A 55,570-nucleotide genomic window follows, 5' to 3' on the forward strand; every position below is an offset into this window, starting at 1 on the left:
CAGATTCTTCCGGGGCCTGCTGGCAGCACCGCATCAGGGCCGGACTCAATTGCATTGAGCCTGGTGTGGTTCGCCGGAATTATGTTGTTCAGCATTGTGGCCTTTTTTCTGTTTGGCCGTCTGCTGAGGGGCGTTGCCTCTTTTGACGACGTTTTCGCCCTGATGATCTGGGTGCAGTTCTTGCAGATCGCGGTTCTGTTGCCGACGATTATCCTGGCAGCCATCGTGCCCGCCTTATTTCTGATGATTGCGCTCGCAACTGCCGTTCTAAGCTTTTACGTCACGCTCCATTTCCTTAATGAGGCGCATAAATTCGGTACGCTCTGGAAATCATTCGGGGTCATTTTGCTGTCTGCCTTTGCGGCGATGCCATTTGTCTTCGCCTTCACGCCCAGCGGCCCGGTATAGGGAAGAAATACGATGTATGACGTAGAAAAAATCCGTTCAGACTTTCCGATCTTGTCCCGAGAGGTGAATGGCAAGCCGCTGACCTATCTGGATAATGGTGCGTCCGCACAGAAACCTCAGGTGGTGATCGACGCGGTAACGCGGGCCTATGCCGAAGAATATTCGAACGTTCATCGTGGCCTGCATTACCTGTCGAATCTTGCGACTGAGAAATACGAGGCCGTACGCGGAACCATCGCCAAATTCCTGGGCGCGGCGAGCGAGGATGAAATTGTCCTGAACTCAGGCACGACCGAAGGGATCAATCTGGTCGCCTATGGCTGGGCCATGCCGCGGCTTGAGGCGGGGGATGAGATCGTCCTGAGCGTCATGGAGCATCACGCCAACATCGTTCCTTGGCATTTTCTGCGCGAACGTCAGGGCGTGGTCCTGAAATGGGTGGATATCGATGCGGATGGCGGGCTGGACCCGCAGGCCGTGATCGACGCGATCGGTCCGAAAACCAAGCTGGTTGCGGTGACGCAATGTTCGAACGTCACCGGGACCGTTGTGGATGTGAAGGCCATTACGCAAGGCGCGCATGCCAAGGGCGTGCCGGTTCTGGTTGATGGCAGCCAGGGCTCGGTGCATATGCCGGTGAACGTGCAGGACATCGGATGCGATTTCTACGCGATTACGGGACACAAGCTCTATGGTCCGTCCGGATCGGGCGCGATCTATATCAAATCCGAACGCATGGCCGAGATGCGCCCCTTTATCGGCGGCGGCGACATGATCAAAGAGGTCAGCAAGGATCAGGTGATCTACAATGACCCGCCAATGAAGTTCGAAGCGGGAACCCCCGGCATCGTGCAAACCATCGGGCTGGGCGTGGCGCTGGATTACATGATGAATCTGGGGATGGAGAACATCGCCGCTCATGAAGGTGCGCTTCGTGATTATGCGTTGAAAAAACTGACGGGTCTGAACTGGGTGCAGGTTCAGGGTACGCGCCCAGACAAGGCCGCGATCTTCAGCTTTACACTGGACGGGGCAGGGCATGCGCATGACGTGTCCACGATTCTGGACAAAAAGGGCGTTGCCGTCCGTGCCGGTCATCACTGCGCCGGACCCTTGATGGACTTCTTCGGTGTAACCGCAACCTGCCGCGCCAGTTTTGGTCTCTATAACACCAAGGACGAGGTCGACACGCTGGTCGACGCGTTGGAACTGGCGCACGATTTGTTTGCCTGAATGATGTTCGATCCGGGCAGATTTACAGTTGCACCCAGATCGGATCAAGGATAGCTAACGGCCAAGGCACCTGTAGCTCAGCTGGATAGAGCGCTGCCCTCCGAAGGCAGAGGCCAGAGGTTCGAATCCTCTCAGGTGCGCCATAATCCCTTGTTCCCATTGCATCAGCCCGAACGCCAAAGGCGTTGGTTCTGCATCGAATTGTTCAAAAAACAAAGAGCGCCCAAGGGCGCTCGTCGTTTGCAGGATGTTTGGGTCAGGCGTTAACCGCCCCAGCTGCGTACTTCACCGCAATCCATATGGACGAAGTTTGATCGCGAGTATTTGCCCACACCGCCAGCGCGGCATGAAATTGCGGCCCGTGCCATCTGCGACACGGAACGGGACGACAGGCGCAGATCGGCGGCCTGACCTTTCATGTGCAGCGAGTTCTTGGCGACGCGACGCGACCGGGACCGCAGCATCGCGTTGGTCTGCGGCGAGCGATAGCCCGACAGCAGCATGTACGGTTCGCTTGCGTCCAGCAGGTTGTGAGAGGCGGCCATGATGTCGATGGTGCGCAGGTCCATGTCTTTGACCTGATCGGTACGCCAGTCACGCATGAAGTGATTCACTTCTTTGACAGCGTCCTTGATGTATTTCCCGTCGACCCAATATATCATGTCTATCCGTTCGCCCGTGCGACCGGAATACATGCGAATACGCCGAATGTCTCCTCCGCCACGAAGGAACCCTGCTGCGTTGGAATAAGTCGGTGCTGCTACGACTGCGGTGGCGGCGAATGCACCCAATAGGGCACGCCGGGTCAGACCCGAGGTACTGCTCATCGTCATTTTGGTTTCGTCCCGTACTGTTCCTGCCTGCACACGATGTTACGCGCGCGTTCTTAATTTTTTCCCATCCCAGATGCGGGATTTATGACACAGACGTAAAACTCCGCCAAGAAGTCTTTCAAAAACACCTTTTCAAGGGGGAATTTTCGGCAGTTTTTTGCGCAGGTGAGGTATTTATGTATAATTATGAGACAACTAGATGCGGAAATCCGCTCGGCGATGCAAACCGGCATCATGCGCGAAAAGAAGCATTGAATTGATAAATTTGTGAATAGACAAGTTGCTGATGGCACACCGATACTTGTTCGGCGCGCCAGTCGGCGGCACTAAATATTGAATAATCAAGGCCATCCTATGTTCTCAGTTTTTCGGTCGCGTACAGGTATCTTTTGCACCGCATGTTTTCTGGCTTCGGCGTCGTTGCTTCACGCGGAAACCAGCCCGGGGACGGCGTATCAAATGGCCGTGGCTGAATTTGCACCGGCTGGGACTGGGATTGCTGAGTTTTACCGCGACAATGGGTTTGCACCGGTTTGGGTCGGAGACACTCCGCAGCACGCGCAACGGCGCGCCCGGCTGATACAGGCGCTGTCGACGACGGATATGCACGGGCTGCCGCAGGGGGCTCGCAGTGTTCAGGCGCTGATTGATCAGATGGAGGCGGCCAAGACCACGCGCGATTTGGGCGCCGTCGAAGTCGCGCTGAGCCGCGCTTTTGTCGATTATGCCAGCGATCTGCAATCCGGGGCCTTGCGCCCTGCGGAAATCGACGACGGGTTGGTTCGCAAAGTCGAAACGACCTCGGCCAAAGAACATTTGCAGGGCCTGATTACCTCTGATGGCGGGGCTTACTTTGATAATTTGGCCCCGAATACAACGCAGTACCGGGCGTTGATGAAGCAAAAAATGGCGTTGGAAAACCTGATCCGACAGGGCGGCTGGGGCGCGATAGTTCCGGTGTCAAAACTGGAATACGGCGATAGCGGGCCTAATGTAATTAAGTTGCGTAATAGACTGGTTTCCTTGGGTTATCTCAAGCCAACCGCCAGCCCGGAATTTGATGCAACTCTGCTGACGGCGGTACAGGCGTTCCAGACTGATCATGGTCTGGCCCCAGACGGCGTGGCCGGTCAGGGAACGATCACCGAACTGAACCGCAGCGCCTCCGAACGGCTCAAGGCTGTTTACGTGGCGCTGGAACGGGAACGCTGGTTGCCGCGTGAGCGCGGTGAGCGGCACATTCTGGTGAACCAAGCCGATTTCTCAGCCAAAATCGTCGATGACGGGTTGGTCACGTTCGAAACCCGTGCAGTGATCGGCAAAAACACTCATGACCGGCGCAGCCCCGAATTCTCGGATGAGATGGAGCATATGGTCATCAACCCCAGTTGGTACGTGCCGCGCTCGATCATCACCAAGGAATATCTGCCCAAGCTGCAATCCAATCCGAACGCCGTTGGACATATCGAGATCACCGATCGCAGTGGTCGTCAGGTCAATCGTGGAGCTGTGGATTTCACCCAGTTCACCGCCCGGAACTTCCCGTTTGCGATGCGGCAACCCCCCAGCAAAAGCAACGCATTGGGGTTAGTGAAGTTCATGTTCCCCAATCAGTACAACATCTACCTGCATGATACGCCGCAAAAAAGCCTATTCTCACGTGAGGTGCGGGCGTTCTCGCACGGGTGCATCCGACTGGCTGACCCGTTTGACTTCGCCTATGCGCTGCTGGCCAAGCAAGAGGAAAATCCCAAGGCGTTTTTCCATCGCATTCTGAACTCGGGCAAGGAAACGACGGTTCATCTGGAACAACATGTGCCGGTTCACCTGATCTACCGCACGGCCTATATCGGGCCGAAAGGCGAGGTGCAGTATCGCCGCGACGTCTATGACCGCGACCGGAAAATCTGGGACGCATTGCAGAAAGCAGGGGTGGCCCTGCCGGACGTTCAGGGGTAATCAGCAGGGCAGGTCCTTAATCCGGGAAGCCCGACATGCACTATACCATTCAGCAAATCGCCGACGCTCTGGGCGCGGAAAGCCAGGGCGATACCAGCCTGATTATCGAACGCGCGGCTGAACCGACGGATGCCGGGCCTGTGGATCTGGCGATGGCAATGTCACCGAAATATGCTGAAGCGCTGAGCGGTGGATCTGCTCGGGCGGCAGTCCTGTGGGAAGGTGCGGACTGGCAAGCGCTTGGCTTGGAGGCTGCTATCTTTGTGCCTCGCCCCCGAATGGCGATGGCGGGCATTACGTCGATGCTGGACCGCGGGCAGGGCGTTGCACCGGGCATTCACCCGTCGGCCGTAATCGACCCGACCGCCGAGTTGGCCGAGGGTGTTTCAGTCGGGCCGTTGGCGGTGATCGGGGCGCGGGTGCGCGTCGGCAAGGGCTCGGTTATCGGCCCTCATTGCGTGATCGGAATGGATGCTGTTTTGGGCGAAAACGCCGTGCTGCGTGAGATGGTCAGCATCGGAGCGCGCGCGCAGATCGGAGATCGCTTTATCGCTCAACCCGGCGCACGGATCGGAGGGGACGGATTCAGCTTTGTCACCCCCGAGGTCTCGGGTGCCGAAAACGCGCGCAAGACAATGGGCGATCAGGGTGACGCGCGGGCGCAAAGCTGGCTACGCATCCACTCGCTGGGTGCGGTGGAAATCGGTGACGATGTTGAAGTTGGCGCGAATTGCACCGTTGATAACGGCACCATCCGTAACACCTGCATCGGCGATGGATCGAAACTGGATAACCTTGTCCATGTCGGCCACAACACCCGTGTCGGTCGCGATTGCCTTCTGTGCGGGCAGACCGGGGTTTCGGGGTCCGTTGAGATCGGAAACAACGTCGTTCTGGGTGGTCAGACCGGCGTCGTCGACAATATCTTTATCGGCGACGGGGTGATCGCGGGCGGCGGCACGAAAATTCTGTCGAATGTCCCAAAGGGCCGGGTGATCATGGGATACCCCGGCATCAAAATGGATACTCATACCGAAGTGTACAAAGCGCAACGTCGCCTGCCGCGTATGGCCCGTGACGTAGAGGCGTTGAAAAAGGCTGTTTTCAAACAGCCCCCGAGCGATTAAATCATCCGCAACGGGATAATCAGAGGACCGACATGAGCATCACCGACCGCGTCATCGCAATCATTGCTGAGCAGGCCGTGCTGGAGCCTTCGGACGTCACGCCCGAAAGTACGCTGGAAGATCTGGGGATCGACAGCCTTGGGCTTGTCGAAAGCATCTTCGCCATCGAGGAAGAATTCGACATCTCTGTGCCGTTCAATGCCAATGAACCTACGGCCAGCGATTTCGACATTTCAAACGTCGCTGCCATCATCGCCGGTATCGAAAAGCTTGTTTCGGAAAAGGTCTGACCTAAGACCATGAAACGCGTTGTTATTACCGGGGCCGGGACGATCAACTCGCTGGGTCACTCCGTCCCCGATACGCTTGAGGCCATGCGCGAAGGGCGTTGTGGTATCTCTGAGCTTGAGTTCCGCGACGTTGAACGCCTTGCCATCAAGATCGGTGGGCAGGTGCGCGGGTTTGAGGCTGAAGGACGGTTCAATCGCCAGCAGATGAGCCTCTATGATCGCTTCACCCAATTTACCCTGACCGCCGCGAAAGAGGCGATTGATCAGTCGGGGATCGAATTTCACGGTGATCTCGCGGCCCGCTCTGGTGTTGTTCTGGGCACGGCCGGGGGCGGTGTTTCAACGTGGGATGACAATTACCGCTCGGTCTACGAGGACGGGAAGAACCGGGTTCATCCGTTTGTTGTGCCAAAGCTGATGAACAATGCGGCGGCCAGCCACGTCTCGATGGAGCATAACCTCAAAGGCCCCAGCTTTACCGTTTCAACCGCCTGTGCTTCGTCGAACCACGCGATGGCGCTGGCGTTTCAGATGGTACGCAGTGGGGCGGCTCCGGCAATGGTAACTGGCGGATCGGAATCCATGCTGTGTTTTGGCGGGGTGAAGGCTTGGGAGGGACTGCGTGTCATGTCCAAAGACGCCTGCCGCCCGTTCAGCGCCAATCGAAACGGGATGGTGCAAGGCGAAGGCGCCGGCATCTTTGTTTTTGAAGAGTATGAGCACGCCCGCGCCCGGGGCGCCGACATCATGTGCGAAGTGGTCGGCTTTGCCATGTCTTCAGACGCCGCAGACATCGTGATGCCCAGCAAACAAGGGGCTGCGAGAGCCATGGCTGGGGCGCTGGCAGATGCGCGTCTGAATGCGGATCAGGTCTGCTATATCAATGCACACGGCACCGGCACGGCTGCCAATGATAAAACCGAATGCGCAGCGGTGGCGGATGTATTCGGCCCACACGCGGACGATCTGATGATCTCGTCCACCAAGTCCATGCACGGACATCTGATCGGCGGCACCGGAGCGGTCGAGCTCTTGGCCTGTATCATGGCGCTGCGCGATGGGGTGATAGCCCCGACAATCGGATATGAAGAGCCTGACCCCGAATGCGCGCTGGATGTCGTTCCCAATGATGCGCGCGAGGCCAAGATTGATGTCGCGCTCAGCAACGCCTTTGCGTTTGGCGGCCTGAACGCGGTTTTGGCGCTAAAACGGATCTGAGACACTAAAGCCGCCGGATCGACCCGGCGGCTTTATTGCGATCAAGGTTTGGACTTAGTTTGCGCTCAGCGTGTCGAACCCGGCGGTGAAACCCGACAGCGACATCTCCATTTCGATCAATTGAGTTGGCGCGAGCGCCGAAACCATCGACATCTTTGCCTTGCTGCCGGCTTTCATCGCGTCGACATCACCTTGCGTGAAGCCCAGCTGGGCAACGCAGCCGACCGGGTTACAGGTGTGATAGTTGTACCGTTTGCCGGGTGCTCCATCTATCGAAAACGCCAGTTGCGCTTGCAGCAGTACTTCTAGGGGGACAATGACCGTCGCTCCTGCGGCAGCGGCGGCGTTTTCGGGCAGTTTTTCAATTGTTACTTCCGCAATGGGCTGGCGTTGCGGTCCCAGCAGTACCTGACGCAAGGCGCAAGGGTCATTGTTGGTTTCGGTCTTAATGCAGGCAATCGTCCAGTCCCCGGCCTTTTCTTTGACATATTGCTCGCCCACGCGCGGACCGCTTTCCCCCAGGTCCAGCCCGGTGCTTGCATCGGTCTGAGGGGCCTGGGCCTGGGACTGCTCGTCCTGAGTTGCTTCTTGTGCGTAGACCGCACCACTCAGCAGCGCGGTGGACAGAATGCTGAAAGCCAGAGTGTTCTTGAACATGAATGCCTCGACAGAGTGATTGTGCTTTTTTTCGGGTTTATCACCCCTGCACCACGGTGTCAGTCACTAAGCCGCATTGGCAGTAGGAAGTCATCGAATTTTGATGGAAGTCGGCGGCAGATTGCTTGTTTTTGCCAATGAAAAAGGGAGCCGGTGGAGCGGCTCCCTTCCAAAAATTTTCTCCCCGTCGGACTGGCCGACTTAGTTATGCGCAGACGTTACGAAAGGCAGACGCAGCGGTCAACTGCTAACCTGAATTTTTAATGCTAGATCCATTGATCTTTTAAAAAAACCGCGCCCGAAGGCGCGGTCAGTCGACAGGGAGGAAGTCTGCCGCCCTCCCTCATCATCGGGACGGCGGCAAATTGACTATCGCAGTCAAAGGTTAACTTTGTATGCTGGGCGCAGATCGGTGGAAATTAAGGCCTTACATACATGGACAAGAGTATTTTTCTGGGCGGCGGCGGTGAAAACTATGGCCAACCTCAGACGCTGTCGCTGAAATACGCAAACCGTCATGGTTTGATTGCCGGAGCGACGGGGACTGGGAAAACCGTAACGCTTCAAATTCTGGCCGAAGGGTTCTCGGCTGCCGGGGTGCCGGTATTTCTGTCTGACGTCAAAGGTGATTTATCCGGGTTGGCGAAACCGGGCAGCGAAACGCACAAGCTGCATCAGGCTTTTCAAGACCGCGCGGAACGTATCGGATTTGCCGATTACGCCTATGCCGCGTGTCCGGTCACATTCTGGGACCTGTTTGGCGAACAGGGGCATCCCGTCCGCACCACCGTATCCGAAATGGGGCCGTTGCTGCTATCACGATTGATGGATCTGAGTGAAGCGCAAGAGGGAATTTTGAACATCGCCTTTCGTGTGGCGGACGAAGAAGGCATGCCGCTTCTGGATCTCAAAGACCTTCAAGCTTTGCTGGTTTGGATTGGTGAGAACCGCACGCAACTTTCATTGCGCTATGGTAACGTTTCTACTGCTTCGATCGGCGCCATTCAGCGGCGGTTGCTGGTGTTGGAAAATCAGGGGGGGACGAACCTGTTTGGTGAGCCCGCCTTGGAATTGGCCGATCTGATGCGAACCGACGCGAGCGGGCAGGGGATGGTGAACATTCTGGCCTCGGACAAACTGATGGGTTCTCCGCGGCTTTATGCGACGTTCCTGCTTTGGTTGCTGAGTGAGTTGTTCGAGGAACTGCCCGAAGTCGGTGATCCCGAGAAGCCCAAACTGGTGTTTTTCTTCGACGAGGCACATTTGCTGTTCGAGGACGCGCCCAAGGTTCTGGTAGACAAGGTGGAACAGGTCGCGCGGTTGATCCGTTCCAAAGGGGTGGGTGTTTATTTCATCTCACAGAACCCGGCTGACATCCCAGAGGATATTCTGGGGCAGTTGGGCAACCGGGTGCAGCACGCCCTGCGCGCCTTTACCGCCCGGGATCGCAAAAACCTGCGACTGGCGGCGGAGACCTATCGCGAAAACCCTGCATTCGACACCGAAGCCGCAATCCGAGAGGTCGGCGTGGGTGAAGCCGTTACCTCGATGCTGCAAAAAAAGGGCGTTCCGGGGATTGTTGAGCGCACTTTGATCCGGCCGCCGGGATCTCAGCTTGGGCCGATCACCGCGGCTGAGCGTCAGGCGGTGATTGATAGTTCTGCAATGCAGGTCAAATACGGCAAGTTGATTGATCGAAAATCGGCCTTCGAAATCCTGCAAGCACGCGCCGATGCTGCGGCACAAGCAGCGGCTGAAGCGGAAGAACAGGAAGAATCCCAGACTGTGGCAGAGCGCGAATTCGCGACCGCGCGCCGGTATTCTGGCAGCAGGGTCGGGCGGTCATCCTCGCGTGCGACGCGGCAGAAAGACACTTTTGCCACGGCCATGAGCGAGGCTGTCATCAAAGAGCTGAAAGGCACCACAGGCCGGCGCATCGTGCGCGGAATTCTGGGCGGACTGTTTCGGAACAGATAAACGACGAGCGCCGGGGCGTAGAACAACGCCCCGGCACCTGATGCGTTATGATTTCAGACGACGCTGACCTTCCTGACGGCAATAGGCATCAGCTTCGGGTACGGACATTTTGTCGGCAGGGAAGTTGATGGCGCGGTCCCAGGTCACCCGGTCATGACGGTACAGCTGACAGGTCACTTGACCCTTTGGGGTCTGAACCTTGACCGGCTCGGTCTCAAGGTCTTCGGGCGAGGGGATACATGCGGCGAGGCTGATAACAACTGGCAGCAGCAGGATTTTCGGAACGAGCGAAGTTTTCATGTGGTGTCTTTTTTTCTTTCGAGGGGCTGTCACTAATATCACGGTCGATTGACTAATTTACCGTAAAGGCGACCCGCATTCTGGTGGTTTTTTGTCCATCGGTAATACCGTCTATTAAGGTTCCGTTCATGAATCAAGAAACCGCGCCCAATATGAGGCGCGGTTTCCGAAAATTCCCCGTATTTGAACTATTTCTCGGGAATAAGTCCTCTTGGACTGAATCTGAGAACAATAAGCAGGATCAGGCCCATGGTGAACAGACGCATATGGGCTGCGCTTCCGATCAGATGCGCCTTGAGCGCGCTTCCATCAGGCAACCCGGCTGTGATCAGGTTCATCAGCCACAGACCGATGGGTTCGACCTGAACCCACAGGAACCAGATCAAAAACGCCCCCAACACTGCGCCGAAATTATTGCCCGAGCCGCCGACGATCACCATCACCCAGACCAGAAACGTAAACCGCAACGGCTGATAGGCGCTGGGTGTCAATTGCCCGTCCAGCGTAGTCATCATGGCACCTGCGATCCCGCAGATGGCCGAGCCCAGAACAAAAATTTGCAGGTGGCGGCGGGTGACATCCTTGCCCATCGCCTCAGCGGCGACCTCATTGTCTCGAATGGCGCGCATCATTCGGCCCCAAGGGCTGCGCAGTGCCATCTGAGCCATCCAGAGCAACGCCAGCAAGACGATCAGGAACAGCAGGGAGTATCCGAGTTTGACGGACAAGGTCGACGCTGTGACCGGATCCAGCCCAAGCCATTCCGCGCGGGCAAGGAAACTCGGGTCCTGCTGCAACTCAACCTCATACCCGACAACCGGAGCGGGGCGAGGGATGCCGTAGACATTCTTGACCCCGCGGGCCAGCCAGTCCTCATTCTTCATGACGGCGATAATGATCTCAGCGATCCCGAGCGTCGCAATCGCAAGATAATCCGAACGCAGGCCCAAAGCGGTTTTACCGATCAGCCAAGCCGCACCGGCAGCCAGCAATCCTCCCGCGGGCCAGGCCAAAAGAACAGGCAGGTTGAGGCCACCAAGATTGCCCGCGATCGCAGGATCAATAGCTTCGACTCCGGCGACATTGGGGTCGAACACAGTGCGGTAGAGGAAGAATCCGACGATCAGAACGGCGATTATTGTCACGGTCTGCACACGGCCCTTAGGCATTTTCTGCGCCACCAGAACCGCCGCCACAACGGTTGCTGCGCCTAAAAGCAACGCCAGCACAATGCCATAACCGCCTGCTGACCAGGCTCCCGGCGTTGGCGGAGTCGAGATCAGCACAACTGCAAGACCGCCCAACGCGACAAAGCCCATGACCCCGACATTAAAGAGACCGGCAAAGCCCCATTGAAGGTTTACTCCAATTGCCATGATGGCCGAGATCAGCCCCATGTTCAGGATCAGGATGGCGGCGTTCCAGCTTTGCGTAAATCCGGTCAGCAGGATCAGGCAGCCTACAACAACGAATAGCAGTGTATTTTTGACGGTCTCAGTCATACCGCTTTCCCCTTGAACAGACCTGTCGGTTTAAACAGAAGAACGATCAGCAGGATGACAAAGCTGACGGCGAATTTGTAATCTGTGGACAGGAACTGCACCAATCCCGATGGGGCAAGGCTCTCTGGCGCGATGTAGGTCAACACTTTCTTCCACGCATAGGTAATTGTTACCTCGGAAAAGGCGATTACGAACCCGCCAGCAATGGCGCCCAGCGGATTGCCGAGCCCGCCCACAATGGCCGATGCGAAGATCGGCAGCAAAAGCTGGAAGTAGACGAAGGGTTTAAAGCTCTTGTCCAGCCCGTACAGTACACCAGCCGTGGTCGCGAGGGCCGCGACAATGATCCAGGTAATCATGACCACACGCTCGGGGTTGATACCGGAGAGCAGGGCCAGATCCTCATTGTCGGAATAGGCGCGCATTGACTTGCCGGTGCGTGTCTTGTTGAGGAACCAGAACAGAAGAACCACGGCGATAACGGCCACGATCACGGTAAGGCCCTGAGAGGTCTTGATTGCCAGCCCCTCACGCAGTCCGGTCATGGCTTTGAAATCCCGCGCGGATATGATGAAACGCGCACCATCGGAAAAGCGTTGATCATCCGGCCCGATGATAAAGCGTACCAGCCCGTTCATGATGAACATCACGCCCATAGACACGATCACCAGAATGACGGGCTTGGCCTTTTGTTCACGATAAAAGCGATAGACCAGTCGGTCGGTGATGAGCACCAGCAGGATACAGCCCAGAATGGCGAAGGGCAGGGCCAGCAAGGCGGTCGGCAACGGCCCGAAGCTGATCCCAGCGGCCTGAAGCCCCCATGTCAGCAACACAGCGATCATCGCGCCAAAGGCCATCGTATCGCCATGGGCGAAGTTGGAAAACCGCAGGATGCCGTATATCAACGTCACCCCAAGTGCGCCCAGCGCCAACTGACTGCCATAGGCGATAGCAGGCACCAATACAAAATTCGCTAGCGCAACCAGCGCGTTGAGTAAGTCCATGAATTCTTCTCACTGTCCGGGTGCGACCTTATGGCACGACGAAAGGAAGGGACACAACAAGTTGTGCCCCTTTTTCCCGGATTGCAGTAAGTTTTTGGGGTCGTTAAAGCTTTTCGAGCAAAGTTTGAATCGGCAGGGTTCCCCTGAGGTTTGATTTGTGATTCACCCTTTTTGGGAGGATCAGGAATATGCCAGCACCGTTGCCAAAGGAACTACGAGATCGTTTTGCGCGCTTGATCGAAGAAGGGCTGTCAGGGAGGGAGGCGTCGCGCCGTCTTCAGGTGTCCGCCGCGACCGGTGCGCGTTGGAGACGCCAGATACACGCGTCTGGCGCGGCCCAAATTGCCCCGATGGGGCGTCCACCGGGCAGCGGAAAGTTGGCACCCCATGTCGGGTTCTTCCGCGAGTTGTTAGCTCAAGACCCCGACATTACCCTTTTCGAGTTGCGCGATGCGCTTGCCGATGCTGTGGGGATCACTGTTCATCATTCGGCCATTGCCGGATTGTTGAAGCGCCTTGGCTTCACTCACAAAAAAAGTCGCTGGTGGCCACCGAACGCCGTCGCGCCAAGGTAAGACGACAGCGCGACGATTGGTCTGCTTATCGTTCGCCAGCCATCGCCCGAATGCCGGACCGCGTGGTGTTCATCGACGAAACGGCGGTAAAGACGAACCTCACCCGGCTCCGTGGCTGGGCACCTCAAGGAGAACGGCTGACCATGGACGCGCCGTTTGGCAGTTGGGGTACACAGACGCTGATCGCGGGGCTGACTCAGGACGCGTTGATCGCGCCGTGGGTCATCAAGGGCGCAATGGATGGCCCGGCATTCGCCGCCTACATCCGAGAAGTCCTCGTCAAGGAAATAGCGCCCGGCACTGTCGTCATCCTCGACAACCTAGCCACGCACCGGAACAAAGAGGCAGCACAGGCCCTGCGTGACCATGGATGTTGGTTTCTCTACCTGCCACCATACTCGCCCGACCTGAACCCCATCGAACTAGCTTTCTCAAAACTGAAAGCCCATTTGAGACGGATCGGGGCGAGAACCTTCACCGAAGTCTTCGAGGCTATCGGATCAATCTGCGATCTCTACGATCCAACAGAGTGCTGGAACTACTTCAAGGCCGCAGGATATGTTGCAAACTAATCTCGAAAGGCTTTAGTACTACAGTTGCGCATTGAGGCGGGACTTTCGATGGGCTCTGGCAGCAGCGGCCTGATGTGTTCTTCGCCAGAGGGACCATCCGAGAATGAAGGCGTCAGAAGGGGGCGTTGGGAGAATGAGGCGCGCGATCAATCTGAGGATTTCAACGGTCGAAAGAAAGCTTGGCGTAGTATATATCTCGGTTCGCAGAAAGCCTATGCGCTGCGGCCCGTTGCCGGACTCGTTTTGTTCACTTTCCCGAATGCATTGCGGCGCTGGTCCGCGCTGAGCTTTGCCAGAAATGCGGCGGTGGCCATCACAAGGCTCATATGCCGGTGCCAGCCATGCCAGGACCGGGCCTCGCAATGGTCCAGGCCCAGATCATCCTTTGCCCTGAGAAAACACTCTTCAATAGTCCAGCGCAGCCCGGCCGCAGCGGCCAGTTCCGCCAAGGTGGTATTGGCGGGCGCATAAGCGAAGTAATAGGCTATGGAAGCGCGATCATGACGGCTCCTGCGCGCCAGAACCCATTTGATAAACCCGTCTTTGGTCTGTTTACCGATGGGCAGACGCGCCCACTCGTAAAGGCGCGGTCCTTTCGCGCCCTCTCCGGCGGCAAGAGGTCGCCAGGCTTCGGGGCCCAGTTCTCCGGTCAGGGTGGCGGGATCGGTCTGGATGAGGTGATCGTCTTCGACAAGACGCAGTGTATGCGTGGACTTCACCGCCAATACATAGGACTGCCCGCGCTGCTCCAGCATGCGCCGGAACCCGCTGTCGGACCCGTAAACAGCATCGGCCAGCACAAAGGCGCAGGGGACACCTTCATCAAGGAGACGGGAAACCATCGCGCGAGCCATCTGCGGCTTGGTGGCAAATCCCACCTCCTGCGGGACATGAGCTTTGGCACGGCGATCCGGATCCTCCGCCCACGCCTTCGGCAGATAGAGTTGCCGATCGATCAGCGCATGACCCCAGCGGCTCGCATAAGCGGCAAATACCCCGATCTGACAGTTCTCTACCCGCCCCGCTGTACCCGAATACTGTCGGGCAACCCCAACCGAATGCTCGCCCTTCTTCAAAAAACCGGTCTCGTCCACAACAAGAACACCTTCAGGATCGCCAAGAATGTCAACGGCATATTTGCGAACAAGGTCACACAGCGCATCGGCGGACCAGGAAGAGCGCCCCAGCAGCGACTGTATCCGATACGGCTTGTCAAAACCGGCTTCTTCCGAAAGCATCCAGCCCGTCTTGCGTTCAGCCCCCGACAGCAAGCCGTCTATGAAGGCACCCGCTGTCCGGCGCTGTTCAATACGCCGGAAGGCCGGGGCAACAAAAGACTTCAATTCTTCCAGAGACTTGCGCCAGTCAACAAGCGTTTCCCTCCAGACCGAAACCGCCATCTCCAAAACCTCCCAATTACCAGATCACCAGTAATGAATCAGAGATCAAGTCAATGCGCAACTGTAGTATTAGCTGCTCGGCTCGTCGCAGGTCCCGCGATCATGAGCTGCATGTTGTCCTTTGACCGCCATATCGTAACTCAGATCGTCAAAATCGACCACAAAGGTCACGACATCTCCGTCCATGATGTGAAGAAAGGTCAACGAATTGATGCCGGAGAGGATCTTGGCCTCTCCGCGGATCGAATCTGTAACGATGAAACCGGCATCAGTGGCGCCTGATCTGGCCAGAGTAACAGCACCGCCGTTATGGTCCGAAACGCATGTTACCACGAAATCAGCACCGTCAAGAGGCCCGGGGCTGGCGGCAAAGCCAAGGGATGGAAGGCCGAAGGTCAGTGTCAATGCGATCAGATTTTTCATACGGGTGCCTTATTTGGTTCTGCTCGCCCAGTGCAGAAAATCTCTGGGGCCAAGCGATGTATTTTCAGATCACAGTCGCCGGTTGCCCGGCCTGTTATCCCATACCTAGCCAGAGATTTTGGATGGTGAAGAGGTACAGGCACCCCCTCACATCCTGTTGATTTAACGTGAAAGATTGCTCTTTCCGTAACCGTGCGGCAACAAAGACCGTTTGTGTCAGGCGGCGACTTCCTGACAGGTTCCGTGATCATTTCCTGCATGAGGCCCCTGGACCGAAAGATCGTAGGTCATGCTGTCAAAGTGTACGACAAACGTCATGACATCCTGATTTTCGATATGAAGGAACGTCATGCTTCCGACGCCTTTAAATACCGTTGCACTTCCCGAAACCTTTGCCGTTGCGATGCTTCCCTTGTCACCGTTGGCATCTCTGTTGAGGCGGACCTCGCTGCCGTCACGATCCGAGACACAAACAAAATGGCGCTCTTCCGCCACTGCAATTGTCGCCAGCAGTGAAGCCGCCGCCGCATAGATCCATTTCTTCATGTTCTTGTCCTGATTGAATATTTTGTTCTGGTTCAAAAGACCCTTTGCGCCGCGCGTGTACCCTTGGGCCAGCAGGTGTTGGGGGGATCTTCTGAGCAGCCGCGTTAGGGGGAGATTGTGACCGGATTACAGCCGATTGGTGGCATTCGTGCGGTGGCCGGGATCAATTATGGTTGCGACAATGATTACGCGGCTCATCATCATTTGCGACGGCAAAGAAAACGTGAGCCAGGTGTGCGAAGAGTTTCTGTTTAACTGAAGTCTTCGTGGAGAAAGTATCTTATCGTCTTCGAAAGCATCTGGCTTGAGGCAGCCGAAGTTAAATTGGCTTAACGCTGATGAAACAAAAGTCAATCTGTTGCGAATTCCAAAGGCGCATTAAGTAGCCACTTCCATGAGCAAGATGAAATTGCGAAGCGCCACAAAGGCGTTGAGGAAATGGATTGCACCTACTGGCTCAATGGGCAGAGAACTTCGTATGTTCGATACCGAGTGATGTCTTGGAATTTCTTTTCGCAGACTTTGATATGCAATTTACCTGAAATATCAGATTTTTCTTCCAGCAAGACAAACGCTAACTCATGGGAGTCGTAAGGAGATACTTGAGAGCCAGACAGCCAATCATCCAAACGAAACTCAATAGGATCTCCAACTTCTTGCTGGGCTTCAAGTTGGTACCAAACAGGAAGCGGAACTCGGATCGTCGGATGTGCGAAGTCGATCCAAGCGACAGACTCAACATCTTTCACGAGTTCCCAAGGCTGGCCGGAGTATTCGATTGAGAACGGTTCTTCGTACACAAGTTGTGAGATAATGATTTCGGTTTGCTCATTTGTTTTTTCACATAGTTTCTGGAAATCGCATTTCTCGGTAATTACGCAGTCAAGTTTTTCCAGGTAGCTAAATGGGCCCGAGTAGGCTGCTGCCGAAACTGGGATCAATGAGAACCCCAACGCCCAAAATGAGTTAAACATCTTCACCCCCCCAGGAAACTCTTACGCACCTCAGGATCGGCCAGCAACTCCTTGCCCGTTCCGCTATAGGCATTCCGCCCCTGCACCAGAACATACCCTTTGTCAGCGATCTCCAACGCCTGACGGGCATTCTGTTCGACCATCAGGATCGGCAGCCCGGTACGCGAAACCTCGATAATCCGGTCAAACAATTCGTCCATCACAATAGGTGATACTCCGGCGGTGGGTTCATCCAGCATCAGCACCTTTGGCTGAGTCATCAGCGCTCGACCCACGGCTACCTGTTGACGTTGACCGCCAGACAATTCTCCGGCGGCCTGGCTGCGCTTGTCGCGCAGGATGGGGAACAAGTCATACACCTGCTCCATCGTCTGGCTGATATCGTCACGCCGGATGAAGGCACCCATCTCAAGGTTCTCTTCCACCGTCATTGAAGTGAAAATATTCTGCGTCTGCGGCACGAAACCCATGCCTTTGTTGACGCGATCCTGAGGCGAAAGAGTGGTAATGTCTTCACCGTCCAGACGCACCGATCCCGCGCGAACGTCCAGCATCCCAAACACGGCCTTCATCGCAGTGGATTTCCCGGCACCGTTCGGGCCTACAATCACTGCGATCTCACCGCGATCAACGGCAATGGTGCAGTCATGCAGAATGTCCGGCCCTTTGCCATAGCCGCCAGTCATTGTGTCGCCGATCAGAAAGGGCTCAGCCATACAGGGATTCCTTGTTCATCTGGCCAAAAATACCTCGGGGGTTTTGGGGGCAAAGCCCCCGACCGAAACATTCAAGCGCGCCGAAGGCGCTCAACTGGATCACGGAACTCATCTTCCGGCCTCCAGCTTGTCTTTGTTCTTCAGCCCGGTGCCAAGATAAGCCTCTATCACATGCTCATTGGCCTTGATCTCGTCCAGAGTTCCCTCGGCCAGTACCTTGCCTTCGGCCATACAAATGACCGGGTCGCAGATCTTGCCGATGAAATCCATGTCATGCTCGATCACGACAAACGTATAGCCGCGCTCTTTGTTCAGGCGCAGGATCGTGTCGGCGATTGTCATCAGCAGGGTGCGGTTCACACCCGCACCAACTTCGTCCAGAAACACGATCTTTGCGTCGACCATCATGGTCCGACCAAGCTCCAGCAGTTTCTTCTGCCCGCCCGAGACCTGACCGGCCTTGTGATCGGCTAGATGTTCGGTGGTCAGAAACTCCAGCACTTCATCGGCCTTGGCTTTCAGCGCGCGCTCTTCGTCTGCAATGCGCTTGCGGCCGAACCAAGTGTTCCACAGTGATTCACCTGATTGCGATCCGGGGACCATCATCAGGTTCTCGCGGCATGTCATTGATGAGAACTCATGCGCAATCTGGAACGTTCGTAGCAGGCCCTTGTGGAACAGATCGTGCGGGGGCAGGCCGGTGATATCTTCACCATCCATGAACACCCTGCCGCTTGTTGGCGGCAATACACCGGCGATCACATTGAACAAAGTGGTCTTACCGGCCCCGTTCGGCCCGATCAGACCCGTAATCGAGCCTTTTTGGATTTCCAGCGATGCACCATCCACCGCGTGAAAACCACCGAAATGCTTGTGCACGTCCTCGACGACGATCATCTTTTCCCCTAGCCGCCGTTTAAGGCGATATTGTCCTGTCCCTATGAACTGGGTGCGACCTTTTTCATTGAAACAGCCCGGACTCAAGGCCCGGGCTGCTTATTCGTGTAACCTTCTTCGCCAGATTAGCGGAAGTTAACGGTTTTGTTTTCGCCGTCGGTCACTTCGATCTCGCGATAGGAACCTGCGCTTTCACCGGGGCCGATCAGCTCAACGCCCGATGCGCCGACATAGTCGATGTCCTGACCCGCTGCCAGCAACTCCAGTCCCTTAGCCAGTTCACCGGGATAGATTTTCTCACCCGGTTCGTTGGCGACGTCCATGATTTTCGCGCCGTAGTCTGCGGGGTTTGTCGAACCCGCTGCCTGCATAGCCAGCATGAATAGCGCAGCAGCGTCATAAGACTCAGGCGAGTAGGGCGACGAACCATCAAAACCAGCGGCTTCGGCCATCGCAAAGTACTTTTCAGCGCCTTCACCACCCGAACCGGCGATCTGACCAAACGAGCCGTTCAGGTCAGGACCGACGTTCTCAGGCAGCGAGTCACCGATCATGCCGCCCGGCAGGCCGAACGTATCAAAGGCACCGCTGTCCAGAGCCGACTGGATAATGCCCAGACCACCCTGGTCCAGATAGCCCGCAACGACCAGAATATCGCCACCAGCCGATGCCAGCGCGCCGACTTCAGCCGAGTAATCAGCTTTGCCGTCTTCGTGTGCGGCAACGATGGTCACTTCACCGCCCGCCGCTTCGAATGACGACTGGATCGCGTCTGCCAGACCTTTGCCATAGTCGTTGTTGGTGTAGGTCAGAGCAATCGAGCTGATGCCGCGATCATTCAGAATGTCCGCCATCACCTGACCTTCACGCGCATCCGACGGAGCGGTGCGGAAGAACAGGCCGTTGTCTTCCATGGTCGACAAGCCGGGCGAGGTCGCCGACGGCGAGATCATGACCATGCCGTTTGGAATCGCGACGTTTTGCAGGATCGCACCGGTCACGCCCGAGCAATCCCCACCGATAATCCCCGCGACGCCATCCGCGATCATGCGTTCGCCGTTCGAGGTGGCCAGACCGTTGTCGATACAGCCGGTGTCAGCGCGTGACGCAGTGACCGTGGTACCATCCAGAAGTTTGCCGGATTCGGTGACTTCAGAGCCTGACCGAAAAGTAGTTGAAGGATATCATCGGGTTATGATTCTCTGAATTTTGCTGGCAAACGGAGGATCAGATGCCCTGGAATGATATCGCTCGCGCTCAACATACACGCAAAACGGACCGCTATCCAAGTGACATGTCAGACGATGAATGGTCGCTGGTCGAGCCAATGATTCCACCGGCACGGTCTGGCGGTCGTCCTCGAACGACGGATATGCGGGAAGTGATGAATGCGATTTTCTACATCGGATCGACAGGCTGCCAGTGGCGCGCTTTGCCGACAGACTTTCCTCCCATGACGACTGTACAGGGATATTTCTATAATTGGCGGAACGCGGGCTTGCTGGCGGCAATGAGTGATTTGCTGGTTGCTGCCGCTCGTGAATTGGAGGGCCGCGCTGCCGAGCCTACGGCGGGTGTGATTGATAGCCAAAGTGTGAAAACTACAGAAAGTGGAGGCATTTGCGGATATGACGCCGGCAAAAAGACCAAGGGGCGCAAGCGTCATATTGTGACGGACGTCCTTGGGCTTCTGCTGATTATCATCGTTCATGCCGCCAACATCCAGGACCGTGACGGCGCTCCCGATCTGCTCAAAGCGGTCGGCAAAAAATTCCCTTGTTTGCGCCATATTTTCGCCGATGGTGGGTATGCGGGGGATAAGCTCCGACAAGCCATGGGTGATGAGTGGACACTGGAAATAGTCAAGCGACCTAACAAGGCAAAAGGCTTCGTTCTTCTGCCCAAGCGATGGGTCGTTGAGCGCACTTTTGCATGGCTGGGAAGGTGTCGACGGTTGGCCAAAGACTGGGAACGCACAATCGAAAGCTCAACAGCCTGGGCGCTCGTTGCCAATATCCGCCTCCTGACACGCAGACTGGCAAGGCACTGCTATGCAACGTAAAACTTTAGATTCAGGCTCTCAGCTATTGCAAGCTCGGCACCGGACCCCATTGCAGGGGCCAGCGATTCAATTGGGCCGGTAAAGCCGAGCAAAACGCCCAGTTTCACATCTTCCGCCATTGCGGTTCCGGCCAGCAGTGCGGTTGCTGCGGTAGCAGTCAGCAGCTTTTTCATATGGTTACTCCCTGTTTTGAACGTCTTCGTTCTGGACACGACCCTAGGCAAGCCACTCAGAAAAGAAAAGTCCTAACGGAATTGTGTTTTTTGACCCGGCTGCTCTAACTGTTTGATAGCGCGACACTGCAACCGGAGAGCAATATGCTGAGATTGGCCGCCATTCTTGCCTTGACCGTCTGCGCGACGGGTGGAAACGCGGATGTCCTGCAAACGTCTTCTGGCCCTGTGCAAGTGACACAGGTGATCTCAGGGCTGGATACCCCATGGGCCGTAGGTATCCTGCCGGATCAGAGTTTTCTGGTGACAGAACGTGACGGAGAGTTGCTGTATGTTCAGGGTGGCAAGGCGAAGCACGTTTCCGGTCTGCCCAAAGTGGCAGCGAACGGGCAGGGAGGGTTGCTTGATGTCACCATCGCCCGTGACTTTGCGCAGAGCCGCGAAGTTTTTCTGACCTTTTCGAAACCGCAATCAAACGGTGCCGGAACAGCGCTGTCCGTCGCGCGCCTGTCTGAAAACGGCACCCGCCTGACGAACCTCCGCGTGATATTCGAGGCCGTGCCAGGCGGCGATACAGGCCGCCATTTCGGATCGCGCGTTGTCGAGGCCGAAGACGGCACTCTGTTCGTGACGATCGGAGACCGTGGCGACCGACCCTCAGCGCAGGACCGGTCGAATCATATGGGGTCCGTGATACGGGTGAACCGGGATGGCTCTGTCCCTGCGGACAATCCTTTTCTGGGGCAAGAAGGGATACGCCCCGAGTTATGGTCTTATGGTCATCGCAACCCGCAGGGGGCCGGGCTGGACGCGCGCGGCAATTTGTGGGTGTCAGAACATGGCGCGCGCGGTGGAGATGAGGTCAATCTCGTTCAGCCCGGTCTGAACTATGGCTGGCCCGTGATTTCATATGGTGTCCATTACTCCGGCCAAAAGATCGGAGAAGGGAACTCAAAACCCGGCATGGAGCAGCCCGAGCACTACTGGGACCCGTCCATCGCGCCCTCGGGGTTAATGGTCTATTCCGGCAAGCTGTGGCCCCAGTGGAAGGGCGACATTTTTGTCGGTTCTCTGAAATTCGACTATATTGCCCGGCTTGCGGGTTCGCCCCTGCGTGAGGTTGAGCAGATCAAAGGCCCAGAGACTGAGCGTGTTCGGGACATTGTCGAAGCCTCGGACGGGGCCATCTGGTTCATCTCGGTGGGGCAAGGCGCGGTTTACAGGATGATTCCGGACAGCTGAGCCTCAGACCGACAAACGCCCGCTTTGCGCGCCACGTTCCCGATACGGGGTCGTGTTGTAATGCGCCCGGTAGCATTTCGAGAAATGCGAAGGGCTGGCAAAGCCACAGGCCAGCGCCACGTTGATGACGCTCATATCCGTCTGCATCAGTAGATTTCGCGCCTTGTGCAGACGCAACTCCATATAATAGCGCTTGGGTGACCGGCTGAGATAACGGCGGAAGAGGCGCTCGAGCTGGCGGGTCGACATGCCGACCTCTTTGGCCAGTATCGACGGAGAAATCGGCTCTTCGATGTTTTTCTCCATCATCAGGATGACCTGACTCAGCTTGGGATGTCGCACGCCGATCCGGGTGGGCGTCGATAGGCGCTGTGTATCCTGATCGGTGCGTATCGAGGAATAGATCATCTGATCGGCCACGGCGTTCGCAAGGTCTTCGCCAAAATCGTCGGCGATGATCTTGAGCATCAAGTCGATCGAAGACGTACCGCCCGCAGTGGTCATTCGGTTGCCATCAACCTGAAAAACCGATTTCGTCAGTTCCACCTCATCGAATTCTTCAACAAAGCTGTCAGAGTTTTCCCAATGGATAGTAGCGCGTTTGCCGTCCATCAAACCAGCCTTGGCCAGTGTGTAAGCGGCGGTACACAAACCGCCGATACGCAGACCCCGCCGGGCCTCTCGCCGGACCCAGTTCAGCACCTTTTTGGTCGTCGCTGCCTGCACGTCGACACCGCCACAAATCATTACGACATCATCGCGTTGAAGTTCGACCAGATCCGAATCCAACTGGAACGTCGTACCCGCCGAGCAGCTAACTATCTCACCGCCTTCGCCGACAAGGGTCCACGTATACAGCGTCTTGTCGGCCATTCGGTTGGCAATACGCAGACTGTCCAGCGCCGAGGCGAAAGACAGCAGCGAAAACTTGTCCAAAAGCACAAAAACAAAATTGCGGGGGCTGGCCGCAGCGTCTTCCACCGTGACAACTTGGCGTTGCTCTTGCATGGCGAGGTGTCCTTGATTCGGCGCCCGGCGACATTGTGTCCGGCGTCAGATTTGGCAGCCACCATGACCAAAGCTTGTTTGCTGCGTCAAGAGGCCCAAATCGCATATGGTCACTCTTCAATGCATTTTGTATAGAGACCACCTGAATACTTCAGCGGAGATCAAAGCTATGACTGAATGGCAAAAAACGAACTGGCGCAACAAGCCCCGGGTTCAGATGCCAGACTATACCGACGCGGCCGCGCTGGCCAAGGTCGAGGCTCAGCTTTCGCAGTATCCCCCGCTGGTCTTTGCGGGCGAAGCGCGGCGTCTGAAGCAACATTTGGCTGCTGCTGGTCGCGGCGAGGCTTTCCTGTTGCAGGGTGGGGATTGTGCTGAAAGCTTTGAACAATTCAGCGCGGACGCGATCCGCGATACGTTCAAGGTGATGCTGCAAATGGCGATGGTACTGACCTACGGTGCCAAGGTGCCCGTGGTCAAAGTTGGCCGTATGGCGGGCCAGTTTGCCAAACCCCGCAGCGCCCCGACCGAGGTGGTGGATGGTGTTGAGCTGCCCAGCTACCGTGGTGACATTATCAACGAACTGGCGTTCACGCCCGAGGCGCGGATACCGAATCCTCAGAAGATGTTGCAGGCCTACACACAGGCAGCCGCGACCTTGAACCTGCTGCGCGCTTTCTCGACCGGCGGTTTCGCGGATATGACCCGCGTGCATTCCTGGACCTTGGGCTTCACCGATGAACAGGACGTGCAGAAATATTCCGAGATTGCTGACCGCATTCAGGACTCGATCGACTTTATGGGCGCGGCCGGGATTACGGCGGAAACCACGCATGAGTTCTCGACCGTCGAATTCTACACCAGCCACGAAGGTCTGTTGCTGGAGTATGAAGAGGCGCTGACGCGTCTGGACTCGACATCGGGCAACTGGTTGGCAGGCTCGGGTCACATGATCTGGATCGGCGACCGTACCCGTCAGCCCGATGGTGCACATGTGGAATTCTGCCGCGGTGTTCAGAACCCGATTGGTCTGAAATGTGGTCCGACGACCACTGCCGAAGACCTGAAGGTTCTGATGGCCAAGCTGAACCCCGAAAACGAAGAGGGTCGCCTGACCCTGATCGCGCGCTTCGGCGCGGGTAAAGCGGGCGAGCATCTGCCGCGTCTGGTCAAGGCTGTGAAAGAAGAGGGCGCCAATGTCACCTGGGTCTGCGACCCGATGCACGGCAATACCATCAAATCGGCCACGGGCTACAAAACCCGCCCGTTCGATTCGGTTCTGCGTGAGGTGCGTGACTTCTTTGGTGTTCATCAGGCCGAGGGCACCATCCCCGGCGGTGTGCATTTCGAGATGACCGGTCTGGACGTGACCGAATGCACCGGCGGTGTGCGCGCCGTGACCGAAGAGGATCTGTCAGATCGCTACCACACGGCTTGCGACCCGCGTCTGAACGCATCGCAATCGCTGGAGCTGGCCTTCCTTGTTGCGGAAGAACTGACCAACCTGCGCCGTAATGGCAGCAAACGTGCCGTCAGCTGATCCGGTGTAAAACCAAATAGAAAAGGCGGGCTCTGACCCGCCTTTTTTGTGTCAGTCGTCGCGGGACGACACCAACCTCAGATGCGAGCCGGGGCGCTTGAACTCGGCTTGATCTTCCGCAAACTCAGCCACAGTGGGTTGGGTTTTCCTATGCGCAGCCTGAACCTCGGCCACCGCGCGCAGCCGTGTATCGGGGATTGTAAAGCGTCTGGGGGTCGCGCCGATCGCGCCGTCACTCACCATAACTCCCAGAATGCGACTGACATCGCCAAGATCGCTTTTCAAAGGCAGCAGAATCATGCGCGCCTGTAATTGCGTACGCCCCAATTTCCCCGCCGAGGCCAATCCAATCTCGGCAATGGCAGGTTGCGCAAACACCTGCTCCAGAACGTCCGAGACCTGCTTGCGCGCACTGGGTTCGAAAAAGGCGGTCAGGGGCATGCCGCGCACCTCCATTCCCGCCAGCTTGTTCAGGTGACTTCCGGCCAGACGGAACCGGGCCAGTCCGGGGGCGATACGTTCAAGGATGAAAGTGTATTCCAGAATGTTCTCAAGCCCGCGCGGATCGACCTGAGCGCGCATGGGTACGCCGTCGCCGTTCAGCAACGCTGTCCAATACGCCTCGGCCTGCCGGATGGGCGAGAGGCTGCGCCCACTGTCAAAACGATCCATTGCGACGATCTTTCCAAAATTTGACCCGGTACCGTTCCCGAAAAAGGTTTTCATTTTCATCACCCTAGCGTCAGTCGACCGTCATTTTCCTAAAATGCCAGACATCGGGACGATCAACTCTGGACCAGTCCCCGGCTGAGGTCAGATTGACACGGGTTAATTCAATTTTGGAGGAATTCTTTAACGAATGGTTAACTTCCAAGGCCAATACGCAAACTCAGCAAACTCTTGCCCTGCGCCCGCCGATGGCTTTAGGTGCGGCAGACGAGCAGACAGGGACAGCCAGAATGATCAGATCCATGACCGGTTTCGCCTCGGGCAAGGGGGCGTTTGGGCCTCATAGCTGGACGTGGGAGCTGCGCAGCGTCAACGGCAAGGGATTGGACATGCGCCTGCGTATGCCTGAATGGCTGACCGGCCTTGAGGCCGCGCTGCGGGGGCAGATGTCCAAGGCGCTGAGCCGGGGCAATGTCACGCTGTCCTTGCGGCTCAGCCGAGAGGAAACCGCACCCGATCTGGTGCTGAACGAAACCGCAATGGTCGCAGCGCTGACCGCCTTGGCCCGCACACAAGAGCTGGCCGAGGCAAAGGGCGTCGCGCTTGCGCCGTCCGCGGCGGCCGACCTCATCGCGCTGAAAGGTATGCTTGAGGCGGGCAGTGACGTGGATGATCCGGCACCGCTGGTTGAGCAGTTGACCCATGAGTTTGCTGAACTCCTGGCCGCTTTTGTCGAAATGCGCGAATCCGAAGGGCAGGCGCTGTCGGAAATTCTCGATGGGCAGCTCAAACAGGTTGCTGAACTGACCGAACAGGCCGCCGTTTTGGCGGAACAGCGCAAAGACAAAACCGCAGATGCGCTGCGTGATACCCTTGCACGGGTATTGGACAACGCACAGGGCGCGGACCCGGATCGCGTGGCGCAGGAACTGGCGCTGATCGCGGTCAAATCGGATATCACCGAAGAAATCGACCGCCTGAAAGCGCATGTGGTTGCCGCGCGGGATCTGTTGTCACAGGACGCCGCAGTGGGCCGCAAGCTGGATTTTCTGATGCAGGAGTTCAACCGTGAGGCCAATACGCTGTGTTCCAAAGCCCAAAGCGCCGATCTGACATCGGTAGGGCTTGAGTTGAAGGCCGTAATAGACCAGATGCGCGAGCAGGTGCAGAATATCGAATGAACATGGGAACGACTGACATGGCAGACCGCCGCGGGCTACTTATCATCCTGTCTTCGCCTTCGGGCGCAGGGAAATCCACTCTGGCCCGACGGCTGATGGCCTGGGATGACGGTTTGGAATTCTCGATCTCGGCCACGACCCGCGCGCCGCGTCCGGGTGAAGAGCATGGGCGCGAGTACTACTTCTTGTCCGAGGATGAGTTCAAGCAGCAGGTCGCCGAGGGACAAATGCTGGAACACGCCCACGTCTTCGGCAACTTCTATGGATCACCAGCGGGTCCGGTGCGCGAGTCGATCAATGCCGGTCGGGACGTGCTGTTCGACGTGGATTGGCAGGGCGAGGTGCAGATCCGCAACTCGGATCTGGGTAAACATGCACTGTCGATTTTCATTCTGCCGCCTTCGATTCCTGAACTGCGCCGGCGTCTGGAAACCCGTGGTCAAGACAGCGAAGACGTGATCGCTAAACGGATGCTGAAAAGCTGGGACGAGATCAGCCACTGGGGCTATTACGACTATGTGCTGGTGAACGACGATCTGGATGCCACCGAAGAAAAGCTGAAAACCATCGTTAGCGCCGAGCGGATGCGCCGTATCCAGCAGCCCAGCCTGCAAAACCATGTCCGCACTCTGCAAAATGAATTCGAGGGCCTGTCATGACCATCTACGCCCTGGGAGATCACGCTCCGCAAATTCACGAGGATACATGGGTCGCGCCCGATGCGAATCTGGTCGGCAAGGTGGTGCTGGAGCAGGGGGCCTCGGTCTGGTTTGGCTGCACGATCCGCGCCGATCATGAAGAGATCCGGGTGGGCGAGGGCAGCAATGTGCAGGAAAACTGCGTGATGCATATCGATGCCGGATACCCTCTGACCATCGGTAAGAATTGCACGATTGGGCATAAAGTGATGCTGCACGGCTGTACGATTGGGGACAATACTCTGATCGGGATGGGTGCGATTGTTCTGAACGGGGCAAAGATCGGAAAGAACTGTCTGATTGGGGCAGGGGCCTTGATTACGGAAAACAAGGAAATTCCCGACAATTCGCTGGTCATGGGATCGCCGGGTAAGGTTGTGCGTCAACTGGATGAGGCGGCCGCGCAAAGGATCACGTTGAGCGCGCTGCATTATCAGGAAAACATGCGCAGGTTCCGGGATCAGATGAAACCCGTCTCCTGACGCGCCGGGAAAGATCAAGAAAATGCCAGACGTCCTGCTTGCCGAATTTGTCTCGGCCATTCCGATGCCGGCTTTGATGGTCGACCAGACGGAACGGATCATCGCGGCCAATACTGACGCGAAAACTCTGTTAGGGCAAAATATCGTCGACCGGCATTTTGCGACGATCCTCAGGCAACCTCAGGTCATAGACGCGATGGAGCAGAGCCTGCGCAACAAGGGTCCGGCCAAGACCCGCCATCTGTCAAATGACGGCGCGCAGGATACGACCTTTGAGGTTGAGTTTCGGTACATGACCGGTGTCGGTGCAGTGCAGGGCGGTGCGGTGCTGGCGACCTTTCAGGACATTACGCATGTTGAACAGGCCAGTCAGATGCGTCGCGACTTTGTAGCCAATGTCAGCCACGAACTGAGAACGCCCCTGACGGCCCTGATGGGGTTCATCGAAACACTGCGCGGCCCTGCGCGTGAGGATGCCGCCGCGCGGGAACGATTCCTTCAGATCATGACGGATGAGGCCAACCGAATGAACCGGCTGGTCGGCGATCTATTGTCACTGAACCGTGTCGAAAGCGAAGAGCGTGTCCGGCCGAAAGAAAAACTGGAACTAACGGGCCTTCTGGAATCGACCCTCAACACGCTGGCTCCGCTGGCCAAAGACGCCAAGGTGGAACTCACTCTGGCTGTACCGGAAGGACCGGTTTCATTGACTGGTGACAGTGATCAGTTGCGTCAGGTGTTCACCAACCTGATCGAGAACGGGATCAAGTACGGCGGCAGCGGAGGTAGCGTTGAGGTCCGTGTGCAGTCCTCAGAGCGGGATACCGCCATGCGTGGGCCCGCGGTTCGGGTGCAGATCATCGACAAAGGGCCAGGAATCGACTCGGTTCACCTGCCGCGCCTGACTGAGCGATTCTATCGCGCCGACAGCCACAGATCGCGGCAACTGGGTGGAACCGGTTTGGGTTTGGCGATTGTGAAACACATCATAAACCGCCACCGTGGACGGCTGCGCGTTGAAAGTGATCTGGGCAAGGGGACTACTTTTACAGTTATTCTCCCGCTTTAGCGGGGCAGCGGCGCGAACGATATGTAAACAATGCATGGCAGCTTTGCGTTACGGAAACCTGATTTCTCTTCGACTGTCATAAAGCTGTTACAAACCTGTCACAAAAGGCTTACGCAGGACCCGTAGAGGTGCGCCCAAGATCATCATGGGGGTGATCAAATTCTACTTTTCTCAAGGAGACTGAGATGTCCTTTGTAAAACTGTCGGCTTCTGCGCTGGCTATCGCTGCCGTCTCGGCAACCACCGCTGCTGCGCGTGACAACGTTCAGGTTGCTGGTTCGTCGACCGTGCTGCCCTACGCCTCGATCGTTGCGGAACTGTTTGGTGAAAACACCGACTTCCCGACTCCTGTTGTTGAATCCGGCGGTTCCTCGGCTGGCCTGAAGCGTTTCTGTGAAGGTGTTGGCGAAAACACCATCGACGTTGCAAACGCATCGCGCGCCATCCGCGAAAAAGAGATCAAAGCCTGTGCCGAAAACGGCGTGACCGACATCATGGAAGTCCGCATTGGTTATGACGGCATCGTATTTGCAAGCCAGCAGTCGGGCCCGGCCTTCACCGCGTTCCAGCCTGCCGACATCTACAACGCCATCGGTTCCAAGGTCATGAAAGATGGCGCGCTGGTCGACAACAGCTTTAACAGCTGGGTCGAGTTCAACGCCGACCTGCCGGACGTTGAGATCGCAATGTTCATCCCCGGCACCAAGCACGGCACCCGTGAAGTGTTCGAAGACAAAGTTCTGCTGGCAGGTTGTGAAGCAACCGGCGCCATGGAAGCCATGGTCGCAGGCGGCATGAGCGAAGATGACGCTGAAGACGCATGCCTGGACGTACGCACCGACGGCAAATCGGTCGACATCGACGGCGACTACACCGAAACTCTGGCCCGCATCGACACCAACCCGAACGGCATCGGCGTGTTTGGTCTGGCGTTCTATGAGAACAACACCGACAAGCTGAAAGTGGCCACTATGGGCGGCGTTGCTCCGTCGACCGAGACCATCGCGTCGGGTGAATACCCTGTTTCGCGCCCGCTGTTCTTCTACGTCAAGAAAGCGCATATCGGCGTGATCCCCGGCCTGAAAGAATACGCTCAGTTCTTCACCCATGACGAAATCGCAGGTGGTTCCGGCCCGCTGGCCAACTATGGCCTGGTTGCTGACCCTGAGCTGGCAAAGACTCAGGACGCCATCGCAAACGAAGTCACCATGGGTTCGGGCAGCTAATCCCGCTTTTGGGCTGAATGACCGGGGGCGGCGCAACGTGCCGCCCCCACACTTGTTTCACGCAATTCCCAACCAAGACCAAACGGGGGTAACATGCCGATACTTTGGCTTATTCTGATCGTACTTGCGATCGCCGCAGTCGGTTATGTGTCAGGGCGGATGCGCGCCTTGAAAAGTGCCGGAGGTGACAGTCGAAACCTCCATTCGTTGCCTTCGTTTTATGGCGCAAACGTAGCTCTGAAGACAGTTGTTCCCGCGTTTGGGTTGCTGGTTATCTGGCTACTGGCGCAACCGTTTTACGTGAATTCTCAGGTGTCGGGAACGATCCCGGACTCGGCGATCAAAGACGGATCGTCCCGTAGCCTGGTCATGGCTGAGGTACGCCGCACCGCAACGGGTCTGGACAACGCTGTGGCGGCGGGTGTGATCAGCGAAGGCGTCGCCCAGAACGCCCGCGCCGATGTCACCGATATCACCGCGCGCCTGAAAGAGGCCGGACAGGTCGTGACTTCGGACATCACGCAGCCGGTGCTGCGAGCCGCACAGAGCTATCGGGTCATGAATGCGGCCGGGTATTCGGTCATGACTGTTGCCGTAATCCTTGTGGCATTGGCCGGAGCGGCGTTCAGCTGGTTTCAGACACATTCCGAATACCGCGCCCGCAACGTGGTCGAGCAGGGCATTCGCGTTCTTCTTCTGGCCGCAGCCTCCATCGCGATCCTGACGACAATCGGCATTGTCCTGTCGCTGGTCTTCAACACGTGGGAGTTCTTCAAGCTCTACCCCGCGTCCGAGTTCTTTTTTGGCACCACCTGGGCACCCAGTTTCTCGGGCCGTGGCGGTGCGTCCGATCTGGGAATCATCCCACTGTTGTGGGGCACGCTTTATATCTCGGTCGTGGCGCTGCTGGTCGCGGTCCCCATCGGGCTTTTTGCCGCGATTTACCTCAGTGAATATGCCTCGCCTCGGGTGCGCTCGATTGCCAAACCATTGCTTGAGGTTCTGGCTGGTATCCCCACCATCGTTTACGGCCTGTTTGCGCTGCTGACTGTCGGCCCGTTACTGCTGGACGTGTTCGGAGATAACGGTCTGGGCTGGATGAAGGCCGGTACTGCCGTGATGACCGCCGGTCTGGTCATGGGCATTATGCTCATCCCGTTCGTCTCGTCGCTGTCCGACGACATCATCAACGCTGTACCGCAGGCGATGCGTGATGGCTCTTATGGGTTGGGTGCCACGCAATCCGAGACCATCCGTCAGGTGGTTCTGCCTGCTGCTCTGCCTGGGATCGTGGGTGCAATCCTGCTGGCCGCGTCGCGTGCCATTGGTGAGACCATGATCGTGGTGCTGGGGGCAGGGGCCGCAGCCCGGCTGAGCCTGAACCCCTTCGAGGCTATGACCACCGTTACCGCCAAGATCGTAAGCCAGTTGACCGGCGACGCCGACTTCGCCTCGCCTGAGGCCCTCGTGGCCTTTGCCCTTGGCATGACCCTTTTCATCCTAACGCTGGGGCTGAACGTCTTCGCCCTGTACATCGTGCGTAAGTATCGGGAGCAGTACGAATGACCGACGCCAGCATGCAAAGCCCCGAAACGGGCCGCCACGCAGTTTCCCTGACAGCCACCGACGCGCGCACGAAAAAGCGCGCCAATGCTGAGAAACGTTTTCGGGCCTATGGAATCGTCGCAATTGCGACCGGACTTTTGTTCCTGATCATCCTGTTCGCCTCGATCCTGTCGCAGGGCATTCCCGCTTTTCAGCGCACTGTGGTCAGCGTTGAGTTTACCCTCAGCCCGGCGCAGCGCGACGAAGCAGAAGGCACGTTGTTCAAGACCAAAGCCTATTCCAATCTGTTCATCGCCGCATTGAACAAGGAACTGACCGATAGCGGGATCGAAGTTGATTTCGACGAAGCCGCCATCGAACGGCTTTTGGGTAAAGTCGGCGGCACGATCCGCACGTTCTATGCCGAGAACCCGGACAAGCTGGGCGAGCCGATTGAATTTGATCTGGCTGCCTCAAGCCGTGTGGACGGATATTTCAAAGGGCGTGTCTCGCGCGATACACTACAGGACAGCCGCTTTCTGCAACTCAGCGATCTGGATTTGGTCGACGCGCTGAAAGAGGCAGGCATCATCAAGCAAGCCTTCAACTGGCCGTTCATCACAGGTGCGGATTCGGGCGTGGATAACCCCGGTGGCGCAGGTATCGGTGCCTCGGTTGTGGGCTCGTTTTTTATGATGCTGGTGGTTCTGTGCCTGTCGCTGCCCATCGGTGTCGCCGCGTCGATCTATCTCGAAGAATTCGCGCCGCAAAACAAGTTCACGGACTTGATTGAGGTGAACATCTCGAATCTGGCCGCTGTGCCGTCCATTGTGTTCGGTATCCTTGGCCTGGCCGTATTCATCCAGTTCATGCACCTGCCGCAATCGGCCCCACTGGTTGGTGGTCTGGTGCTGACGCTGATGACGTTGCCAACAATCATCATCTCGACCCGCGCATCTCTGAAGGCGGTTCCGCCGTCGATCCGGGACGCGGCACTTGGGGTAGGGGCCTCGAAAATGCAGGCGGTGTTTCACCATGTTCTGCCGCTGGCCGCGCCCGGTATCCTGACCGGCACCATCATCGGTCTGGCGCAGGCGCTGGGGGAAACTGCTCCGCTGCTGCTGATCGGGATGGTGGGCTTTGTAGCCCGCGGCTATCCCGACGGATTTCTTGCCGGATTTACCGAGGCAAACTCGGCCATGCCTGCACAGATCTACACCTGGGCTGCACGCGCCGATGTTGGTTTTTATGAAAAAGCCTGGGGCGGCATTATCATCCTTTTGATGTTCCTGCTGACCATGAATATCATCGCAATCATCCTGCGCCGCCGCTTTGAACGCCGCTGGTAAAAGGGGGCTACTATGAACGACATGACACGAGTGGAGAGAGCCGTGGACTCCAAAGAAATCAAAATCAACGCCAAGAATGTTCAGGTATTCTACGGCGACACTCATGCCATCAAGGACGTTGATGTTGAGATCGAAGACAAGAAAGTCACGGCTTTCATCGGCCCGTCGGGCTGCGGTAAGTCGACCTTTCTGCGCTGCCTGAACCGGATGAACGACACGATCGACATCTGCCGGGTGCAGGGCGACATCCTGCTGGACGGTGAAGACATCTATGACAAGCGTGTCGACCCGGTTCAGCTGCGTGCCAAGGTGGGGATGGTGTTCCAGAAGCCGAACCCGTTCCCTAAGTCGATCTATGACAACGTGGCCTATGGCCCGCGTATCCACGGTCTTGCCAAGAACAAGGCAGAACTGGATGAAATCGTTGAGAAATCCCTGCGTCGCGGCGCGATTTGGGATGAGGTCAAAGACCGTCTGGATGCGCCGGGCACCGGTCTGTCGGGCGGACAGCAACAGCGTCTGTGCATTGCGCGTGCCGTTGCAACCGAACCCGAGGTTCTGCTGATGGACGAACCATGTTCGGCGCTTGACCCGATCGCTACCGCTCAGGTCGAGGAACTGATCGACGAACTGCGCTCGCGCTATTCGGTGGTGATCGTGACCCACTCGATGCAACAGGCCGCGCGGGTCAGTCAGAAAACGGCGTTCTTCCATCTGGGCAATCTGGTTGAATTCGGTGAAACCGGCCAGATTTTCACCAACCCCGAAGACCCGCGCACCGAAAGCTACATTACCGGCCGGATCGGCTGAACACAGGTATTTGAATATGAGCGAACAACATATTGCATCCGCATTTGACCGCGACCTCGAAGCCATTCAGGCCCATATCATGAAGATGGGTGGTTTGGTCGAAGCCGCCATCATGGACGCCGCGCGTTCGCTTGAGACGCGCGACGAGGAACTGGCACAGCGGGTCCGCCACGGCGACAAGGCTATCGACGCACTGGAGGAGCTGATCGACGAGGAAACCGCGCGCCTGATCGCGTTGCGCGCGCCAACCGCAAGCGATTTGCGTCTGGTTCTGTCAGTGCTGAAAGTGTCCGGCAACCTCGAGCGGATCGGGGATTACTCGAAGAATATCGCCAAACGGACGACAGTTCTGGTCAACACGGGCGAGATCAACGGCAGTGCCGCGGCCCTGCGCCGTATGGCACGCGAGGTTGAGCGGATGCTGCGTGACGCGCTCGACGCCTATATCCAACGCGATGCCGAACTGGCCACCGATGTCATCAACCGCGATGAAGAGGTCGACCAGATGTACAACGGCCTGTTCCGCGAGTTCCTGACCTTTATGGCCGAAGATCCGCGCAACATTTCATCCTGTATGCACCTGCATTTCATTGCAAAAAACATTGAGCGCATGGGTGATCATGTCACCGCGATTGCCGAGCAGGTGGTCTATCTTGTCACTGGTGAGCGCCCGGCTGAGGCTCGGCCCAAGGCCGATATCACCTCGCAATCCGTCTAGGAGTTTGTTCTGATGTCCGCAGATCAGCCAACAGTACTGGTTGTTGAGGATGAGCTGGCCCAGCGTGAAGTGCTGGCCTACAACCTCGAAGCTGAAGGGTTCCGTGTATCCAAGGCCGCAAGTGGTGACGAGGCCATGCTGCTGGTGGAAGAAGATCACCCGGATATCATCGTGCTGGATTGGATGATGCCAAATCTCAGCGGGATCGAGGTTTGCCGACGGCTGAAATCACGGCCCGACACGCGCTCAATCCCGATCATCATGTTGTCGGCCCGGACGGAAGAGGTCGACAAGGTGCGCGGCCTGGAAACCGGGGCTGATGATTACGTGGTCAAACCGTATTCGGTGGTAGAACTGATGGCACGCGTACGCACACAGCTGCGCCGGGTTCGGCCCGCGACGGTTGGCATCCGTCTGGAATTCGATGACATCGTTCTGGATTCAGAAACGCACAAAGTCAGCCGTGGCAGCAAACCGTTGAAACTCGGCCCAACAGAATTTCGTCTGCTGAGCACGTTCATGGAAAAGCCGGGCAGGGTCTGGAGCCGCGAGCAACTGCTGGACCGTGTTTGGGGTCGGGACATCTATGTCGACACGCGCACCGTTGATGTTCATATCGGGCGCTTACGCAAAGCGCTGACGCAACACGGCGGGGAAGATCCGGTGCGCACAGTGCGTGGTGCCGGATACGCTTTGGGCTGATTTCAGCACCAGCATCGATCCGTTATGCGCCAACCCACTAATCGTGTAATTGGTATTATGGTAAAAATTCGATGACAACACGGGTCGTTTAGATTTATCCGTAACAACCCGGAAAAAGGTCAAAGTAACTATAGACCAATGGCTTAGCGAAACTAGCTAAGGTTTTCGCCGAGCCTTACGCATCAGTCCTTCCTGCGCAACTGACGCGACAAGGGTTCCGTCTTCGGCATAAACCGACCCGCGGTTAAAGTTACGACCGTGGCCACTCCATGGGGAATCCATTGAATACAGATGCCAGTTTTCGAAATGAACTGGCGCATGGAACCACAATGAGTGATCCAGACTGGCACCGTTAACTTCTCCGGTGTACCAGCTCAGACCATGGGGTCTCATGCCGGATGTCATAAGATACATGTCCGACGCATAAGCCAGAATAAGGTGTTGAGTTACAGGATCAGTTCCGGCGGCCGCATTCATTTTAAACCATATCTGGTTGGCATCATTACTTTTTCCGGGCGAAAATGGATTCTGGTGATCAACTTCGCGAACTTCTATAGGCCGATCTCGCAGCAGCTCTCCGCGCCAGCCTTCGGGCACCTGATCAACGTATCTCTGCCGCAAATCCGCTCGCGCAGGATAAGTTTCCGGAGCGTCCATTTTGGGCATCGCGTGGTGATGGTCCCAACCGTCGTCTTGTACATGAAACGAGGCTGACATGTTTAGGATTTGATTCCCATGCTGAATCGCAACCACGCGGCGGGTCGTCAATGAACCTCCATCTCGTGCTCTATCGACTTGAAAAATAACGGGAATAGATGGATCGCCTGCACGGATGAAATAGGCGTGCAGCGAATGACACATGCGGTTTTCTACGGTCCTGTAGGCCGCAGCCAAAGCCTGAGCGACAACCTGGCCGCCGAAAATGCGTGTCGGCGTTTCGCCACCCGAACCTGTACCGCGAAACAGGTCGACCTCAAGCCTTTCGATGTCCAAAAGGTCAAGAAGGATGCGTTCTGCTTCGGTCATGCGGCGTACTCCGGTTACTTGTCCGAGGATTGGGTATCAGCCGTTGCGCGGTCATTCAATCGTCGCGCCAAGGACCAGAGCTTTTAACTCGGCTCGGGCTGGGTATGAACTGGACGGCGAAAGCTGAGTGAAGAACACGGTTGTCAGTTCATTGACCCGGTCAATCCAGAAATAGGTCGAGGCCATACCGCCCCAGCTGAAGTCACCCACAGAGCCCGGCACCCGGGTTCTACCGGGGTTAATCACCACTGCACCGCCCAGGCCAAAGCCGGTGCCTTCCATTGGCTGTTCGGCAAAACTCTGTGGCCCCATCGAGGCAATGTCGCCCGGTAAGTGGTTGCTCAGCATATAGTCTACGGTCTTGGGGCTTAGTAGTCGGCCAGACTTGCCCTGCCCGCGCATCCTCAGCATCTCGGCAAAGCGCGCATAGTCGTCAATAGTACCGACCAATCCGCCACCGCCTGAAAATGTGGTTGTATTTTCAAACGGTGAATCTCCGGCTTGATCGATCAGCCGCAATGTCTCGTCGCCGGTTTCCGCAGAATTCAGGGCCATCGCATCCCCGGCCAGCGGGGTGTAGAGCGACGCAAACCGATCCCCTGCCCCGGCCGGCACCGAAAACCCGGTTTCCTGCATGCCAAGCGGCTCAAAAATCTCTTCCCTGAAGAACTGATCGAGTGACCGGCCAGAGACCACCTCGATCACGCGGCCAAGTACGTCGATACCGACCGAATACTCCCATCTGGATCCTGGCTGAAAGGCCAGAGGCAGCCGGGACAGCGTGGTGACACGATCGGCCAATGACCCCTGATCCGGTCCGAATATCAGGTCCAGCTCATCCATGGCGTTTGGCAAGAGCCCCGGATTGAACGGATAGCTGAACCCGCTGGTGTGAGTCAGCAACTGGTGCAGCGTCGGACTTGGAGCATCTTCTGTTTGATCAAGTCGTTCAGCCCCTGGAATCAGCGCCAGCATATCGCCGAATTCCGATATAAAGTCAGAGAGTTGTGCGTCGAGGTGAAACAACCCACGTTCGACCAAGATCATCAAAGCGACCGTGGTTATTGGCTTCGTCATGGAATAGATGCGCGCGACCGTATCACGCTGAAATGGCAGAGCGTTCTCGACACTTCGTTGGCCGCAGGAGTGAAAGATCACCTCGGCCCCCTGATGTTTGACCAGCACCGAACTGCCTGCGTATTTTCGCTGATCAACATATCGTTGCACCCAGTCGGCTATGCGGTTCAATCGATTTGGGTCGAAACTCGCCATATGAATTAGGTCTCTTGTGGTTATTTGATCCGGTTTTGACGGGTTATTTGCCAAATTGGCACTGTTATTCCAGCTTAGCCCCGTTCACGCAATCTCAACACGATAGGGCCAATTATTGCAGCCTGTGTGGAGGTATGAGTACTCCAACCTTTTTACCGTAAGGTTGCCGTGTAACACACTATTTTTATTGGGTTGTACCCACCATCTCCATACCGGAAAACGCACATGGGTCGTGACCTGTGTAACACTCAGCTGTGTCCCCTCGCCTCAAACGTGAACTGGCAGGTGGACATTTCCACCTTTTCACGTCTATGAACCTGTCAGGGGAACAGTGAAATTATGCAAAAAGCTTTGATATTGAACGGCCCAAACCTCAACTTGCTGGGCACACGACAGCCCGAGGTCTACGGCAGCACTACACTGAAAATGGTCGAGGACTTGTGCCAGTCGCATGGTGCGTCTTTGGGCATTGATATCACATGCTTTCAGTCCAATCACGAAGGCGCCCTGATTGACGCGATCCACGCAGCAAAAGGCGTGCATGACGGGATCGTCCTGAATGCCGGGGCCTATACACACACCTCGATTGCCTTGATGGATGCGATCGCCTCGGTCGAACTGCCAATGATCGAAGTGCATCTGTCCAACATCCATGCACGTGAGGAATTCCGGCACGTCTCCTATATTTCACGCGTGGCCCTAGGCCAGATCTGTGGTTTTGGCGCGCAAGGGTATGTGATGGCGCTCGATGCCTTGGCGGCACATCTGAAAGGTGGATCAACCGCATGAAGCTGAGCGAATATCTTCACTTTCTCAGCTACACAAAGACTCTGGAAGAGCTGTGGGACACTCATTGCCGTCAGATGGCCAAGTTCGGCTTTGACCGCCTGATTTACGGTCACACGCAATACCGTACTGAGACGTCCTTGGGTGACCCCGAAGATTTCGTGATCCTGACAAATCACGAAAAGCCCTATCTGGACGGCTTCTTGCGGGGCGGACTTTATTTTCACGCTCCGATGTTGAAATGGGCGCTGCATAATGAAGGTGCTGCCAGCTGGAACTTCGCGCAGGACATGGTCGCAGACGGCACGCTGACCCAAGAGGAACGGGACGTTCTAGAGTTCAACAAAACGCATGGCGTGGTCCATGGCTACACGGTCAGTTTCACGTCTGTCTCGATGCGATCAAAGGGTGCGATTTCCCTGTCGGCCGGCGCGGCGGAAAGCCAGGCCGAGGTCAATGCTATGTGGGCCGAACATGGCGACGACATACTGCTGATGAACAATGTCGCGCATCTTAAGATTCTCACCCTGCCCTATAACGCGCCGAACCGCGCCTTGACCAAACGCCAGCGCGAGGCCCTGCAATGGGTTGGGGACGGTAAGACAACGCAGGATATTGCCCTTCTGATGGGGCTGACTTCGGCTACGGTAGAAAAGCATCTGCGCCTCGCGCGTGAGGCTTTGTCGGTCGAAACAACAGCGCAGGCCGTACTTAAAGCTTCGCTTCAGAACCAAATGTTCATTATGGAGGCATAATTCGCCTTAAAGTGACGCCAAATTGCGTCAATTTACCCTAGGTAAGGAAAACATGACTTTCCGAATCTGGGGCCCTGAATGCAAAGTGATACTGTTCCGTGAGTGGTGGCTTTAGCCAGGGAACATTTGGTTGGATCTTTGCAATAGGAAAGCTCTCCAATCGCTCTGACATAAGGGCGCCTATTCGTCCGCGTCTCTTAGTCGGAAATTTGAGGGGCCTCGACCATCCCCATCATGCGGGGCCCCTCATTTCATTTTAATCGGATGCGGGACGCTGTAGCGCCCTTTTTTTGTTTCAGAACGCAGTCATGTCATGACCAAAAAACCGGCCACGCTGTGCGTGACCGGCCTTTTTGTGTCTCCCGGCTCCTCAGGGTGCCGGGAATATTTGCTTAGCCCTGAGCGGCTTTGGCAACTTCGGCTGCAAAGTCTTCTTTTTCGACGACGATACCTTCGCCAACTTCCAGACGGATAAAGCCGGTGATGGTTGCGCCCGCTTCTTTGGCCGCTGCTTCGACGGTCAGGTCAGGGTTCACAACGAACGACTGGTTCAGCAGAGTCGATTCCGCGACGAATTTCTTCATGCGGCCTTCGATCATCTTCTCGATCACCTGCTCCGGCTTGCCGGATTCGCGGGCGATGTCCATCTGAACCTGCTTTTCTTTCTCGACAACTGCCGGGTCCATGTCGGCCTCGGACAGAGCTGCCGGGTTCACAGCCGCGATGTGCATCGCAACCTGCTTGCCGATTGCTTCGTCGCCACCGGTCAGAGCAACCAGAACGCCGATTTTACCCATGCCATTGGTGGCCGCGTTGTGGACATAGGACACAACAGTGTCGCCCGACAGTTTGGCCATGCGGCGCACCGACATGTTTTCACCGATGGTGGCGATCTTGTCAGTCAGGGTGTCGGCAACGTTCTTGCCGCCCAGATCGGCTGCCAGCAGTGCGTCGACGTCTGCAACGCCTTCTGCGGCATATGCGATCTTGCCAACCATTTCCTGGAACTCGGCGTTTTTCGCAACGAAGTCGGTTTCCGAGTTCACTTCGACAGCAACACCGTTGCCACCGTTGACGTGAACAGCAACCAGACCTTCTGCTGCGGTACGGCCCGATTTCTTGGCCGCTTTGGCCAGACCTTTGGTACGCAGCCAGTCAACGGCTTCGTCCATGTTGCCGCCGGTTTCGGTCAGCGCTTTTTTTGCGTCCATCATGCCTGCGCCGGTCGAGTCGCGCAGTTCTTTAACCATTGCTGCTGTGATTGCCATCTTTTGGCTCTCCTCAATTCAAACGGAATTGGGGCAGGTCATACCCTGCCCCATATGTCATTTACGTGACGGGCAGCTTACGCTTCGGCAGGTGTTTCTGCTTCGGCGGGGGCTTCTTCTGCAACGACTTCTTCAACCGGTGCTTCTTCGAATGCACCCAGGTCAACGCCTGCTGCACCCATCTGAGCGGTCATACCGTCCAGAGCGGCGCGTGCGGCCAGATCGCAGTACAGCGAGATAGCGCGGGCTGCGTCGTCGTTGCCGGGGATGATGTAGTCAACGCCGTCGGGCGAGCAGTTGGTGTCGACAACAGCCACAACCGGGATACCCAGTTTGTTGGCTTCGGCGATGGCCAGCGCTTCTTTCTTGACGTCGATGACGAACAGCAGGTCAGGAACGCCGCCCATTTCGCGGATACCGCCCAGCGAGGCCTGCAGTTTGCCCTGGTCACGCTCCATGCCCAGACGCTCTTTCTTGGTCAGGCCTTCTGCGCCCGATTCCATGGCTTCGTCGATCTGGTTCAGACGGTTGATCGACTGGGAAACGGTTTTCCAGTTGGTCAGCGTGCCGCCCAGCCAGCGGTGGTTCATGTAGTACTGAGCCGACTTTTCAGCCGCTTCAGCGATCGGGCCAGCAGCCTGACGCTTGGTGCCAACGAACAGAACGCGGCCACCTTTTGCGACGGTGTCACGAACAGCCTGCAGAGCCTGATCCAGCATCGGAACGGTCTGGGTCAGGTCCATGATGTGGATGCCATTGCGCGAGCCGTAGATGAACGGGCCCATGCGGGGATTCCAACGCTGTGTCTGGTGACCAAAGTGAACGCCAGCTTCCAGCAGCTGACGCATGGAGAACTCGGGAAGAGCCATGCTATTTTCCTTTTCCGGTTTACGCCTGGGCGGGGGTGAAAGAAGCGGATGCTCCAACCGGCGGTCTTGATGAGGATGTCTCCCTCAAAAAGCCCAAACCCCGCCTGCGGGTTTGAATGGCGCGCGTATACGGCAGGTTTTGAGGCAGTGCAAGGGCCTTTTGCCCTTATTTTTCGAGCCGGGCCAAGCTGTGCGCGTGACGCACGGCTTCTTCACAATGCGCTGCCAGCGCCTTGCGGTTTTCAAAATCGCTGACTTTGGCTGGCGCGTGATAGATCAGCTCAACTCTGCCCTGCCGCCGCGCCCCGAGTGTCTTGAGCAGATGCGGGCCGAACTCCATGTCTCCCCACCAGCCGTAGAACCGTTCAGGCTGACCTGCGGGCGCATGGAACACGACCGAAACCGGCTGCACATACATGAAATCCCGCAACCCATCTGCGAAGAACGCTGCAAAGAGCGTTGTTTTAAATGGCAAAACCCGAAGTCCATCGGTCGAAGTCCCTTCGGGGAAAAACAGCAGCTTGTGTCCGGCTTTCAGCCGTGTCTCAAACACCTGCGTTTGTTCCCGCGCCTTCTTGCGGTCGCGTTCGATGAACACCGTGCCGGTAGCCCGCGCCAGCCAACCGATGCCGGGCCAATTGGCAACTTCGGCTTTCGATACAAAATAGACCCTCTTGCGCGCGTTCAGGGCAAAGATATCAAGCCATGAGGTATGGTTCGCAACCACTGCACCCCGCTGCTGCATCAGCGCGCCCGAAGTCTGAAACCCGATCCCGAGTATCCGAAACGCGGTGCGGCAGACAAACTGGGTGATGAATGGTGTGATCGGGCGGCGGACACCGAACAAGGGGATCTCGAACAGACGGATGATCAGCAATACGATCAACCCTCCGAAGACCAACACTGCCAGAGGCAGACCGCGCAATACGACCAGCACCCATCCAATCAAGCCCAGATCAATCGGGTCAGGCGCGTCCTCGCTGTTCCACAACGGCTCATTCACCAGATTACGCCCCGCCATAGATGCGCCTTTGTCGTTCATTCATGCGGGCGGTGTCGAGGATCAGGCACACATCCGTCGTGTTAAAGGCGTGGTCGATGAACGCCCCCTCGCCCACAAATCCGCCAAGACGCAGATAGGCTTTGATCAAAGCTGGAACCTGCACCATCGCGGCCCTGCGATCCAGCTGATCCGGCGAAACCAGATTCATCGTCTGAAACACGTCAGGCTGGGCCCGCACCCGTATGTCCGGCGGTGCCAGATGGTTGTGGTGCAGCATCGACAAAGGCTGTGCCAAAGCCTGAACATCCGTGCCGTGAAAGCTGGCGACGCCGAATAGAACTTCGATCTCACGTTCCAGAACGTATGCCGACAAACCGTTCCATAGGTGGTACATTGCCGTACCGCCACGATAGTCTGGGTGCAGGCAGGATCGACCAAGCTCTAGCAGTTTGCGCCCACCGTTTTTCAGCACGGTCAGATCGTATTCATCTTCCGAATAGAACTGCCCCAAATCTACTGCACGTTCGCCCGGTAACAGCCTGTAAACGCCTATAGTTTCCCCGGTGCGATCATCAATGGCAAGCATGTGGTCAAAGTATGGATCGAACTTGTCCCGCTCTAACCCAGCCTCATGATCGACCATCTCTCCGCCACCGCCTAACTCGCGCACGAAGACGTCGTAGCGAAGCCGTTGCGCTGCACGGAGTTCATCTTCGGTCTCGGCAAGTTTGACAGTAAAGGAAGGGCCTGCGTCCGGCATTGTGGTTCCGTTCTTGTTTGCCCGCTGATACCGCAGTTTCCGGGGGGATGGCAATAAAGGCCAAATCGTGCGGCGTTAACCTTTCCTAAACCAGTTTCACGGATCAAAGACCGGCATCAGGGCGATGCGCGTTCCGTCAATCACCACTTTCCCCTGCTCGCGGAAATTCACGGTGATTTTGCCGCCGATGTTGGACTGTACCTGCCCAACGCCCCAGTCGGGGAAATCGGGGTGGCGGACGAACATGCCCGGTGCAAGAATAGCATTGAGGTCTGTCATGGTTGGGCTCCGGTCCAGCGGCAGATGCAGCAGGAGGTACGCATGAGCGACACCAACGTCAACCTGGCCGAGTTGATCGGGTCCCGGATCTGTCACGACCTGATCAGCCCGATCGGGGCGATCACCAATGGCCTGGAATTGCTTGAGATGGTCGGCGCGGTAGAAGGCCCCGAGATGGAGCTGATCTCGGGCAGCGTTGGCAGCGCAGGTGCGCGCATCCGGTTTTTTCGCGTAGCCTTTGGATCGGCCAGCGATCAGCCTCTGGGGCGGGCTGAAGTGTCGGAGTTGCTGAAAGATGTCGAACGCGCCGGTCGTGTCCGCGTGACATGGCACCTGACCGAGGCTGTGCCTCGCAATCAGGTCAAACTGGCCTTTCTGGCCCTGATGTGCTGCGAAAGCGCGATGCCTTTTGGGGGTGAGGTCTCAATTGACCAATTCGGTGACAGCTGGACGGTCACCGGGTCGGCAGACAAGCTGAACGTCGACAATGACCTTTGGAGCAACCTTCCCAGAGGACGCTTTGCGAACAAAGTCACCCCTGCGCAGGTGCAATTCGCCCTGCTGCCCGAAACCGCATCTTCTCTGGGACGGCGGGTTGCGGCAGAGACCACCTCAACCCGCGTAGTGATCCGTTTTTAAGATCGGGTCGTCCCGTTCCCGCGCACCAGATATTTGAAGCTGGTCAGCTGAGCGGCACCGACCGGGCCACGCGCATGCATCTTGCCAGTAGCAATACCGATCTCGGCGCCCATCCCGAACTCACCGCCATCGGCGAACTGGGTTGAGGCATTGTGCATCAGGATCGCGCTGTCCAGCCGCTCAAAAAAGAGCGCGGCGACGGCTTCGTCTTCGGTCAGGATGCAGTCGGTGTGGTTCGAGCCAAATTGGCGGATATGGGCGATGGCTGCGTCAATATCCGAAACCGGCTTGGCTGCGATGATGCTGTCGAGGAATTCCTTGCCCCAATCCTCCTCCGTCGCGGGAACGGTTCCTTTATTGGTCAAGGTACCCTCGGCGTGAACCTCGACACCTGCGGCTTGCAAGGCAGCGATTACGTCACGCCCAAGTGTCTCAGCCACGTCCTGATGGATCAACAGGCACTCGGCGGACCCGCAAATGCCTGTACGGCGCGTCTTGGCGTTCAGCACCACATCCAGCGTTTTCTGCGGATCGGCGGCTTTGTCGATATAGATATGCACGATGCCTTCGAGATGGGCGAATACCGGCACACGCGCCTCGCGCTGCACCAGCCCGACTAGCCCTTTGCCCCCGCGCGGCACGATAACGTCCACATAGGCGGTCATCGTCAGCAATTCCTGCACCGCCGCGCGGTCGCGTGTCGGCACGAGCTGAATTGCATCTTCGGGCAGGTTTGCGGCCTTCAGCCCCTGAACCAGACAGGCATGGATGGCGCCAGAGGAATGAAAGCTCTCGGACCCGCCGCGCAGGATCACAGCGTTCCCGGATTTCAGGCACAGCGCGCCCGCATCCGCAGTCACATTCGGGCGGCTTTCATAGATCACACCGATCACCCCTAAAGGTGTGCGCACGCGCTGGATGTTCAGGCCCGAGGCCATATCCCACTCTGCCAGCACTTCGCCCACAGGATCGGCCTGATCGGCGACAGTACGCAGACCGTCAACCATGCCCTGAATCCGGGATTCATCCAGCATCAGACGGTCCATCATCGCCGGGCTCAGGCCCTTTTCGCGACCGAACTCGAGGTCCTTTTTGTTCGCTTCGATAATATCGGCCCGGTTGGCCCAAACCGCATCCGCGGCCGCGATCAGAGCGGCGTGTTTACGTTCCGCGCTGGCGAATGCCAGATCGGCCGAGGCCGCTTTGGCACGTTTTCCAAGATCGGCCATCAGGCTGGGAATGCTGTCGAAATCCTTCATCTCATGTGCCTTTCAGAGGGTCTTTATCTATTACAGGGCCAGATCATCGCGGTGGATCAGCACCGCCCGGCCCGGATATCCTAGCGTGGCCTCGATCTCAGAGGATTTGCGCCCTTTGATTGCGTCGGCTTCCTGCGCGGTATAGCGGCTGAGGCCTTGCGCCAGAGGGCGAGAGGACGGGTCCAAAATTGCCACGGGATCGCCGCGACCAAACTCACCCGTAACCTCCACGATACCGGCAGGCAGCAGGCTTTTGCCATTGGAAAGAGCCTTGGCTGCGCCATTGTCGACCACAATCTCACCGCGGGGCTTCATCGCAGAAATCCAGCGTTTCCGTGCAGCATGCGGATCCAGTTTCGCAGTGAACCAGGTGCAATTGGCCCCTTTTTCCAAAGATTTCAGCGGGTTCAGGGGCGACCCTTCAGTAATCGCCATAGCGCATCCCGCAGCAGTTGCCATCTTGGCGGCCAACAGCTTGGTCTTCATCCCACCCTTTGACAGACCCGAACCGGCATCCCCGGCCATGGCCTCAATCTCGGGTGTAATCCTGTCGATCTGAGAATATCTGGTGGCCGTCGGGTCTTCGACCGGGTTGCCGGTATAGAACCCATCCACATCGGACAGAAGGATCAACTGATCCGCACCCACGGTCACGGCGATCTGTGCGGCCAGACGATCATTGTCGCCATATCGAATTTCATCGGTCGCAACCGTGTCGTTTTCGTTGACAATCGGGACCACGCCTAGCCCTAACAGCGTCTCAAGCGTCGCGCGAGAGTTCAGATAGCGCCGCCGATCCTCGCTGTCCTCCAGCGTCACCAGTACCTGTGCCGTGGTGATATTGTGCGGCGTCAGCGCCTCTTCATAAGCGCGGGCCAGACGGATTTGACCAACTGCAGCCGCCGCTTGGGACTGTTCTAGCGGCAATGCTGCCATGGGCAAGCCAAGCACGCCGCGACCCAAGGCAATAGAGCCGGAGGACACCAGAATCACACCCGTCCCCTGCCCCTTAAGCCATGCAACATCCTGCGCCAAAGATTGCAGCCAGTCCGAGCGCAACAAACCTGTATCCCGGTCCACCAACAGAGCGGACCCGATCTTGACCACCAGTCGCTTGGCTGAGGTCAGGGATGCCACGTCTTCGCCTCCTCAACGGGCTTTTGCCGCAGGCGGTTTTCGTCAATCTGAGCCCGAAGGGCGCGCAACACCTCGGTGACGCCCAGATGGGCCACGCCGGACATGGTCATGACGGGACCGCCAACAGCCTCTTCCAGCTCGGATTTGGCGAAATCGCGTTCTTCGTCATCCAGTGCGTCAACCTTGTTCAACACTGTGATGCGGGGCTTATCGGCCAATTCACCGCCATACGCCTCAAGCTCATGAATGATGGTCCGGTAGTCCTCGGCCACGGTTTCCGAGGTGCCGTCGACCAGATGCAGCAACACAGCGCAGCGCTCGACATGGCCCAGAAAACGATCTCCGATCCCGCGACCTTCATGCGCGCCTTCGATCAGGCCGGGAATGTCGGCCACAACAAATTCTACGTTGTCGACGCCAACAACACCCAGATTTGGATGCAAGGTAGTGAATGGATAGTCTGCGATTTTCGGCCGCGCATTCGACGTGGCGGCCAGAAAGGTCGATTTGCCTGCATTCGGCATGCCTAGCAGACCGACATCAGCGATCAGTTTCAGCCGCAGCCAGATAGTCCGGTCGATCCCGGCCAGCCCCGGATTCGCGCGACGCGGCGCTTGGTTGGTGGCAGATTTGAAATGCAGGTTACCGAATCCGCCATTGCCGCCTTTGGCCAGCAACACGCGCTGCCCAACCTCAGTCAGGTCACAGATAACGGTCTCTTCATCCTCGTCGAGGATTTCGGTACCGACGGGAACGCGCAGAACAATGTCGTCGCCGTCTTTGCCGGTTCGTTGCTGACCGCGCCCCGGCTGACCGTTCTTGGCGAAGAAATGCTGCTGATAGCGGAAGTCGATCAGCGTGTTCAGCCCGTCCACGACCTCAGCCCAGACCGAGCCTCCCTTACCGCCGTCCCCGCCATCGGGACCGCCGTATTCGATGTATTTTTCGCGTCGGAAGCTGACGCACCCGCCACCTCCGGCCCCGGACCGGATGTAGACCTTCGCAAGATCGAGAAATTTCATGTGTGTCCCCTACTGCAAAGGCCCCATCGGCCACAAGTCAGAGTTTTTTACTATAGGTCCAGGTGGGCACGTTTGCGTCTCGCGCCACCGAGTAGCTCTCGGCGTCACCCAGATATTCAAAGCCGCAATGGGTCAGAACCCGCGCCGAGGCCGGATTGTCCTGAAACACGCTGGCAAACATTGTCGCGTTCTCCAACGGGTTGGAGGTTACAAGCGTTTCCACCGCCAGAGACGCGATCCCGGTATTCCAATAGACCGGCGCGACCCAATAGCCGACTTCGGACTGGTTCCGATCCAGTCGCGTCAGCGAGATCAAACCGATCAGCTCGGGGCCACCGTCCTTGGTGGCATCCATCGCCCAAACATCCTCATCCCGGTCTTCGGCCATCGAGCGGGTTACAAACGCTTCGATCGAGCCGGGCGGCAAAGGATGCGGGATAGACGTGGTCATACGCGCCACGCGCTCATCGCCTGCATAATGCTCAATGAGACCCATATCCGACCGCCGCAACGGGCGCAGGTCGAACCGCTCGGTTTCGATGACCGGCTGGTTTATTATTGCCTCAAGTTTCATGGGTGTGTTCCTCCTCCGAACAACACGTAAATTACGGACACAAATGCTAAACTCACTAACGTCCACATCAGATATTTGCGGCCCAGACGATCTTCAACCGCATGGGCGATCCGTCCCTCAAACAGGGGCGGTATTGTGCTTGCTGCGTGTGTCATCGGGGTCATAGATCAAAACTGTGTTAAAAACGAGAAAGGGGACCGGCATTTTCTGCCGGTCCCCTATTTATTTCTAAACCTTTAGGGTTTCGGCTTACTCTGCGGCCTCCGCCACTGGCAGGACCGAAATAAAGGTGCGGTTTTTGAGTCCCTTGTGGAACTTCACGGCGCCATCAACAGTTGCAAAGATGGTGTGATCTTTGCCCATGCCTACGCCTTCGCCCGGCCAGAACTTGGTGCCGCGCTGACGCACGATGATGTTGCCTGCGATGGCTGCCTGGCCACCATACAGTTTCACGCCAAGGCGGCGACCAGCTGAGTCGCGACCGTTACGGGAGGAACCGCCAGCTTTTTTATGTGCCATTCTCTCTCTCCTTAGCCTTGAGCCAGCTCTTTGGCTTGCTCAACCCATTCGGGTTTCACTTTGATGGTGTCGATAGCAGCAATCTGCTCGTCCGACAAGGCGGCCAGAGCGGCAAAGCTCTCGATACCGGCTTCGGCCAGCTTCTTGGCAGCGGCAGGACCGACACCGTTCAGCTTGGTCAGATCGTCAGCGGCAGCCGCAGCGGCGGGTGCCTCTGCTTTGGCTTCAGCTTTCTTAGCAGCAGGCTTTTTCGCTGCCGGAGCAGCTTCGCCAGCCGGAGCCGAACCGGTTGCAGCTTTGATGCCCGACTTGTCAGCGCCCGACGACAGGATGTCGGTGATTTTGACCAGAGTCAGTTTCTGACGGTGGCCAACGGTACGCTTCGAGCTGTGCTTACGACGGCGCTTGACGAACTTGATGACCTTGTCACCTTTGACCTGTTCGATCACTTCGGCCTGTACGCCTGCGCCTTCAACGAAAGGCGCGCCAACAACCGGAGCGTCGCCGCCCAGCATCAGAACATCGTTGAATTGAACTTTTTCACCTGCGTCGGCAGCCAGTTTTTCAACGCGGAGCACGTCGCCCGCCTGAACCTTGTACTGCTTGCCGCCAGTCTTGAGGACCGCAAACATGCGTCTTTCCTTTTCATACCCGCGTTCTGTGGTCCCCGTATGGGTGTTTCTGGCCCCAAGAAACTTGAAAGCCACCTCGAACAGCGCGCCCTTTTCGGGCTGTGTGACGACCCAAGGACATACGCCCGATAGGTCAATAATAACGAGACCCGGCGCGGAGATTCCGGCCGGGATGCGCGCTTATCCATAGATTGCAGCGGAAAGTCAACACGCAATGCAGACCTAAAGCTCGGAACTCTTTAGAACCCCTGCCACTGCCTGACCCAATTGGAAGTATATAACATCAAACATCCGGTCAAAGCTTTCGAACAGGGCATGATTGATCGCCTTGCCCGTTTCGGTCCGCGAAAACGCGATATTCTCGCGCATCTCAGCATCCTCCAAGGGCCTATAGGCTAGAAGAAAGAAGGAATAGAGCCAGGTTTCCGTGTCTTCTGTGATGCGGTCTTTCTGATCCAGCAATTGCGCCAGCAGTTCCTCTTCATCGGCACCGATCCCCTGACTCATGCCGCGAAAGAAGTGAAAATCGGCACTGATGGAGTTCTTGACGTTTTCGTCTACCAGATTGTTGATCTGAATATACTCGTCGACCAGACGGTAAGTTTCACTGCTCCGGTCGCCATTCTTATAGGCGTCCTCGGCCATTTCTTCGATCGTTTCATCAGCAAGGGCGGCGCGAGCCGAAATCTCTAGCGACGTGATTGTCTGCCCCAGATCGCTTTCAAAAAACAAAATGGCGCGGTCCAGTTGGGTTTCGGTCAGAGTGTCCTGAAAAACATCCCGGATCTGATCGTGCATAAACTCTGCGTCATAAATCCGCTCGACCTCTGCCAGAAAGACCGGGCCGCCTTTGTTCTCAAGAAAGACCTCCTGCACATCCGCACCCAGCGTGGTGCCTTCGTCTTGCAAGATGTCAATGACCTGATCCAGCTGTAGTGCCCGAAGCAAGCGATCCACCTTTTCTTCGGCCTGTACCGGCAAGACCCATAGGCACAGGGCAAGTAACCCGGCGAGCCAGCGCATCAAATGTCCTGAGCCGGATGCAGTTCGGCCATCCGGGTCGCAAGTATTTCAAACTTCATCGCCATGATTTCATATTGAATGGCGTTCAGCAGTTCATAAACCTGCTGCATCAGCGGTTGCTCCAACGCTTCGGTATAGGCCAACACCTCGTCATCCGAGAAAGCCTGATAGGTGTACGCCGCCCCGGCCAGCCCCGACAGTTGCAGTGCCTGACGCATGCCCGTTTCATTCTGCTTCATGGTCTCGCGCAATTCATCCGCGTTCATGCGAAGCTCGATCACGCCCGAGGCACTGGCGGCCAGCAAGAATCGTACCTGAATTTCCTGCCATGCGCGCAACGCGGTATCGCTGGCGTCAATCGCCGCATTCATCCGTTTCAGGGTTTCGACACGGTGCGAGCCTTTCTGGATCAGCGCGGCCACGATCTCCTGTCCTTCTTGCCGTCTGGCCTCATCGTCCTCGATCATATGAGAGGCGTTCTCGGCCTCGACCAGACGCTGCCCCAGATCAGAGGCGTAAAACTCTACCGCATGGGTCAATGCCTCGTCGCTGAGCGTCTCTTCCAGAATCGAAACGGCGATTTCGCGCATCTCTTCGGTGTCAAACACCTCTTCGGTCAGACGCGTCCAGTCGGATCCGAACCCATCAGGATCGATTCCCAGCATCTGCGGGGCCGAGGCCGAAGCCAGCGCAATGCTTTCCAGCGCTACGTCAAACCCGGTGGTGATCAGAAATGCTTCGATCCGGTCGCGATTGGCCGCTTGGGACGGCGCGGACAAGAAAGACACCGATAAAAGCGCTAGGAAGACTGAAAGGACGATGTTGCGTGCAAGATATGTCATATCCGAAAGCCTAGGTGTTTTGTGCCGTCTGGCAATGGAAAATCCCATCATAGTGAAAATCGCGAATTTTCTGCTTGCACCCCTGCGCGTTCCTCACTAAATCCCCCCCTCACAGACCCCCGCGGAGAGGTGCCGGAGTGGTCGAACGGGGCGGTCTCGAAAACCGTTGTGGGTGCAAGCCCACCCAGGGTTCGAATCCCTGTCTCTCCGCCACTAACTTTCCCATTCGGCTTTGTTGATGTGCGGCATGTGTGACGCGTTACGGCGTGAAATCGCCATTTACATGCGCTGAATTGGCATGGCTCGGCTCAATCTCTGGTTTTGCAGAGAACTTCCGGGAATTCCCCTTTGAAATCAGATAAGCTTAACCCATCTCGGCGACACATTTTCTAAGGAGAAACACATGTCGCGTACACTCATTTTGGCCGTGGTAGCAGCAGGCATCGGGGCCGGAGCTTACTATTACCTCACGCAACCGGAACCCACCCCGGCAGAACAGCTTCAATCTGCGGCGCAGGAGGCTGGTGATGCGGTCAGCGATGCGGCCAGTTCCGTAGCCGAACAGGCAAATGACGCCGCATCTTCACTGACCGATCAGGTAAATGAAGCGGCCGAACAGGCCAGCGACGCAGCAACCGATCTGGCCAATCAGGCCGGAGAAGACGTTGCGGCTTTGGCCTCTCAGGGGCAGGACCTTGTGAATTCGTGGATTGAAGACGGCGCGCTGTCGGTTCAGAACTTCGACTATGACAAGATGGTGGCCTCAGTTCAGGAAAGCACTCTGGCGCAGGACATCAAAACTCAAGCCATTAAGATTCTGGATGACATCAAAGCCTCGCCAGAGACCATTGCCTTGAAAATTCAGGAACTTCAGCAGCTTCTGACCGGTCAATAAACAATGCGGGTCGCCCGGACTTCGGGCGGCCTTCTCCCCAGGTAATGTGCTGGTTCCACCCACGTCAGGGGCTGGTTTGATTGACGTGTTGCACCTCATTTGATTGGCTGCAAACACGCCGGACGCAAACTCAATTTCCTTTTCGCAGCGCCTGAAGCAACGACAGGCAACGCTTGGGTTTCGCGTTCATTACCCACTGTTCAGCCACAAGGAACGCTCATGACCGCCCTCCCCTCGACCATGTTCGCAACCATTCTCAAACATGACGGTTACGCCGATGCGGCGACCGGCCCCTTTATCGAGGATGCGTCCGACTGGTTGGCCGAGGCGGACCTGCCCGTTCCCGAACCCGGCCCCGGGCAGGTTTTGATCAAGCTGCGTGCAGCCTCGGTCAATCCATCGGATATTCACTTTATCAAAGGCGAGTACGGGCAACCCAGGGTCAAAGGCGCAGCGGCGGGTTTTGAAGGGTGCGGGGACGTTGTGGCAACCGGCAAAGGGGCCGAAGCGTTGCAGGATCAGCGCGTTGCCTTCATCACAGCCGGTTCCGGGGCATGGGCAGAATATGTCCTGGCCCCAGCAATGATGTGCATCCCCTTGCGCCCAGAGATTTCTGACGCAGACGGCGCGGCACAGATTGTGAATCCTTTGACCGCTATGGCGATGGTCGATATCGCGCGAAACGCAGGGGATGCCTTTGTCATCTCAGCAGCGACCAGTCAGTTGGGCAAACTGATGTGTGGGCTTGGGCGTGATCTCGGGCTGAAACCGATCGCTCTGGTACGGCGGGGCGAAACGGCAGAAACGCTCAGACAACTTGGAGCGGCTGAGGTGTTAGTCACGACCGATGACGCGATGGTGCAGAAATTTGCCGACATCAGCAAAGCCCTGAAGCCCCGCGTATTTTTGGACGCAGTGGCCGACCATATATCCGAACAGGTATTCTGCGCCATGCCCAATAAGGCCCGCTGGATTTGTTATGGCAAGCTCAGCCCCGAACTGCCGACCCTGACACAAACCGGGCAGCTGATCTTTATGGGCAAGCAGATTGAGGGCTTTTGGCTGACCAATTGGGTCATGTCCACCCCGCCCGAAGATCAGGCACGAGTGGTGGCCGAGGTACAGGCCCGGTTCGCCGATGGGCGCTGGAAAACGGATATTTCAGAACGGCTTGCGCTGCGTGATCTTGTGCCAAATCTGGCCGATGCGCTGAAAAAGAGTGACGGAAAGGTACTTATCACGCCATAGTAGAGCCAAGCCCCGTCCGTACGCGGAAATCCGGGGCAACCAAAACGCCGGATCCACCGGCATGGGAGGGTGAGTTTGGATAACGCGCAGCTGCTGATCAGCGGGCTCGCGAATGGCTGTGTATACGGCCTGATCGCTCTTGGCTTTGTGTTGATTTACAAAGCGACCGAGGCGGTGAATTTCGCGCAGGGCGATTTCATGATGCTGGGCGCGTTTGTCACCATCGGGCTTACAAATACCGAATATATGGGCCTGCCGTTCTGGATGGCGCTGCCGATTTCTTTGGGGATCATGGGGGCGCTGGGATATCTTCTGGATCGGCTGATCATCCGCCGCCTGTTCGGCGAGAGCCAGACAGCGGTCGTAATCCTGACTATCGCCTTGGGGTTTGTGATCCGCTTTGTGGCCGGGCTGATCTGGGGACATGAACCCCAGACGTTACAGAACCCGCTGGCCGGGTTGGACATGCGCTTTGGCGGTCTGGTTCTGGGCGCCGAAGATGTGGCCGTGATCGTTGTCACCATTCTGTTGACCTTCGGCCTTTACATCTTTTTCAGCCGCACGAAACTGGGATTGGCGATGCAGGGCGCGTCGCAGAACCAATTGGCGGCCTATTACATGGGCATACCCGTCAAGCGCGTTCAGGGTTTTATCTGGGCGCTGGCCGGAGTCGTAGCCGGTATCGCGGGCATACTCTTTGCCGCCAAGGGCTCGGTCGATCCCACCACTGGCCTGCTGGGTATCAAAGCTTTCGCGGCCGCTGTGATCGGTGGTTTCGGCAGCCTGCCCGGTGCCTTGGCCGGAGGGCTGATCGTCGGCGTCATCGAACCCTTCGCCAGCCGTTATATCGCCGCAGGTTACAGCCAGATTGCGCCCTATGCGTTGCTTCTGGCGGTACTGATCTTCCGCCCCAACGGGCTGTTCAGTCAGGTCCGGGTCAAGAAGGTCTAGCCGCATGAGAATCGTGTTCAAAACCGACTATATGCAGGATATCCGACCGTGGAAGGACCGCTATCAGCTGAGCCTCTACCTGATCTTGCTATGCATCGTTGTCGCCGCGCCGTGGTGGCTGGATGATTTCTATTTGGGTGAGCTGACAAACGTTCTGATCTGGGCCATCGCCGGGTTGGGTCTGATGGTGCTAACCGGCCATACCGGTCAGGTCAGCCTTGGCCATGCGGCGTTTCTGGCCTTTGGCTGCTATGCAAACGTCATTCTGATTGAGGCCGGAGTGCCATTTCTGGTCGCCTTCCCTCTGGCCGGTATCCTGACGGGTATCGCCGGGGTTACGGTGGCCATCCCTGCCCTGCGCCTGCACGGTATCTATCTTGCGATCTTCACCATGGCCCTGTCGATCCTGATGGACGACGTCATCGTATTGGCAGAACCCCTGACCGGAGGTGTTACGGGTAAATACCTTGGCGGTGTTGAAATTTTCGGGCACCTGGTCGATCGCTGGGCGACCCCGGATCAGTTCTTTTGGTTGGTTCTGGCTGTGGCCGTTCTGGTCACGCTCGGCTACATCAACCTGCTGCGCGCGCCGCTGGGGCGCGCGTTCATCGCGGTGCGCGATTCCGAGGTCTCGGCTCAGGCGATGGGCGTCGATATCTCGCGTACCAAGATGATCTCATTCGCGCTGTCCTGCGCTGTCACAGGTTGGGCGGGCGCGCTGATGGGCATGTATTCCGGCGCGTTCAATAATGAGACGTTCAGCGTTCTGATCTCAATCCAGTTGCTGATGATGATCGTAATCGGCGGGCTGGGTTCGATCCACGGCGCGTTTCTGGGGGCCATCGTGATCGGGTTCCTGCCACAGTTCCTGTCGATCTCGAAAGAGTATGTTGGCGCTCTGTTCGGCGGCAATACGGTCGCGATACCGGGGCTGGAGTTCGGCATCTTCGGCATGATTCTGGTCGGCTTCATCCTGTTCGAACCAATGGGGTTGTATGGGCGTTGGCTGAAAATCCGTACCTGGTTCGAGTTGTTCCCCTTCTACCGGAAAGACATGTTCAAACGCCAAAAATCCTACCTCAAGACGGAACGCCTAAGATGAGCCTGCTTGCGTTCGAAAACGTCACCCTGAAATTCGGCGGCCTGACCGCGGTGAACGATCTTTCGTTCACTGTTGAGGAAGGAGAAGTTCTAGCCATCGTCGGCCCCAATGGCGCTGGAAAATCTACCGTATTCAACCTGATCTCGCGGTTTTACGATCCTTTCGCCGGGTCGATCCGCTTTGATGGCCACGACTTGCTACAGGTTAAGCCTTCTGGTGTGGCCACTTATGGCGTGGCGCGGACCTTCCAGAATATCGAGTTGTTCGAGCATGCCACCGTCCTGCAAAACCTGCTGGTCGGGCGGCACCGGCATCGTAAAACTCACCTGCTGTCTGAATTGCTGTTTCTGCCATCGGCGCGTCGGCAAGAGGTCGAAAACCGCGAGAAGGTTGAAGAGATCATCGACTTCCTCGACCTGCAAGCCTATCGCGACAAGATGATCTCGGGCCTGCCTTACGGGGTGCGCAAGGTGGTCGAGGTCGCCCGCGCGCTTGCCACAGAACCAAAGCTGCTGTTACTGGACGAACCCGCATCCGGCCTGTCGGTTGAAGAAACCACGGACATGCGCTGGTGGATAGACGATATCCGGCGGCAAATGGGCATCACGGTGCTGATGGTCG

The 55,570-nt window shown here is 57.0% G+C and carries 57 protein-coding genes, 2 tRNA genes and 2 pseudogenes (2 of these 61 cut by a window edge); 31 read left to right on the forward strand and 30 right to left on the reverse strand.

The genetic code is table 11. The features are described 5' to 3' along the window. From ACOQOY_RS20080 to ACOQOY_RS20090, 3 genes are all read left to right on the forward strand, one after another. Window positions 1-408 carry the 3' portion of a Yip1 family protein gene (locus tag ACOQOY_RS20080; RefSeq protein ID WP_420587090.1) on the forward strand. It extends 159 nt beyond the left edge of the window, so the window shows 408 of its 567 coding nt (coding positions 160-567); the start codon falls outside the window, past its left edge; it ends in the stop codon at window positions 406-408. 12 nt (window positions 409-420) lie between these two features. Continuing rightward, window positions 421-1,641: a cysteine desulfurase gene (locus tag ACOQOY_RS20085; protein WP_420587091.1), complete on the forward strand. Its 1,221-nt coding sequence runs from the start codon at window positions 421-423 to the stop codon at window positions 1,639-1,641. A 66-nt stretch (window positions 1,642-1,707) separates the two neighbouring features. Next, window positions 1,708-1,784 (forward strand) — tRNA-Arg (locus ACOQOY_RS20090). 120 nt (window positions 1,785-1,904) lie between these two features. On the opposite strand, the gene ACOQOY_RS20095 is transcribed toward ACOQOY_RS20090, so the two are convergent. Beyond that, window positions 1,905-2,474, reverse strand: a complete 570-nt coding sequence (locus ACOQOY_RS20095) for a YcbK family protein (RefSeq protein ID WP_420587092.1) — start codon at window positions 2,472-2,474, stop codon at window positions 1,905-1,907. 354 nt (window positions 2,475-2,828) lie between these two features. On the opposite strand from ACOQOY_RS20095, the gene ACOQOY_RS20100 reads away from it, so the two are divergent. Genes ACOQOY_RS20100 through ACOQOY_RS20115 form a run of 4 tightly spaced genes read left to right on the forward strand, consistent with a single transcriptional unit; the run spans window position 2,829 to window position 7,068 of the window. Continuing rightward, complete coding sequence (locus tag ACOQOY_RS20100) at window positions 2,829-4,433, forward strand: L,D-transpeptidase family protein (protein WP_420587093.1); 1,605 nt, start codon at window positions 2,829-2,831, stop codon at window positions 4,431-4,433. Between the two features lie 35 nt (window positions 4,434-4,468). Continuing rightward, window positions 4,469-5,560 carry a UDP-3-O-(3-hydroxymyristoyl)glucosamine N-acyltransferase gene (locus tag ACOQOY_RS20105; protein WP_420587094.1) on the forward strand — a complete coding sequence of 364 codons (1,092 nt, stop codon included), beginning with the start codon at window positions 4,469-4,471 and terminating at the stop codon, window positions 5,558-5,560. A 32-nt stretch (window positions 5,561-5,592) separates the two neighbouring features. Beyond that, window positions 5,593-5,850: an acyl carrier protein gene (locus ACOQOY_RS20110; protein ID WP_170760709.1), complete on the forward strand. Its 258-nt coding sequence runs from the start codon at window positions 5,593-5,595 to the stop codon at window positions 5,848-5,850. A 9-nt stretch (window positions 5,851-5,859) separates the two neighbouring features. Further along, on the forward strand, window positions 5,860-7,068 hold the full coding sequence (locus tag ACOQOY_RS20115) for a beta-ketoacyl-[acyl-carrier-protein] synthase family protein (protein ID WP_420587095.1): 1,209 nt from the start codon (window positions 5,860-5,862) through the stop codon (window positions 7,066-7,068). 54 nt (window positions 7,069-7,122) lie between these two features. Here the strand turns inward: ACOQOY_RS20115 and ACOQOY_RS20120 are convergent, their stop codons facing one another. Further along, on the reverse strand, window positions 7,123-7,725 hold the full coding sequence (locus ACOQOY_RS20120; protein WP_420587096.1) for an invasion associated locus B family protein: 603 nt from the start codon (window positions 7,723-7,725) through the stop codon (window positions 7,123-7,125). Between the two features lie 435 nt (window positions 7,726-8,160). Here ACOQOY_RS20120 and ACOQOY_RS20125 point away from each other — a divergent pair, with 435 nt between their 5' ends. Further along, on the forward strand, window positions 8,161-9,702 hold the full coding sequence (locus tag ACOQOY_RS20125; RefSeq protein ID WP_420587097.1) for a helicase HerA-like domain-containing protein: 1,542 nt from the start codon (window positions 8,161-8,163) through the stop codon (window positions 9,700-9,702). A gap of 45 nt (window positions 9,703-9,747) precedes the next feature. On the opposite strand, the gene ACOQOY_RS20130 is transcribed toward ACOQOY_RS20125, so the two are convergent. The 3 genes from ACOQOY_RS20130 to ACOQOY_RS20140 form a co-directional block, all read right to left on the reverse strand. Beyond that, window positions 9,748-10,002, reverse strand: coding sequence for a hypothetical protein (locus ACOQOY_RS20130; protein ID WP_420587098.1), 255 nt, complete (start codon window positions 10,000-10,002; stop codon window positions 9,748-9,750). A 188-nt stretch (window positions 10,003-10,190) separates the two neighbouring features. Continuing rightward, window positions 10,191-11,504, reverse strand: coding sequence for a branched-chain amino acid ABC transporter permease (locus tag ACOQOY_RS20135; protein WP_420587099.1), 1,314 nt, complete (start codon window positions 11,502-11,504; stop codon window positions 10,191-10,193). Then, entirely contained in the window at window positions 11,501-12,511 is a 1,011-nt protein-coding gene (locus ACOQOY_RS20140) for a branched-chain amino acid ABC transporter permease (RefSeq protein WP_420587100.1), read from the reverse strand. Before ACOQOY_RS20140 ends, ACOQOY_RS20135 begins: the two co-directional genes overlap by 4 nt. Window positions 12,512-12,699: 188 nt before the next feature. Here ACOQOY_RS20140 and ACOQOY_RS20145 point away from each other — a divergent pair. Further along, a protein-coding gene (locus ACOQOY_RS20145) for an IS630 family transposase (protein WP_420583699.1) occupies window positions 12,700-13,658 on the forward strand; the annotation gives its coding sequence in 2 pieces (ribosomal slippage) (window positions 12,700-13,041 and window positions 13,044-13,658; 957 coding nt in all). Between the two features lie 212 nt (window positions 13,659-13,870). On the opposite strand, the gene ACOQOY_RS20150 is transcribed toward ACOQOY_RS20145, so the two are convergent. The 7 genes and pseudogenes from ACOQOY_RS20150 to ACOQOY_RS20180 all read right to left on the reverse strand — a co-directional run. Then, complete coding sequence (locus ACOQOY_RS20150) at window positions 13,871-15,058, reverse strand: IS701 family transposase (RefSeq protein ID WP_420583698.1); 1,188 nt, start codon at window positions 15,056-15,058, stop codon at window positions 13,871-13,873. 69 nt (window positions 15,059-15,127) lie between these two features. Further along, window positions 15,128-15,481: a hypothetical protein gene (locus ACOQOY_RS20155; protein ID WP_420587101.1), complete on the reverse strand. Its 354-nt coding sequence runs from the start codon at window positions 15,479-15,481 to the stop codon at window positions 15,128-15,130. A 216-nt stretch (window positions 15,482-15,697) separates the two neighbouring features. Continuing rightward, on the reverse strand, window positions 15,698-16,027 hold the full coding sequence (locus ACOQOY_RS20160) for a hypothetical protein (RefSeq protein WP_420587102.1): 330 nt from the start codon (window positions 16,025-16,027) through the stop codon (window positions 15,698-15,700). Between the two features lie 449 nt (window positions 16,028-16,476). After that, entirely contained in the window at window positions 16,477-17,001 is a 525-nt protein-coding gene (locus ACOQOY_RS20165) for a hypothetical protein (RefSeq protein ID WP_420587103.1), read from the reverse strand. A 2-nt stretch (window positions 17,002-17,003) separates the two neighbouring features. Next, window positions 17,004-17,717, reverse strand: coding sequence for an ABC transporter ATP-binding protein (locus ACOQOY_RS20170; RefSeq protein ID WP_420587104.1), 714 nt, complete (start codon window positions 17,715-17,717; stop codon window positions 17,004-17,006). 108 nt (window positions 17,718-17,825) lie between these two features. Then, window positions 17,826-18,614 (reverse strand): ABC transporter ATP-binding protein, encoded by a 789-nt coding sequence (locus ACOQOY_RS20175; RefSeq protein ID WP_420587105.1) that lies wholly within the window; start codon window positions 18,612-18,614, stop codon window positions 17,826-17,828. Between the two features lie 125 nt (window positions 18,615-18,739). Further along, a pseudogene (locus tag ACOQOY_RS20180) lies at window positions 18,740-19,771 on the reverse strand (ABC transporter substrate-binding protein); the annotation flags it as partial. A gap of 74 nt (window positions 19,772-19,845) precedes the next feature. On the opposite strand from ACOQOY_RS20180, the gene ACOQOY_RS20185 reads away from it, so the two are divergent. Then, window positions 19,846-20,676 carry an IS5 family transposase gene (locus ACOQOY_RS20185; RefSeq protein ID WP_420583494.1) on the forward strand — a complete coding sequence of 277 codons (831 nt, stop codon included), beginning with the start codon at window positions 19,846-19,848 and terminating at the stop codon, window positions 20,674-20,676. Between the two features lie 17 nt (window positions 20,677-20,693). Here ACOQOY_RS20185 and ACOQOY_RS20190 read toward each other — a convergent pair. Continuing rightward, window positions 20,694-20,849, reverse strand: a pseudogene (locus ACOQOY_RS20190) (branched-chain amino acid ABC transporter substrate-binding protein); the annotation flags it as partial. Between the two features lie 144 nt (window positions 20,850-20,993). Here ACOQOY_RS20190 and ACOQOY_RS20195 point away from each other — a divergent pair. Then, the gene (locus ACOQOY_RS20195) at window positions 20,994-22,091 is read left to right on the forward strand and encodes a PQQ-dependent sugar dehydrogenase (RefSeq protein WP_420587106.1); all 1,098 of its coding nucleotides are present in this window, start codon (window positions 20,994-20,996) and stop codon (window positions 22,089-22,091) included. A gap of 3 nt (window positions 22,092-22,094) precedes the next feature. On the opposite strand, the gene ACOQOY_RS20200 is transcribed toward ACOQOY_RS20195, so the two are convergent. Continuing rightward, window positions 22,095-23,099, reverse strand: a complete 1,005-nt coding sequence (locus tag ACOQOY_RS20200) for a GlxA family transcriptional regulator (protein WP_420587107.1) — start codon at window positions 23,097-23,099, stop codon at window positions 22,095-22,097. Between the two features lie 169 nt (window positions 23,100-23,268). On the opposite strand from ACOQOY_RS20200, the gene ACOQOY_RS20205 reads away from it, so the two are divergent. Further along, window positions 23,269-24,639 (forward strand): class II 3-deoxy-7-phosphoheptulonate synthase, encoded by a 1,371-nt coding sequence (locus tag ACOQOY_RS20205; protein WP_420587108.1) that lies wholly within the window; start codon window positions 23,269-23,271, stop codon window positions 24,637-24,639. A gap of 51 nt (window positions 24,640-24,690) precedes the next feature. Here the strand turns inward: ACOQOY_RS20205 and ACOQOY_RS20210 are convergent, their stop codons facing one another. Next, a complete protein-coding gene (locus ACOQOY_RS20210; RefSeq protein WP_420587109.1) occupies window positions 24,691-25,365 on the reverse strand; it encodes a PAS domain-containing protein in 675 nt (224 codons plus the stop codon). Window positions 25,366-25,598: 233 nt separating this feature from the next. On the opposite strand from ACOQOY_RS20210, the gene ACOQOY_RS20215 reads away from it, so the two are divergent. The 10 genes from ACOQOY_RS20215 (at window position 25,599) to phoB (ending at window position 35,088) form a co-directional block, all read left to right on the forward strand. Continuing rightward, window positions 25,599-26,489 (forward strand): YicC/YloC family endoribonuclease, encoded by an 891-nt coding sequence (locus ACOQOY_RS20215; protein ID WP_420587110.1) that lies wholly within the window; start codon window positions 25,599-25,601, stop codon window positions 26,487-26,489. A gap of 17 nt (window positions 26,490-26,506) precedes the next feature. Next, window positions 26,507-27,148: a guanylate kinase gene (gmk, locus tag ACOQOY_RS20220; protein WP_420587111.1), complete on the forward strand. Its 642-nt coding sequence runs from the start codon at window positions 26,507-26,509 to the stop codon at window positions 27,146-27,148. Further along, a complete protein-coding gene (locus tag ACOQOY_RS20225) occupies window positions 27,145-27,669 on the forward strand; it encodes a gamma carbonic anhydrase family protein (protein WP_420587112.1) in 525 nt (174 codons plus the stop codon). The genes gmk and ACOQOY_RS20225 overlap by 4 nt, the downstream gene beginning before the upstream one ends. Before the next feature lie 22 nt (window positions 27,670-27,691). Beyond that, window positions 27,692-28,738, forward strand: coding sequence for a sensor histidine kinase (locus tag ACOQOY_RS20230; protein ID WP_420587113.1), 1,047 nt, complete (start codon window positions 27,692-27,694; stop codon window positions 28,736-28,738). A gap of 185 nt (window positions 28,739-28,923) precedes the next feature. Then, entirely contained in the window at window positions 28,924-29,964 is a 1,041-nt protein-coding gene (locus ACOQOY_RS20235) for a substrate-binding domain-containing protein (RefSeq protein WP_420587114.1), read from the forward strand. Window positions 29,965-30,057: 93 nt separating this feature from the next. Next, window positions 30,058-31,530, forward strand: a complete 1,473-nt coding sequence (gene pstC / locus ACOQOY_RS20240; protein ID WP_420587115.1) for a phosphate ABC transporter permease subunit PstC — start codon at window positions 30,058-30,060, stop codon at window positions 31,528-31,530. Further along, window positions 31,527-32,858 carry a phosphate ABC transporter permease PstA gene (pstA, locus tag ACOQOY_RS20245; RefSeq protein ID WP_420587116.1) on the forward strand — a complete coding sequence of 444 codons (1,332 nt, stop codon included), beginning with the start codon at window positions 31,527-31,529 and terminating at the stop codon, window positions 32,856-32,858. The genes pstC and pstA overlap by 4 nt, the downstream gene beginning before the upstream one ends. 12 nt (window positions 32,859-32,870) lie before the next feature. Continuing rightward, window positions 32,871-33,668 (forward strand): phosphate ABC transporter ATP-binding protein PstB, encoded by a 798-nt coding sequence (pstB, locus tag ACOQOY_RS20250; RefSeq protein ID WP_420587117.1) that lies wholly within the window; start codon window positions 32,871-32,873, stop codon window positions 33,666-33,668. Window positions 33,669-33,684: 16 nt separating this feature from the next. Continuing rightward, window positions 33,685-34,386 carry a phosphate signaling complex protein PhoU gene (gene phoU, locus ACOQOY_RS20255; RefSeq protein WP_420587118.1) on the forward strand — a complete coding sequence of 234 codons (702 nt, stop codon included), beginning with the start codon at window positions 33,685-33,687 and terminating at the stop codon, window positions 34,384-34,386. 12 nt (window positions 34,387-34,398) lie between these two features. Beyond that, complete coding sequence (gene phoB, locus ACOQOY_RS20260; protein WP_420587119.1) at window positions 34,399-35,088, forward strand: phosphate regulon transcriptional regulator PhoB; 690 nt, start codon at window positions 34,399-34,401, stop codon at window positions 35,086-35,088. A 156-nt stretch (window positions 35,089-35,244) separates the two neighbouring features. On the opposite strand, the gene ACOQOY_RS20265 is transcribed toward phoB, so the two are convergent. After that, on the reverse strand, window positions 35,245-36,114 hold the full coding sequence (locus tag ACOQOY_RS20265; RefSeq protein ID WP_420587120.1) for an acyl-CoA thioesterase: 870 nt from the start codon (window positions 36,112-36,114) through the stop codon (window positions 35,245-35,247). A 51-nt stretch (window positions 36,115-36,165) separates the two neighbouring features. Next, window positions 36,166-37,386 (reverse strand): serine hydrolase domain-containing protein, encoded by a 1,221-nt coding sequence (locus ACOQOY_RS20270; protein WP_420587121.1) that lies wholly within the window; start codon window positions 37,384-37,386, stop codon window positions 36,166-36,168. Between the two features lie 339 nt (window positions 37,387-37,725). Here ACOQOY_RS20270 and aroQ point away from each other — a divergent pair, with 339 nt between their 5' ends. Both aroQ and ACOQOY_RS20280 read left to right on the forward strand, forming a co-directional pair. Beyond that, a complete protein-coding gene (gene aroQ / locus ACOQOY_RS20275) occupies window positions 37,726-38,175 on the forward strand; it encodes a type II 3-dehydroquinate dehydratase (protein ID WP_420587122.1) in 450 nt (149 codons plus the stop codon). Beyond that, entirely contained in the window at window positions 38,172-38,927 is a 756-nt protein-coding gene (locus ACOQOY_RS20280) for a helix-turn-helix transcriptional regulator (RefSeq protein WP_420587123.1), read from the forward strand. Before aroQ ends, ACOQOY_RS20280 begins: the two co-directional genes overlap by 4 nt. Window positions 38,928-39,319: 392 nt before the next feature. On the opposite strand, the gene tsf is transcribed toward ACOQOY_RS20280, so the two are convergent. The 5 genes from tsf to ACOQOY_RS20305 form a co-directional block, all read right to left on the reverse strand. Further along, entirely contained in the window at window positions 39,320-40,195 is an 876-nt protein-coding gene (gene tsf / locus ACOQOY_RS20285; protein ID WP_420587124.1) for a translation elongation factor Ts, read from the reverse strand. 77 nt (window positions 40,196-40,272) lie between these two features. After that, window positions 40,273-41,064: a 30S ribosomal protein S2 gene (rpsB, locus tag ACOQOY_RS20290; protein ID WP_420587125.1), complete on the reverse strand. Its 792-nt coding sequence runs from the start codon at window positions 41,062-41,064 to the stop codon at window positions 40,273-40,275. A gap of 166 nt (window positions 41,065-41,230) precedes the next feature. Then, the gene (locus ACOQOY_RS20295; RefSeq protein WP_420587126.1) at window positions 41,231-42,085 is read right to left on the reverse strand and encodes a lysophospholipid acyltransferase family protein; all 855 of its coding nucleotides are present in this window, start codon (window positions 42,083-42,085) and stop codon (window positions 41,231-41,233) included. Beyond that, window positions 42,072-42,827 carry a GNAT family N-acetyltransferase gene (locus ACOQOY_RS20300; protein ID WP_420587127.1) on the reverse strand — a complete coding sequence of 252 codons (756 nt, stop codon included), beginning with the start codon at window positions 42,825-42,827 and terminating at the stop codon, window positions 42,072-42,074. Before ACOQOY_RS20300 ends, ACOQOY_RS20295 begins: the two co-directional genes overlap by 14 nt. A gap of 96 nt (window positions 42,828-42,923) precedes the next feature. Then, window positions 42,924-43,106 carry a DUF3553 domain-containing protein gene (locus tag ACOQOY_RS20305; protein ID WP_170393080.1) on the reverse strand — a complete coding sequence of 61 codons (183 nt, stop codon included), beginning with the start codon at window positions 43,104-43,106 and terminating at the stop codon, window positions 42,924-42,926. 42 nt (window positions 43,107-43,148) lie between these two features. Here ACOQOY_RS20305 and ACOQOY_RS20310 point away from each other — a divergent pair, with 42 nt between their 5' ends. Further along, the gene (locus tag ACOQOY_RS20310; RefSeq protein ID WP_420587128.1) at window positions 43,149-43,745 is read left to right on the forward strand and encodes a histidine phosphotransferase family protein; all 597 of its coding nucleotides are present in this window, start codon (window positions 43,149-43,151) and stop codon (window positions 43,743-43,745) included. On the opposite strand, the gene ACOQOY_RS20315 is transcribed toward ACOQOY_RS20310, so the two are convergent. The 8 genes from ACOQOY_RS20315 to ACOQOY_RS20350 form a co-directional block, all read right to left on the reverse strand. Further along, on the reverse strand, window positions 43,742-45,004 hold the full coding sequence (locus ACOQOY_RS20315) for a glutamate-5-semialdehyde dehydrogenase (protein ID WP_420587129.1): 1,263 nt from the start codon (window positions 45,002-45,004) through the stop codon (window positions 43,742-43,744). The two genes, ACOQOY_RS20310 and ACOQOY_RS20315, sit on opposite strands and share 4 nt — an antisense overlap. A gap of 30 nt (window positions 45,005-45,034) precedes the next feature. After that, the gene (gene proB, locus ACOQOY_RS20320) at window positions 45,035-46,141 is read right to left on the reverse strand and encodes a glutamate 5-kinase (RefSeq protein WP_420587130.1); all 1,107 of its coding nucleotides are present in this window, start codon (window positions 46,139-46,141) and stop codon (window positions 45,035-45,037) included. Further along, window positions 46,129-47,163 carry a GTPase ObgE gene (obgE, locus tag ACOQOY_RS20325; RefSeq protein ID WP_420587131.1) on the reverse strand — a complete coding sequence of 345 codons (1,035 nt, stop codon included), beginning with the start codon at window positions 47,161-47,163 and terminating at the stop codon, window positions 46,129-46,131. The genes proB and obgE overlap by 13 nt, the downstream gene beginning before the upstream one ends. A gap of 37 nt (window positions 47,164-47,200) precedes the next feature. Continuing rightward, window positions 47,201-47,737, reverse strand: a complete 537-nt coding sequence (locus tag ACOQOY_RS20330) for a GNAT family N-acetyltransferase (protein ID WP_420587132.1) — start codon at window positions 47,735-47,737, stop codon at window positions 47,201-47,203. A gap of 249 nt (window positions 47,738-47,986) precedes the next feature. Further along, window positions 47,987-48,256, reverse strand: a complete 270-nt coding sequence (gene rpmA, locus ACOQOY_RS20335) for a 50S ribosomal protein L27 (protein ID WP_010440093.1) — start codon at window positions 48,254-48,256, stop codon at window positions 47,987-47,989. Between the two features lie 11 nt (window positions 48,257-48,267). After that, complete coding sequence (locus ACOQOY_RS20340; RefSeq protein WP_420587133.1) at window positions 48,268-48,888, reverse strand: 50S ribosomal protein L21; 621 nt, start codon at window positions 48,886-48,888, stop codon at window positions 48,268-48,270. Window positions 48,889-49,110: 222 nt separating this feature from the next. Then, a complete protein-coding gene (locus ACOQOY_RS20345) occupies window positions 49,111-49,911 on the reverse strand; it encodes a DUF2059 domain-containing protein (RefSeq protein ID WP_420587134.1) in 801 nt (266 codons plus the stop codon). Continuing rightward, window positions 49,911-50,753 (reverse strand): DUF2059 domain-containing protein, encoded by an 843-nt coding sequence (locus ACOQOY_RS20350; RefSeq protein WP_420587135.1) that lies wholly within the window; start codon window positions 50,751-50,753, stop codon window positions 49,911-49,913. Before ACOQOY_RS20350 ends, ACOQOY_RS20345 begins: the two co-directional genes overlap by 1 nt. Window positions 50,754-50,876: 123 nt before the next feature. On the opposite strand from ACOQOY_RS20350, the gene ACOQOY_RS20355 reads away from it, so the two are divergent. From ACOQOY_RS20355 to ACOQOY_RS20380, 6 genes are all read left to right on the forward strand, one after another. After that, a tRNA-Ser gene (locus tag ACOQOY_RS20355) sits at window positions 50,877-50,966 on the forward strand. Between the two features lie 190 nt (window positions 50,967-51,156). Further along, a complete protein-coding gene (locus ACOQOY_RS20360) occupies window positions 51,157-51,648 on the forward strand; it encodes a hypothetical protein (protein WP_420587136.1) in 492 nt (163 codons plus the stop codon). Between the two features lie 219 nt (window positions 51,649-51,867). Then, complete coding sequence (locus ACOQOY_RS20365) at window positions 51,868-52,896, forward strand: alcohol dehydrogenase catalytic domain-containing protein (protein WP_420587137.1); 1,029 nt, start codon at window positions 51,868-51,870, stop codon at window positions 52,894-52,896. A 75-nt stretch (window positions 52,897-52,971) separates the two neighbouring features. After that, the gene (locus tag ACOQOY_RS20370) at window positions 52,972-53,847 is read left to right on the forward strand and encodes a branched-chain amino acid ABC transporter permease (RefSeq protein WP_420587138.1); all 876 of its coding nucleotides are present in this window, start codon (window positions 52,972-52,974) and stop codon (window positions 53,845-53,847) included. 4 nt (window positions 53,848-53,851) lie between these two features. Beyond that, window positions 53,852-54,949, forward strand: coding sequence for a branched-chain amino acid ABC transporter permease (locus tag ACOQOY_RS20375; RefSeq protein WP_420587139.1), 1,098 nt, complete (start codon window positions 53,852-53,854; stop codon window positions 54,947-54,949). Then, window positions 54,946-55,570: the 5' portion of an ABC transporter ATP-binding protein gene (locus ACOQOY_RS20380; protein WP_420587140.1), read on the forward strand. It continues 140 nt past the right edge of the window; 625 of the gene's 765 nt are visible here — the first part of the coding sequence; its start codon is at window positions 54,946-54,948; the stop codon falls past the right edge of the window. The genes ACOQOY_RS20375 and ACOQOY_RS20380 overlap by 4 nt, the downstream gene beginning before the upstream one ends.

This window comes from Ruegeria sp. (assembly GCF_965221235.1).
Taxonomy (GTDB): Bacteria; Pseudomonadota; Alphaproteobacteria; order Rhodobacterales; family Rhodobacteraceae; genus Ruegeria.

Coding starts and splice junctions, on each gene's coding strand:
- ACOQOY_RS20135 (WP_420587099.1), bottom strand. CDS start 11,504: ATGACTGAGACCGTCAAAAATACACTGCTATTCGTTGTTGTAGGCTGC.
- ACOQOY_RS20160 (WP_420587102.1), bottom strand. CDS start 16,027: ATGAAGAAATGGATCTATGCGGCGGCGGCTTCACTGCTGGCGACAATT.
- ACOQOY_RS20280 (WP_420587123.1), top strand. CDS start 38,172: ATGAAGCTGAGCGAATATCTTCACTTTCTCAGCTACACAAAGACTCTG.
- ACOQOY_RS20175 (WP_420587105.1), bottom strand. CDS start 18,614: ATGATCGTCGTCGAGGACGTGCACAAGCATTTCGGTGGTTTTCACGCG.
- obgE (WP_420587131.1), bottom strand. CDS start 47,163: ATGAAATTTCTCGATCTTGCGAAGGTCTACATCCGGTCCGGGGCCGGA.
- ACOQOY_RS20235 (WP_420587114.1), top strand. CDS start 28,924: ATGTCCTTTGTAAAACTGTCGGCTTCTGCGCTGGCTATCGCTGCCGTC.
- ACOQOY_RS20265 (WP_420587120.1), bottom strand. CDS start 36,114: ATGACCGAAGCAGAACGCATCCTTCTTGACCTTTTGGACATCGAAAGG.
- ACOQOY_RS20305 (WP_170393080.1), bottom strand. CDS start 43,106: ATGACAGACCTCAATGCTATTCTTGCACCGGGCATGTTCGTCCGCCAC.
- ACOQOY_RS20315 (WP_420587129.1), bottom strand. CDS start 45,004: ATGAAGGATTTCGACAGCATTCCCAGCCTGATGGCCGATCTTGGAAAA.
- ACOQOY_RS20105 (WP_420587094.1), top strand. CDS start 4,469: ATGCACTATACCATTCAGCAAATCGCCGACGCTCTGGGCGCGGAAAGC.
- pstA (WP_420587116.1), top strand. CDS start 31,527: ATGACCGACGCCAGCATGCAAAGCCCCGAAACGGGCCGCCACGCAGTT.
- gmk (WP_420587111.1), top strand. CDS start 26,507: ATGGCAGACCGCCGCGGGCTACTTATCATCCTGTCTTCGCCTTCGGGC.
- ACOQOY_RS20150 (WP_420583698.1), bottom strand. CDS start 15,058: ATGGCGGTTTCGGTCTGGAGGGAAACGCTTGTTGACTGGCGCAAGTCT.
- ACOQOY_RS20300 (WP_420587127.1), bottom strand. CDS start 42,827: ATGCCGGACGCAGGCCCTTCCTTTACTGTCAAACTTGCCGAGACCGAA.
- ACOQOY_RS20170 (WP_420587104.1), bottom strand. CDS start 17,717: ATGGCTGAGCCCTTTCTGATCGGCGACACAATGACTGGCGGCTATGGC.
- ACOQOY_RS20340 (WP_420587133.1), bottom strand. CDS start 48,888: ATGTTTGCGGTCCTCAAGACTGGCGGCAAGCAGTACAAGGTTCAGGCG.
- ACOQOY_RS20205 (WP_420587108.1), top strand. CDS start 23,269: ATGACTGAATGGCAAAAAACGAACTGGCGCAACAAGCCCCGGGTTCAG.
- pstB (WP_420587117.1), top strand. CDS start 32,871: ATGAACGACATGACACGAGTGGAGAGAGCCGTGGACTCCAAAGAAATC.
- ACOQOY_RS20330 (WP_420587132.1), bottom strand. CDS start 47,737: ATGAAACTTGAGGCAATAATAAACCAGCCGGTCATCGAAACCGAGCGG.
- ACOQOY_RS20165 (WP_420587103.1), bottom strand. CDS start 17,001: ATGTTTAACTCATTTTGGGCGTTGGGGTTCTCATTGATCCCAGTTTCG.
- ACOQOY_RS20350 (WP_420587135.1), bottom strand. CDS start 50,753: ATGACATATCTTGCACGCAACATCGTCCTTTCAGTCTTCCTAGCGCTT.
- ACOQOY_RS20230 (WP_420587113.1), top strand. CDS start 27,692: ATGCCAGACGTCCTGCTTGCCGAATTTGTCTCGGCCATTCCGATGCCG.
- ACOQOY_RS20270 (WP_420587121.1), bottom strand. CDS start 37,386: ATGGCGAGTTTCGACCCAAATCGATTGAACCGCATAGCCGACTGGGTG.
- ACOQOY_RS20120 (WP_420587096.1), bottom strand. CDS start 7,725: ATGTTCAAGAACACTCTGGCTTTCAGCATTCTGTCCACCGCGCTGCTG.
- rpsB (WP_420587125.1), bottom strand. CDS start 41,064: ATGGCTCTTCCCGAGTTCTCCATGCGTCAGCTGCTGGAAGCTGGCGTT.
- ACOQOY_RS20140 (WP_420587100.1), bottom strand. CDS start 12,511: ATGGACTTACTCAACGCGCTGGTTGCGCTAGCGAATTTTGTATTGGTG.
- ACOQOY_RS20100 (WP_420587093.1), top strand. CDS start 2,829: ATGTTCTCAGTTTTTCGGTCGCGTACAGGTATCTTTTGCACCGCATGT.
- tsf (WP_420587124.1), bottom strand. CDS start 40,195: ATGGCAATCACAGCAGCAATGGTTAAAGAACTGCGCGACTCGACCGGC.
- pstC (WP_420587115.1), top strand. CDS start 30,058: ATGCCGATACTTTGGCTTATTCTGATCGTACTTGCGATCGCCGCAGTC.
- ACOQOY_RS20115 (WP_420587095.1), top strand. CDS start 5,860: ATGAAACGCGTTGTTATTACCGGGGCCGGGACGATCAACTCGCTGGGT.
- ACOQOY_RS20360 (WP_420587136.1), top strand. CDS start 51,157: ATGTCGCGTACACTCATTTTGGCCGTGGTAGCAGCAGGCATCGGGGCC.
- ACOQOY_RS20185 (WP_420583494.1), top strand. CDS start 19,846: ATGCCCTGGAATGATATCGCTCGCGCTCAACATACACGCAAAACGGAC.
- ACOQOY_RS20365 (WP_420587137.1), top strand. CDS start 51,868: ATGACCGCCCTCCCCTCGACCATGTTCGCAACCATTCTCAAACATGAC.
- ACOQOY_RS20345 (WP_420587134.1), bottom strand. CDS start 49,911: ATGCGCTGGCTCGCCGGGTTACTTGCCCTGTGCCTATGGGTCTTGCCG.
- ACOQOY_RS20110 (WP_170760709.1), top strand. CDS start 5,593: ATGAGCATCACCGACCGCGTCATCGCAATCATTGCTGAGCAGGCCGTG.
- ACOQOY_RS20295 (WP_420587126.1), bottom strand. CDS start 42,085: ATGGCGGGGCGTAATCTGGTGAATGAGCCGTTGTGGAACAGCGAGGAC.
- ACOQOY_RS20225 (WP_420587112.1), top strand. CDS start 27,145: ATGACCATCTACGCCCTGGGAGATCACGCTCCGCAAATTCACGAGGAT.
- rpmA (WP_010440093.1), bottom strand. CDS start 48,256: ATGGCACATAAAAAAGCTGGCGGTTCCTCCCGTAACGGTCGCGACTCA.
- ACOQOY_RS20200 (WP_420587107.1), bottom strand. CDS start 23,099: ATGCAAGAGCAACGCCAAGTTGTCACGGTGGAAGACGCTGCGGCCAGC.
- ACOQOY_RS20095 (WP_420587092.1), bottom strand. CDS start 2,474: ATGACGATGAGCAGTACCTCGGGTCTGACCCGGCGTGCCCTATTGGGT.
- ACOQOY_RS20310 (WP_420587128.1), top strand. CDS start 43,149: ATGAGCGACACCAACGTCAACCTGGCCGAGTTGATCGGGTCCCGGATC.
- phoB (WP_420587119.1), top strand. CDS start 34,399: ATGTCCGCAGATCAGCCAACAGTACTGGTTGTTGAGGATGAGCTGGCC.
- aroQ (WP_420587122.1), top strand. CDS start 37,726: ATGCAAAAAGCTTTGATATTGAACGGCCCAAACCTCAACTTGCTGGGC.
- ACOQOY_RS20215 (WP_420587110.1), top strand. CDS start 25,599: ATGATCAGATCCATGACCGGTTTCGCCTCGGGCAAGGGGGCGTTTGGG.
- ACOQOY_RS20125 (WP_420587097.1), top strand. CDS start 8,161: ATGGACAAGAGTATTTTTCTGGGCGGCGGCGGTGAAAACTATGGCCAA.
- ACOQOY_RS20210 (WP_420587109.1), bottom strand. CDS start 25,365: ATGAAAACCTTTTTCGGGAACGGTACCGGGTCAAATTTTGGAAAGATC.
- phoU (WP_420587118.1), top strand. CDS start 33,685: ATGAGCGAACAACATATTGCATCCGCATTTGACCGCGACCTCGAAGCC.
- ACOQOY_RS20375 (WP_420587139.1), top strand. CDS start 53,852: ATGAGAATCGTGTTCAAAACCGACTATATGCAGGATATCCGACCGTGG.
- ACOQOY_RS20130 (WP_420587098.1), bottom strand. CDS start 10,002: ATGAAAACTTCGCTCGTTCCGAAAATCCTGCTGCTGCCAGTTGTTATC.
- ACOQOY_RS20195 (WP_420587106.1), top strand. CDS start 20,994: ATGCTGAGATTGGCCGCCATTCTTGCCTTGACCGTCTGCGCGACGGGT.
- ACOQOY_RS20155 (WP_420587101.1), bottom strand. CDS start 15,481: ATGAAAAATCTGATCGCATTGACACTGACCTTCGGCCTTCCATCCCTT.
- ACOQOY_RS20085 (WP_420587091.1), top strand. CDS start 421: ATGTATGACGTAGAAAAAATCCGTTCAGACTTTCCGATCTTGTCCCGA.